At 68.9% G+C, this 56,167-nt stretch carries 58 protein-coding genes and 2 pseudogenes (2 of these 60 cut by a window edge); 40 read left to right on the forward strand and 20 right to left on the reverse strand.

Annotated features, from left to right (window positions below):
- The 3 genes from B0F77_RS13610 to B0F77_RS13620 form a co-directional block, all read left to right on the forward strand.
- On the forward strand, positions 1-204 hold the 3' end of the coding sequence (locus B0F77_RS13610) for a zinc-binding alcohol dehydrogenase family protein (RefSeq protein ID WP_086663240.1). 756 nt of this gene lie to the left of the window's left edge; 204 of the gene's 960 nt are visible here — the last part of the coding sequence; its start codon lies beyond the left edge, outside the window; the stop codon is at positions 202-204.
- A 99-nt stretch (positions 205-303) separates the two neighbouring features.
- Entirely contained in the window at positions 304-948 is a 645-nt protein-coding gene (locus B0F77_RS13615; protein ID WP_211293775.1) for a hypothetical protein, read from the forward strand.
- A 230-nt stretch (positions 949-1,178) separates the two neighbouring features.
- The gene (locus B0F77_RS13620) at positions 1,179-1,520 is read left to right on the forward strand and encodes a hypothetical protein (protein ID WP_086663241.1); all 342 of its coding nucleotides are present in this window, start codon (positions 1,179-1,181) and stop codon (positions 1,518-1,520) included.
- 197 nt (positions 1,521-1,717) lie between these two features.
- Here B0F77_RS13620 and B0F77_RS13625 read toward each other — a convergent pair whose 3' ends face one another.
- The 5 genes from B0F77_RS13625 to B0F77_RS47850 form a co-directional block, all read right to left on the reverse strand.
- Entirely contained in the window at positions 1,718-2,662 is a 945-nt protein-coding gene (locus B0F77_RS13625) for a C40 family peptidase (protein ID WP_245848082.1), read from the reverse strand.
- Between the two features lie 264 nt (positions 2,663-2,926).
- The gene (locus tag B0F77_RS13630; protein WP_245848084.1) at positions 2,927-3,898 is read right to left on the reverse strand and encodes a C40 family peptidase; all 972 of its coding nucleotides are present in this window, start codon (positions 3,896-3,898) and stop codon (positions 2,927-2,929) included.
- Positions 3,899-4,240: 342 nt separating this feature from the next.
- Positions 4,241-5,425: an MFS transporter gene (locus B0F77_RS13635; RefSeq protein ID WP_245848087.1), complete on the reverse strand. Its 1,185-nt coding sequence runs from the start codon at positions 5,423-5,425 to the stop codon at positions 4,241-4,243.
- Complete coding sequence (locus tag B0F77_RS13640) at positions 5,422-6,489, reverse strand: PLP-dependent cysteine synthase family protein (protein WP_245848090.1); 1,068 nt, start codon at positions 6,487-6,489, stop codon at positions 5,422-5,424. The genes B0F77_RS13635 and B0F77_RS13640 overlap by 4 nt, the downstream gene beginning before the upstream one ends.
- Positions 6,490-6,589: 100 nt before the next feature.
- Entirely contained in the window at positions 6,590-6,937 is a 348-nt protein-coding gene (locus B0F77_RS47850; RefSeq protein WP_086663244.1) for a hypothetical protein, read from the reverse strand.
- A gap of 79 nt (positions 6,938-7,016) precedes the next feature.
- Between B0F77_RS47850 and B0F77_RS13650 the strand changes: the two genes are divergently transcribed.
- From B0F77_RS13650 to B0F77_RS13670, 5 genes are read left to right on the forward strand one after another with little or no spacing between them, the layout of a single operon-like run.
- Complete coding sequence (locus tag B0F77_RS13650) at positions 7,017-8,009, forward strand: ABC transporter substrate-binding protein (protein WP_086663245.1); 993 nt, start codon at positions 7,017-7,019, stop codon at positions 8,007-8,009.
- 4 nt (positions 8,010-8,013) lie between these two features.
- A complete protein-coding gene (locus B0F77_RS13655) occupies positions 8,014-9,213 on the forward strand; it encodes an MFS transporter (protein ID WP_211293776.1) in 1,200 nt (399 codons plus the stop codon).
- 51 nt (positions 9,214-9,264) lie between these two features.
- Positions 9,265-10,230 (forward strand): hypothetical protein, encoded by a 966-nt coding sequence (locus B0F77_RS13660; RefSeq protein WP_086663247.1) that lies wholly within the window; start codon positions 9,265-9,267, stop codon positions 10,228-10,230.
- A 14-nt stretch (positions 10,231-10,244) separates the two neighbouring features.
- Complete coding sequence (gene pip, locus B0F77_RS13665) at positions 10,245-11,162, forward strand: prolyl aminopeptidase (RefSeq protein ID WP_086663248.1); 918 nt, start codon at positions 10,245-10,247, stop codon at positions 11,160-11,162.
- On the forward strand, positions 11,159-11,563 hold the full coding sequence (locus B0F77_RS13670) for a DnaJ family domain-containing protein (protein WP_086663249.1): 405 nt from the start codon (positions 11,159-11,161) through the stop codon (positions 11,561-11,563). Before pip ends, B0F77_RS13670 begins: the two co-directional genes overlap by 4 nt.
- Positions 11,564-11,570: 7 nt before the next feature.
- Here the strand turns inward: B0F77_RS13670 and B0F77_RS13675 are convergent, their stop codons facing one another.
- Together B0F77_RS13675 and B0F77_RS13680 are read right to left on the reverse strand one after the other, a co-directional pair.
- Positions 11,571-12,026 carry a lytic polysaccharide monooxygenase auxiliary activity family 9 protein gene (locus tag B0F77_RS13675; RefSeq protein ID WP_483868447.1) on the reverse strand — a complete coding sequence of 152 codons (456 nt, stop codon included), beginning with the start codon at positions 12,024-12,026 and terminating at the stop codon, positions 11,571-11,573.
- Between the two features lie 356 nt (positions 12,027-12,382).
- Positions 12,383-13,030 (reverse strand): DedA family protein, encoded by a 648-nt coding sequence (locus B0F77_RS13680; RefSeq protein WP_086663251.1) that lies wholly within the window; start codon positions 13,028-13,030, stop codon positions 12,383-12,385.
- Positions 13,031-13,053: 23 nt separating this feature from the next.
- On the opposite strand from B0F77_RS13680, the gene B0F77_RS13685 reads away from it, so the two are divergent.
- The 3 genes from B0F77_RS13685 to B0F77_RS13695 all read left to right on the forward strand — a co-directional run bounded on the left by B0F77_RS13685 (position 13,054) and on the right by B0F77_RS13695 (position 14,723).
- Positions 13,054-13,845, forward strand: a complete 792-nt coding sequence (locus B0F77_RS13685; protein ID WP_245848092.1) for a cytochrome c biogenesis CcdA family protein — start codon at positions 13,054-13,056, stop codon at positions 13,843-13,845.
- A 7-nt stretch (positions 13,846-13,852) separates the two neighbouring features.
- Positions 13,853-14,329, forward strand: coding sequence for a redoxin domain-containing protein (locus tag B0F77_RS13690; RefSeq protein WP_086663252.1), 477 nt, complete (start codon positions 13,853-13,855; stop codon positions 14,327-14,329).
- 118 nt (positions 14,330-14,447) lie between these two features.
- Complete coding sequence (locus tag B0F77_RS13695; protein WP_086663253.1) at positions 14,448-14,723, forward strand: HPF/RaiA family ribosome-associated protein; 276 nt, start codon at positions 14,448-14,450, stop codon at positions 14,721-14,723.
- 55 nt (positions 14,724-14,778) lie between these two features.
- On the opposite strand, the gene B0F77_RS13700 is transcribed toward B0F77_RS13695, so the two are convergent.
- The gene (locus B0F77_RS13700) at positions 14,779-17,013 is read right to left on the reverse strand and encodes a PEP/pyruvate-binding domain-containing protein (RefSeq protein ID WP_086663254.1); all 2,235 of its coding nucleotides are present in this window, start codon (positions 17,011-17,013) and stop codon (positions 14,779-14,781) included.
- Positions 17,014-17,072: 59 nt separating this feature from the next.
- Between B0F77_RS13700 and B0F77_RS13705 the strand changes: the two genes are divergently transcribed.
- The gene (locus B0F77_RS13705) at positions 17,073-17,432 is read left to right on the forward strand and encodes a YciI family protein (RefSeq protein ID WP_086663255.1); all 360 of its coding nucleotides are present in this window, start codon (positions 17,073-17,075) and stop codon (positions 17,430-17,432) included.
- Entirely contained in the window at positions 17,432-18,652 is a 1,221-nt protein-coding gene (locus B0F77_RS13710; RefSeq protein WP_086663256.1) for an RNA polymerase sigma factor, read from the forward strand. Before B0F77_RS13705 ends, B0F77_RS13710 begins: the two co-directional genes overlap by 1 nt.
- Here the strand turns inward: B0F77_RS13710 and B0F77_RS13715 are convergent.
- The 3 genes from B0F77_RS13715 to B0F77_RS13725 are packed head-to-tail and all read right to left on the reverse strand — an operon-like array spanning position 18,551 to position 20,800.
- Positions 18,551-19,102 carry a copper resistance CopC family protein gene (locus tag B0F77_RS13715; protein WP_158102683.1) on the reverse strand — a complete coding sequence of 184 codons (552 nt, stop codon included), beginning with the start codon at positions 19,100-19,102 and terminating at the stop codon, positions 18,551-18,553. The two genes, B0F77_RS13710 and B0F77_RS13715, sit on opposite strands and share 102 nt — an antisense overlap.
- 25 nt (positions 19,103-19,127) lie before the next feature.
- Positions 19,128-19,628, reverse strand: a complete 501-nt coding sequence (locus tag B0F77_RS13720; RefSeq protein ID WP_086663258.1) for a 2'-5' RNA ligase family protein — start codon at positions 19,626-19,628, stop codon at positions 19,128-19,130.
- Positions 19,625-20,800, reverse strand: a complete 1,176-nt coding sequence (locus B0F77_RS13725) for an MFS transporter (RefSeq protein WP_086663259.1) — start codon at positions 20,798-20,800, stop codon at positions 19,625-19,627. The genes B0F77_RS13720 and B0F77_RS13725 overlap by 4 nt, the downstream gene beginning before the upstream one ends.
- A gap of 136 nt (positions 20,801-20,936) precedes the next feature.
- On the opposite strand from B0F77_RS13725, the gene B0F77_RS13730 reads away from it, so the two are divergent.
- Both B0F77_RS13730 and B0F77_RS13735 read left to right on the forward strand, forming a co-directional pair.
- A complete protein-coding gene (locus B0F77_RS13730; protein WP_086663260.1) occupies positions 20,937-21,332 on the forward strand; it encodes an ATP-binding protein in 396 nt (131 codons plus the stop codon).
- A gap of 82 nt (positions 21,333-21,414) precedes the next feature.
- On the forward strand, positions 21,415-21,816 hold the full coding sequence (locus tag B0F77_RS13735; RefSeq protein ID WP_143466710.1) for an ATP-binding protein: 402 nt from the start codon (positions 21,415-21,417) through the stop codon (positions 21,814-21,816).
- Here the strand turns inward: B0F77_RS13735 and bla are convergent.
- Both bla and B0F77_RS13745 read right to left on the reverse strand, forming a co-directional pair.
- Positions 21,809-22,696 (reverse strand): class A beta-lactamase, encoded by an 888-nt coding sequence (bla, locus tag B0F77_RS13740; RefSeq protein ID WP_086663262.1) that lies wholly within the window; start codon positions 22,694-22,696, stop codon positions 21,809-21,811. The two genes, B0F77_RS13735 and bla, sit on opposite strands and share 8 nt — an antisense overlap.
- Before the next feature lie 42 nt (positions 22,697-22,738).
- On the reverse strand, positions 22,739-23,854 hold the full coding sequence (locus tag B0F77_RS13745; protein ID WP_086663263.1) for an alpha/beta hydrolase family protein: 1,116 nt from the start codon (positions 23,852-23,854) through the stop codon (positions 22,739-22,741).
- 147 nt (positions 23,855-24,001) lie between these two features.
- On the opposite strand from B0F77_RS13745, the gene B0F77_RS13750 reads away from it, so the two are divergent.
- The 12 genes from B0F77_RS13750 to B0F77_RS13805 all read left to right on the forward strand — a co-directional run bounded on the left by B0F77_RS13750 (position 24,002) and on the right by B0F77_RS13805 (position 37,526).
- Positions 24,002-25,381 carry an extracellular solute-binding protein gene (locus tag B0F77_RS13750; protein ID WP_086663264.1) on the forward strand — a complete coding sequence of 460 codons (1,380 nt, stop codon included), beginning with the start codon at positions 24,002-24,004 and terminating at the stop codon, positions 25,379-25,381.
- Positions 25,371-26,249 carry a carbohydrate ABC transporter permease gene (locus B0F77_RS13755; protein WP_086663265.1) on the forward strand — a complete coding sequence of 293 codons (879 nt, stop codon included), beginning with the start codon at positions 25,371-25,373 and terminating at the stop codon, positions 26,247-26,249. Before B0F77_RS13750 ends, B0F77_RS13755 begins: the two co-directional genes overlap by 11 nt.
- Complete coding sequence (locus B0F77_RS13760) at positions 26,246-27,067, forward strand: carbohydrate ABC transporter permease (protein WP_086663266.1); 822 nt, start codon at positions 26,246-26,248, stop codon at positions 27,065-27,067. Before B0F77_RS13755 ends, B0F77_RS13760 begins: the two co-directional genes overlap by 4 nt.
- The gene (locus B0F77_RS13765) at positions 27,067-28,050 is read left to right on the forward strand and encodes an ABC transporter ATP-binding protein (protein ID WP_086663267.1); all 984 of its coding nucleotides are present in this window, start codon (positions 27,067-27,069) and stop codon (positions 28,048-28,050) included. The genes B0F77_RS13760 and B0F77_RS13765 overlap by 1 nt, the downstream gene beginning before the upstream one ends.
- A 4-nt stretch (positions 28,051-28,054) precedes the next feature.
- Positions 28,055-28,741, forward strand: a complete 687-nt coding sequence (locus B0F77_RS13770) for a phytanoyl-CoA dioxygenase family protein (RefSeq protein WP_086663268.1) — start codon at positions 28,055-28,057, stop codon at positions 28,739-28,741.
- Between the two features lie 157 nt (positions 28,742-28,898).
- On the forward strand, positions 28,899-29,663 hold the full coding sequence (locus tag B0F77_RS13775) for an ABC transporter permease (RefSeq protein WP_245848094.1): 765 nt from the start codon (positions 28,899-28,901) through the stop codon (positions 29,661-29,663).
- The gene (locus B0F77_RS13780) at positions 29,660-30,667 is read left to right on the forward strand and encodes an ABC transporter substrate-binding protein (RefSeq protein ID WP_086663270.1); all 1,008 of its coding nucleotides are present in this window, start codon (positions 29,660-29,662) and stop codon (positions 30,665-30,667) included. The genes B0F77_RS13775 and B0F77_RS13780 overlap by 4 nt, the downstream gene beginning before the upstream one ends.
- The gene (locus B0F77_RS13785; protein WP_086663271.1) at positions 30,664-31,458 is read left to right on the forward strand and encodes an ABC transporter ATP-binding protein; all 795 of its coding nucleotides are present in this window, start codon (positions 30,664-30,666) and stop codon (positions 31,456-31,458) included. Before B0F77_RS13780 ends, B0F77_RS13785 begins: the two co-directional genes overlap by 4 nt.
- Before the next feature lie 136 nt (positions 31,459-31,594).
- Positions 31,595-32,140 carry a hypothetical protein gene (locus B0F77_RS13790; RefSeq protein WP_086663272.1) on the forward strand — a complete coding sequence of 182 codons (546 nt, stop codon included), beginning with the start codon at positions 31,595-31,597 and terminating at the stop codon, positions 32,138-32,140.
- Positions 32,141-32,295: 155 nt separating this feature from the next.
- Positions 32,296-34,305: a PQQ-dependent sugar dehydrogenase gene (locus B0F77_RS13795; protein WP_245848099.1), complete on the forward strand. Its 2,010-nt coding sequence runs from the start codon at positions 32,296-32,298 to the stop codon at positions 34,303-34,305.
- The gene (locus B0F77_RS13800) at positions 34,305-35,234 is read left to right on the forward strand and encodes a LamG domain-containing protein (RefSeq protein ID WP_086663274.1); all 930 of its coding nucleotides are present in this window, start codon (positions 34,305-34,307) and stop codon (positions 35,232-35,234) included. The genes B0F77_RS13795 and B0F77_RS13800 overlap by 1 nt, the downstream gene beginning before the upstream one ends.
- A gap of 261 nt (positions 35,235-35,495) precedes the next feature.
- Positions 35,496-37,526 carry a tetratricopeptide repeat protein gene (locus B0F77_RS13805; RefSeq protein WP_143466711.1) on the forward strand — a complete coding sequence of 677 codons (2,031 nt, stop codon included), beginning with the start codon at positions 35,496-35,498 and terminating at the stop codon, positions 37,524-37,526.
- A 110-nt stretch (positions 37,527-37,636) separates the two neighbouring features.
- On the opposite strand, the gene B0F77_RS13810 is transcribed toward B0F77_RS13805, so the two are convergent.
- The gene (locus B0F77_RS13810) at positions 37,637-39,751 is read right to left on the reverse strand and encodes a tetratricopeptide repeat protein (RefSeq protein ID WP_086663276.1); all 2,115 of its coding nucleotides are present in this window, start codon (positions 39,749-39,751) and stop codon (positions 37,637-37,639) included.
- Between the two features lie 106 nt (positions 39,752-39,857).
- On the opposite strand from B0F77_RS13810, the gene B0F77_RS13815 reads away from it, so the two are divergent.
- Both B0F77_RS13815 and B0F77_RS13820 read left to right on the forward strand, forming a co-directional pair.
- Positions 39,858-40,175, forward strand: a complete 318-nt coding sequence (locus B0F77_RS13815; protein WP_086663277.1) for a hypothetical protein — start codon at positions 39,858-39,860, stop codon at positions 40,173-40,175.
- A complete protein-coding gene (locus tag B0F77_RS13820; protein WP_086663278.1) occupies positions 40,172-42,307 on the forward strand; it encodes a TOMM precursor leader peptide-binding protein in 2,136 nt (711 codons plus the stop codon). The genes B0F77_RS13815 and B0F77_RS13820 overlap by 4 nt, the downstream gene beginning before the upstream one ends.
- Before the next feature lie 31 nt (positions 42,308-42,338).
- On the opposite strand, the gene B0F77_RS13825 is transcribed toward B0F77_RS13820, so the two are convergent.
- Positions 42,339-43,514, reverse strand: a complete 1,176-nt coding sequence (locus B0F77_RS13825; protein ID WP_086663279.1) for an SGNH/GDSL hydrolase family protein — start codon at positions 43,512-43,514, stop codon at positions 42,339-42,341.
- Between the two features lie 67 nt (positions 43,515-43,581).
- Between B0F77_RS13825 and B0F77_RS13830 the strand changes: the two genes are divergently transcribed.
- A complete protein-coding gene (locus B0F77_RS13830; protein WP_245848100.1) occupies positions 43,582-44,112 on the forward strand; it encodes a class I SAM-dependent methyltransferase in 531 nt (176 codons plus the stop codon).
- Positions 44,113-44,215: 103 nt separating this feature from the next.
- Entirely contained in the window at positions 44,216-44,608 is a 393-nt protein-coding gene (locus B0F77_RS13835; RefSeq protein ID WP_086663281.1) for a hypothetical protein, read from the forward strand.
- 266 nt (positions 44,609-44,874) lie between these two features.
- Here the strand turns inward: B0F77_RS13835 and B0F77_RS13840 are convergent, their stop codons facing one another.
- Positions 44,875-45,696 carry a LysR family transcriptional regulator gene (locus B0F77_RS13840; protein ID WP_211293777.1) on the reverse strand — a complete coding sequence of 274 codons (822 nt, stop codon included), beginning with the start codon at positions 45,694-45,696 and terminating at the stop codon, positions 44,875-44,877.
- Positions 45,697-45,778: 82 nt separating this feature from the next.
- Here B0F77_RS13840 and B0F77_RS13845 point away from each other — a divergent pair, with 82 nt between their 5' ends.
- Complete coding sequence (locus B0F77_RS13845; RefSeq protein ID WP_086663282.1) at positions 45,779-46,648, forward strand: MBL fold metallo-hydrolase; 870 nt, start codon at positions 45,779-45,781, stop codon at positions 46,646-46,648.
- 73 nt (positions 46,649-46,721) lie between these two features.
- Positions 46,722-47,630 carry a YncE family protein gene (locus B0F77_RS13850; RefSeq protein ID WP_086663283.1) on the forward strand — a complete coding sequence of 303 codons (909 nt, stop codon included), beginning with the start codon at positions 46,722-46,724 and terminating at the stop codon, positions 47,628-47,630.
- On the opposite strand, the gene B0F77_RS49705 is transcribed toward B0F77_RS13850, so the two are convergent.
- The 3 genes and pseudogenes from B0F77_RS49705 to B0F77_RS13860 form a co-directional block, all read right to left on the reverse strand.
- Complete coding sequence (locus B0F77_RS49705) at positions 47,627-47,977, reverse strand: MmcQ/YjbR family DNA-binding protein (protein ID WP_086663302.1); 351 nt, start codon at positions 47,975-47,977, stop codon at positions 47,627-47,629. The genes B0F77_RS13850 and B0F77_RS49705 overlap by 4 nt on opposite strands.
- Positions 47,978-48,202: 225 nt before the next feature.
- Positions 48,203-48,286: pseudogene (locus B0F77_RS50850) on the reverse strand (hypothetical protein); the annotation flags it as partial.
- 95 nt (positions 48,287-48,381) lie between these two features.
- Positions 48,382-48,972 (reverse strand): annotated as a pseudogene (locus B0F77_RS13860) (serine hydrolase domain-containing protein); the annotation flags it as partial.
- Between the two features lie 252 nt (positions 48,973-49,224).
- Between B0F77_RS13860 and B0F77_RS13865 the strand changes: the two are divergent.
- Positions 49,225-49,959 carry a carbonic anhydrase family protein gene (locus B0F77_RS13865; protein WP_158102684.1) on the forward strand — a complete coding sequence of 245 codons (735 nt, stop codon included), beginning with the start codon at positions 49,225-49,227 and terminating at the stop codon, positions 49,957-49,959.
- Positions 49,960-50,073: 114 nt separating this feature from the next.
- Positions 50,074-51,300 (forward strand): MFS transporter, encoded by a 1,227-nt coding sequence (locus B0F77_RS13870; RefSeq protein WP_245848103.1) that lies wholly within the window; start codon positions 50,074-50,076, stop codon positions 51,298-51,300.
- On the opposite strand, the gene B0F77_RS13875 is transcribed toward B0F77_RS13870, so the two are convergent.
- Complete coding sequence (locus B0F77_RS13875) at positions 51,207-51,800, reverse strand: DedA family protein (protein WP_086663285.1); 594 nt, start codon at positions 51,798-51,800, stop codon at positions 51,207-51,209. The genes B0F77_RS13870 and B0F77_RS13875 overlap by 94 nt on opposite strands.
- A 118-nt stretch (positions 51,801-51,918) precedes the next feature.
- On the opposite strand from B0F77_RS13875, the gene B0F77_RS13880 reads away from it, so the two are divergent.
- The 5 genes from B0F77_RS13880 to B0F77_RS13900 all read left to right on the forward strand — a co-directional run.
- Positions 51,919-52,482: a DUF1453 domain-containing protein gene (locus B0F77_RS13880; protein WP_143466712.1), complete on the forward strand. Its 564-nt coding sequence runs from the start codon at positions 51,919-51,921 to the stop codon at positions 52,480-52,482.
- Entirely contained in the window at positions 52,479-53,543 is a 1,065-nt protein-coding gene (locus B0F77_RS13885; protein ID WP_086663287.1) for a sensor histidine kinase, read from the forward strand. The genes B0F77_RS13880 and B0F77_RS13885 overlap by 4 nt, the downstream gene beginning before the upstream one ends.
- Positions 53,540-54,163: a response regulator gene (locus B0F77_RS13890; RefSeq protein ID WP_086663288.1), complete on the forward strand. Its 624-nt coding sequence runs from the start codon at positions 53,540-53,542 to the stop codon at positions 54,161-54,163. Before B0F77_RS13885 ends, B0F77_RS13890 begins: the two co-directional genes overlap by 4 nt.
- A gap of 246 nt (positions 54,164-54,409) precedes the next feature.
- A complete protein-coding gene (locus B0F77_RS13895; protein WP_245848106.1) occupies positions 54,410-55,192 on the forward strand; it encodes a hypothetical protein in 783 nt (260 codons plus the stop codon).
- A gap of 89 nt (positions 55,193-55,281) precedes the next feature.
- Positions 55,282-56,167 carry the 5' portion of a gamma-glutamyltransferase gene (locus B0F77_RS13900; RefSeq protein ID WP_211293780.1) on the forward strand. It continues 467 nt past the right edge of the window, so the window shows 886 of its 1,353 coding nt (coding positions 1-886); it begins with the start codon at positions 55,282-55,284; its stop codon lies beyond the right edge, outside the window.

The raw sequence follows: 56,167 nt of genomic DNA on the forward strand, positions 1-56,167 counted from the left end.
AACTACACGCGGCACCTCTTCCAGGAGCGGGTGGTCCGCTCGGTCACGGCGAACACGCGCGCCGACGCCGCCGAGTTCCTGTCGTTCTGCGCCTCGCACCGGCTGTCGGTCGCGGTCCAGCCGTACCCGCTGTCCTCGGCGAACCTGGCCCTGTCGGACCTCCGCGCGGGCCGCGTGACCGGCGCGGCGGTCCTGGTGGCGTGATGTTTTTCCTGCTCAGACGGCAAGTGTTCAGTTTTTGTCGGACCTCCGTGGCACCATGTCGAACAGGTGTTCGTGTGCGTGCTGTAGGAGGTAGGTCAGATGCAGATCGATCCCCGTCGCTGGCCGGGCCGCGTGGTGCCTTCCACCGACGCCGACGTGGACATCGCCGTCGAGTCGCTGTGCACCCGCGCCTCGTGGCCGGACGCCGACCGCCGCTGGGTGCGCCGCCTGCTGGAGCCGTGGTTCAAGGCGGGCTGGAGCGTCGACGCGCTGCTGGTGGCCGTCGACACCCGCCCGGACGGCACCCGCCAGGGCCGCCCCCGCTCGCGCGCCCAGGTGGCACACGAGTTCCTGCGCGCCCGGCTGATGGTGTGGACAGCGGACGGCGCACGCTTGGCCCGGCCGCCCTTAGCCGGCATGTCGCTGGGCGAGTGGTTCCGCGTGAACCGCCGCAACGCCACCCTGCACGCTCCACGCTCCCGCAGCGAGCTCACCACGGAAGGCGAACGCGCACGGGCGGAGTCGCGCGCCCTGGCCCACCGCCGCGACCCGGTGGAGCGCAGCCGCGAAAAGGGCCGCCGCCGTCAGGAGGTGCTGGACAGCCTGCTGGTGCCGGGGCAGGAGGCGCCGTCGTTCGCCGACTCGTGGCGGCTGGTGGCCGAGCTGGTCCCGGTGCAGCGGGTGTGCTCGACGTGCGGTCACGTGCGGAGTGAGGTGTCGCGCCCGGCGCACCGAGTGGCTTAGAGGGTGTGGCCACCGGGGCGTCGGGGGAGGTCGTCGTCGCGCCGAGTTCGAGCTGCGTGGAGTGCCCGGCGGTGGGTGACGGTCCGGTCTGGGGCCGGTCCGCCGCCTCGGCCCGGTCGCGAACCTCCTGCTCAGCAGCCTTTTACCTGCGACTTCGGCGAACGGCGGTTGAAGCCCGCGCGGGCAGGGAACACCTGACGAGTTTCTTGTTTCCTGCTGAAGGGGCCGACATGCTCGAAGTGACGCCGATGGCTGCCGAGGTCATCAACGAGCTGACGTCACAGTCCGAGGGCACCACGGACGACGTCGGCCTGCGTTTTGCCGTGGCCGCCGATCACAACAGCCAAGCTGCCCTGGAGCTGTCGCTGGCCGAGGCCGTCGACGGCGACGAGGTGGTGGCGGCGCCCGCCGGTGCCAAGGTCATCATGGAGCCGGCCGCGGCCCAGTACCTGGAGGACAAGGTCCTCGACGTGCGCCAGGACGCCGAGGGCAACCCGGCGTTCGCCATCGCCCGCCAGGAGGCTGGGCCCGGTCAGGACGGCGCGCCCAGCCAGAACGGCCAGGTCACCTGACGTTTCGCTGCACGTTTCGCTGCCTGCGAGCGCACAACGGGCCGGACCCACAGCGGCGTGGGTCCGGCCCGTTGCGGGTGATGCCGGACTGAAAAGCAGAACGTCCCCTCCCCGAAGTACGGGAAGGGGACGCTCGACGAGCTCTGCGATACGAAAACCTCTGCGATACGAAAACACAGACTCCGCGACGAGGTTCGTCAGCCCTCGATGCGCCGGACGACGCTGATCGGGCCGATCGACTGGATGTCGGCGATCTTCACCGGCACCCCCTCGGTCGACGCGTGCACCGCGCGGACGCCGTCCACCGCCATGGCCACGTGGGACTGGCTGGAGTAGTAGACGATGATGTCGCCGGCCTTGATCTCGCTCGGGCTGACCGCGCGCCCGGCAGCCGCCTGGGCGTAGCTGGTGCGGCCGATGGAGACGCCCGCGTAGCGGTATGCGGCCTGGATCAGCGACGAGCAGTCCCAGGTGTCCGGGCCGTTGGAGCCGTAGACGTACTCCTTGCCGCGCTGGGCCAGGGCGAACTCGAGCGCCTTGCCCGCGGTGCCCGGCGGCACCGAGATGTTCGACATGTCGCCGGCGTTCGCCAGCTGGTTGCGGACGGACTGGCTCAGCGAGTTGTACTGCGCCTTCGCGTCCGCGAGCTGCTTGTCGAGTTCGGTCTTCTTGGTCTCGATCTCGGCGAGCAGCTTCTTCGACGCCTCGGTGGCCTCGTTGGCCGTCTTCGTCGCGTTGTCCGCGGCGTTGACCGCGTCCTGCAGCTTCTGCAGCGACTCCGCGTTGTCCGCCGCCAGGATGTTGATGGCCGACATGCGGTTGAGGAAGTCCTGCTGCGAGTCGCTCACGAGCAGCGCCGAGATCTGGCTGAAGCGCGCGCCCGAGTTGGTGGCCTCGGTGAGGAGGTCGACCTGACCGCGGAGGGACTCCTCGGCCTTCTGGGCGACGGCGAGGTCGCCCTTCGCCTTGTCCAGTTCGCCCTGCTTGGCCGCGAGGTCGCCCTGGGCCTTCAGGTGGTCCTGGTTGAGCTTGGAAGCCTGCTCGGACAGCTCGTTGTACTTCTTGAGCGCGTCCGTGGCAGAAGGCTGTGCGGTGGCCGGGGCCGTGGGGAGTGCTGCTGCGACGACGGCTGCCGTCGCCACGAGTGCTCCACGCACGGTGCGGCGTGAGGGTTGCGACACCACGTCGCGGGTCCTCCTTTGTCCTGGCAGCCACCTCGCGAGAACTACTGTGCGTGAGGCGGCAACCTTGGCGTGTGCCCCGAGTGGGTTAACTGCTGGGCCGAAGGTCTCGGACAGGTTACGGAACGACCCTGTGTTCGTCTACCGCCGGGTCCTCAGCAGTTCACCGACCAGCACGCTCTCACAGTCGTCTACATCGGTTTATCGCGGGGTGGGAGACAAGCGTCACCCAACAACCCGGCGAATCACCGAAATGGGTCCGATCGAGTCGATGTTGGCAACTTTCACCGGCACACCCTCGGTCGACGCGTGCACCGCGCGAGTGCCGTCGATGGCCATGGCCACGTGCGACTGTCCCGAGTAGTAGATGATCAGGTCACCCGGCGCGACCTCGCCGCGACCCACGCCACGGCCGATCTTCGCCTGGTCGTAGGTGACGCGCGGGATGGACACCCCGGCGGCCCGGTAGGAGGCCTGCATCAGCGACGAGCAGTCCCACGAGTCGGGGCCGTTCGAGCCGAACACGTACGGCTTGCCCTGCTGGCTCATCGCGAAGTTCAGCGCCGCGCCGGCCGCGCCCGCTGGCGCCTGCACGGTGACCGTGGGGCCGGTGGCGGCCAGGGCCTTCTGCTGCGGCGCGGTCAGCGACTGGTACTTGGCCCGCGCGGTCGTGACCTGCTGGTCCATCGCGACCTTGCGGGTCGAGACGTCCGTCGCGAACTTCTCCGCCAGCGACGCGGCCTTGGTGGCGTCGCTGCGGGCCTTCTGGGCGGCAGTCAGCGTGGCGCTCATGCGGGTCACCGCCGCGTTCTGGTCGGCGGCGATGATGTTCATCGCCTGCATCCGCTCCAGGAAGTCCTGCTGGGAGGTCGACGTCAGGAACGCCGACAGGTTGGTGAGCCGGGCGCCCTCGAACGACGCCGTGGTCAGCACGTCGACCTGGCCGCGGTACTGCTCGGACTCGGCCAGCGCCTTCTTCTCCGCCTCGGTGGCGGCGACCACGATGCCGTTCGCCCTGGCCAGGTCACTCTGGGCCTTGAGGTGGTCCTGGGTGAGCTTCTCCGCCTCGCGCGTCAGGTCGGTGTAGGTCTTCAGCGCGTCGTCGGCGGGTTGGGCGTGCGCCGAGGGCATCGACACCACCGTCGCGGCGATCACGGCAGCCAGAGCGGTGGACTTTGCAGCACGTCGGCCGGGCACGCGGCCTCCTCAGGAGTCGGAAACAACTTCTGACGAGACGTACGGCCGAACAGCCGACGGGGTTCAGCCCGCCCTGCTGGAACACACGCGGGGCCCTTTCGTGCTGCAGGACAGCACGAAAGCTCCCCGCGTGCATCGACAACCACCTCAGTTTCGTCGATCGGCGTAAGTGGCTGATGGGGCGCCGGCGTTGCGCGTGGAGTGCACGCGGGGAGCTTTCGTACTACAGGAGCGCACGAAAGGCCCCCGCGTGCCGTACGAACGAGGGGTTGCGCGATCACCGGGCGGGGGCGGTCATGCGGTGGCGATCATGGTGTCCCTCCGATCCGGAAATCCTGTCTGCTACCTCGTCGAACCAGCGAGGTCCGCATCGGCACGGGACGCCAGCTTCTGCAACGCCCACGCGCACCCGAGCCCCACGGCCGTGAGAGCGAGCCAAGGCACCCATGGCACACCCGCGCGCGCAGCGGCGTCGAACGCGATTCCGGTGAGCAGATTGCCGAGCAGGATCCCGACGCCCACGACCGTGTTGTAGAGGCCGTAGTGCGTGGCCACGAGCCGGTCATCCGACAGCGAGACGATCTTGTCCATCTCGAACGGGAACACCACCATCGTTCCCAGCGCGAGCAACGCCGCGCACAACAGCAACCCGGTCCAGCCCCCGAACACCGCGGGTAAGAAGGCCAGGCCGAGCACCGCCATCCCGACCGCCAGCGACCGGTCCGGCCCGAAGCGTGCTCGCACCCACGCGGTCACGCGCATCTGGCCGAGCACCGCCAGCACGCCCGACACGGCGAACAGCGTGGCCGTCAGCACGGTCGACCCCGAGGCCAGTGGCAGCGCCAGGTAGACCTGGAACGACAGCACGTACGACCCGGTCATCGCCAGCGCGAACAGCACGAACCGCCGATTTCCCGCGACGACCCGCCAGTCCGCCGCCACCGAGTTCCCCGAGACCGACCCCGCCCGCGCAGGCAGCGACCGCCACTGCAACACGGTCAGCACGAGGAACACGAGTGCAGCGACCAGACAAGTCAGCCGGAAGTCCACTGCGGTCAGCGCGAGCCCGATCAACGGTCCCACCAGGATCCCGGTCTGGTAGAAGACGTTGAACAACGCGAACGCCTCCACCCGCCGCGGGCCGGCATCGGCGGCCACGTAGGCGCGCACGGCCGGGTTGAACAGGGCCCCGGCGAACCCGGTCGCGGCCGACGCGATCACCAGCGCCGGCAACCCGTCGACGAGCCCGAGCAACGCGAACCCGCCGGTCCGCAACGCACAGCCCGCCACGATCAACGGCTTGTACCCCAGGCGATCCGCCAGCGTGCCGCCGATCAGGAACATGCCCTGCTGTGCGAAGTTCCTCACGCCCAGCACAAGTCCGACGGCCCAGCCCGCCAACGCCAGCGTCACCGACAGGTGCGAGGCGAGGTACGGCATCAACATGTAGAAGCCCACGTTGATGCTGAACTGGTTGAGCAGCAACAACTGCACGCTGCGGTCGAACGAACGGAACTGCGTGATCACGCCGTCACCCCCAGAGGGTCCACAACGGACCGGCACATGGTCCACGACAGCACTTCGCGCTCTCCCAGCGAAGAGATCTCCAACGGGTCAGGAGCCGGAACCACGTCCAGCAAGCCGTGCGAGGCGCAGTACTCGTCGCTGAACACCGTGTCGAAGTACCGCTGTGGCCCGTCCGGGAACACCGCGGCGATCCGCGTGCCCGCAGGAGAGGTCCGCGCCAGCCAGGACGCGACCAGGGCGACGGCGCCGACACTCCAGCCACCGCTCGCGTAGTGCCGTGCGGCGAGCGTCCGGCACGCCCACACCGCCTCGCCCGGGTTGACCCAGTGCACCTGGTCGAACGCCGGGTAGTCGACGTTGCGCGGGAAGATGCTCGACCCGAGCCCGCGCATCAGCCGCGTCCGCGCCGGCTGGCCGAAGATCGTCGACCCGATCGTGTCGACCCCGACCAGCCGCAACGACGGGAAGTGCGTGCGCAGCACCGAAGCGACCCCGGCCGAGTGACCGCCGGTGCCCACCGCGCACACCAGCACGTCGACCTGTCCGAGCTGCGCGGCGAGTTCGTGCGCGAGAGGCGCGTAGCCGGCCACGTTGTCCGGGTTGTTGTACTGGTCCGGGCAGTACCCGCCGGGCAACGTCGAGAGCAGCGCCGCCACGCGCTCGCGGCGTGCCTCCTGCCAGCCCCCGGTCGGATGAGGACGGTCCACGAGGTCCACGGTGGCCCCGTAGGCGCGCAGCATCCGCCGGATGATCGGTTCGAGACCGGGATCGGTCACCAGGGTGACGGGGATGTCGTGCACGACTCCGGCGAGCGCCAGCCCGAGGCCGAGCGTGCCGCTGGTCGACTCGACGACGTGGCCGCCGGGAAGGAGATCGCCGCGTTCGAGCGCGCGGCCGATCATGTGCAGGGCGGCGCGGTCCTTCATGCCACCGCCGGGGTTGGCGCTTTCGAGCTTGGCCCAGAAGCCGGACGAGGACGTGCGTGAGAGTTCGTCGATCCACAGCACGGGCGTGTTGCCGACGATGCCCGCGGGCGTGTTGCGATCGAGCACGGGAACAGACATGGGAGTCCCTCGGAAGAATATGGTCATAGGCCGGTGCGAGAGCGCGCGTCAGCGCGGCAGGACCCGCGAAAGCCCTGCCACGGCACGCGAAACGGGCGGCCTACGTCCGGGAGATGCCGAGGTCGAGCAGCAATGTGCGCCCCGAGCGCGAAGGCTCGGCGCGCCACGGACACGACTGGGCCGTGGCGGCGGGACGTGCGGCGGGCACGAGGTCCGCGTCCGGCAGGGCGATGGAGGCCGCGCCGGTCTGAACGGCGGCCTGGGCCGGCGCGGCGGCCGCCAGGTGGTGGGTGTCGCCGTGGTGGCAGAACTCCCCGGAGATGCCCGGCGTGAACGCGCCGTGGTGGGCGGGCTCCGGCGGGCAGGCCGGGTGGAGCACGAACACCGCGATCAGCATCAGTGCGACGACGACGGCGAAGCGACGCGCTGTCGTCAGTTGGTTCCGCACGGTTACCAACCTACCGGTGTGGCGGATCTTGTAAAGCCTCTTGCTAGGTTAGGTAAGCCTAAACTCAGGAGGTGGACAGGTGCGCAGGACAGTCGCCGCGGTTCTGCTGCTCGGCCTGGTGGCCGGGTGTGGCGGGAACGCTCCCGCGGAGCAGCAGGGCGGCCAGTGGTCGTTCAAGGACGACCGCGGCAAGGAGGTCACCGCGCCCAAGCGGCCGGAACGCGTGGTCGCGCAGGTGTCCGCCGCCGGGGCGCTCAAGGACTACGGTGTCAACGTTGTCGGCACGTTCGGCCCGTTGAAGCGTCCCGACGGCAGTACCGATCCCGAGGCCGGCAGCATCGACCCGAGCCAGGTCACCGACATCACCGGTCCCGGCTACGGCGAGATCGACTTCGAGAAGTTCGCCGCGCTGAACGCCGACCTGGTCGTCGCGGGCTACTACCCGGAGGTCACCGGGCTCTGGCACCTCACCGCCGAGTTCGAGGAGAAGGTGCTCAAGGTCGCCCCGACCGTCGGCATCGGCCAGTCCAAGATCCAGCTGCCGGACGGGATCAAGCGCTTCCGCGAGCTCGCCGAATCGCTCGGCGCCGACACCGAGTCGGCTCAGGTGAAGGCCGACGAGGAGGCGTTCACCAAGGCGGCCGACCGGCTCAGGGCCATCGGCAAGAAGATGACGGCCGCGAACCAGAAGATCCAGGTCGTCGGCGCGGACCCGAAGCTGTTCTACGTGGCGGTGCCGGCCCGCAACCCTGATCTCGACTGGTACGTCAAGGAACTCGGCCTGCCGCTGCTGACGCCGGACCAGCCCGACACCGAGGGTGGCGGCTACTTCCAGTCGCTGTCGTGGGAGAACTCCGGCACGTACAAGGAACACGTGATCATGTGGGACACCCGCGCGCACGTGCTCAACCCGGAGAAGATGAAGGAGGGCCACCCGGTCTTCCAGGCACTGCCCGCCGTGCAGGCCAACCGGTTCGTCGAGTGGAACGCGGTGGCCCCGCTGAGCTTCTCCTCGTACAGCAAGATCATGAATAAATTGGCTGACCAGCTCGAACAAGTGTTGGCACGATGACCGGGTGCTGACGCTTCTGAAAGAGAACGGCCCGTTGCGCGTGCTCAGCACCGCACGGGTCGTTTCCGTCGTGGGGGACGCGCTCAGCCTGGTCACGCTGATGCTGCACGTGCAGTCGGTTGCGGGGAAAGCGATCGCGGTGGCCGCGCTGCTGCTGGTCGGCGACTTCGCTCCGTCGCTGATGAGCCCGGTCACCGGGCTCATCAGCGACCGGTTCGACCGGCGCACGGTGATGATCGCCTGCGAGGTCGCCCAGTGCGCGCTGCTGGCGGTCATCGCGTTCACGCTGCCGCCGTTGCCGGTGCTGCTCGTGCTGGTCGGCGTGCGCGCGATGCTCGGGCAGATCTTCGTCCCGGCCTCCCGCGCGGCCGTGCCGAGCCTGGTCGCGGAAAAGGACCTCCCGCGGGCGAACACGGTGCTGGGCTTCGGATCCAACAGCGCGGACGTCGTCGGGCCGCTGCTCGCCGCGGGGCTCCTGCAGTTCATGAGCACCCGCGGCGTGCTGCTGGTGGACGCGGTGTCGTTCGGTGTGTCGGCGCTGTTGCTGTTGCGGCTGCCGAAACTGATCGTGCCGGCGGAACCGGGTGAGTCGGTGTTCACGGACGTGAAAGAGGGGCTCGGCGCGATCTGGCGCGGGCGGGCGTTGCGGATCATCTTCCTCGGCTTCTGCGGTGTCGTCGCGTGCACCGCGATCGACGACGTCGCGATCATCCAGCTCGCCAAGGACTCGTTCCACACCACGGACAGCGCGGCCGGAGTTCTCCTCGCCGCGGTGGGCATTGGTCTGCTGGCCGGGTTCGCGTTGCTCGCCAGGGGAGCGACCAGGATCGGCATGGTCGCGTTGCTCGTGACGGGTTTCGTGGTCAGCAGCGCCGGCAACCTGCTGACCGGGTTCGCCTGGGGCGTGGCGGCGGCGTTCGCCGTGCAGACGGTGCGCGGGCTCGGGATCGCGGCGATGGACGTCGCGCACAGCACGCTCATCCAGCGGCTGGCACCGCCCGACAAGGTGGGCAGGGTCTTCGGCAACTTCTACGGCGGGATCGGCGTGGCGGCTGCGATCGGCTACATCGGCGGTGGTCTGCTGCTGGACGTCGTCGGGCCCGAGCTGACCTTCGTCCTCACCGGCGGCGCGGGCGTTTTGGTGGCGGTGTGGGTGGTTGCCGCTTCACCCGAAAGAGGTGTTGAGTGGGAATCAGCCTCTTGAGGGGAGAAGGCGATGTGGGGGAAACGCATTGCTGTTCTTGCGATATCACTGTTGTTAGCCGGTGGCGTCACGTCCGTCGCACACGCCGCGACGGGGGTCGTGCCCGCGTCGACGTCGTGGGTGTCCGCTGATCGCGGCTGGGTGCTGGGGCTCGACACGTTGTGCCCGATCGCGAAATGCCCGCAGCTCGTCCGCACGTTCGACGGCGGGGCCTCGTGGACTCGGGTGAAGACGCCGGCCCTGTCCGTGCCGGAGACCGACCGGCTGCGGGTGCGGTTCGCGAACGACGCCGCAGGCATGGTGACCGACGGCGAACAGCTGTTCGTCACCAGCAACGGCGGCACCCGCTGGGAACCGTCCGGGATCAAGGGAACCGTTGGGGCACTGGGGTTCGACAACTCCGGGTTCCTCGCGGTGATCTACGACGGCGCGTCCTCGCGGTTGTTCCACCGCGAGCTGTGGACCGGCCCGTGGCAGCCGGTGCCGGGCATCGAGGTGAAGGGCCAGGCGTTCGGCGACATCGCGAACGGCCAGGTCTCGCTGGCGACGTTCGGCGTGGAGAACCGGTACTGGACGCGGTCACCGGCGGGGTGGATGGAGGAACCCGCGCCGTGCACGGAGTTCTCGGCCACCCGGCTCGGCACGGTCGGCACGAGCCGGTTCGCGTTGTGCAGTTTCGACCCCGGCTTCGGGAACATGACGAAGGAGCTGCGCAAGTCCGACGGCGGGCCGTTCACGACCGTGAGCGTGCCGCCACGGGAGGGCATCACCACGGGCTTCGCGGTGTCGCCGGAGGCGGCGCTCGTGGCCGCGACCGGACGCGACTGGTCGTTCGTGCACCGCGGTCCCGGCGAGAAGTGGGACACGCCGCTCACCCTCGGCGGGCCGCCGTTCGAGGACCTGGCGTTCTCCGACGCGCGGCACGCCACGCTGGTGCGCGGCGGCCCCGGCCAGGAGTTCGCCGAGATCTACCGGTCCGATGACGCCGGTGTCACCTGGAAACCGCTGCAAATTTAACTAGTCTGAAGATCATGGAGCCCAACGAACACGGCATGCTCGACGTCGGCGACGGCAACCAGGTCTACTGGGAGGTCGTCGGGAACCCGGACGGCAAGCCTGCCGTGTTCCTCCACGGCGGGCCCGGTGCTCCGTCGAACGGTGCGCGCCGGGTGCTCGACACCGAGAAGTTCCGGCTGGTGATCTTCCACCAGCGCGGCTGTGGCAAGAGCGTGCCGCACGCGAGCGATCCGGCCGTGGACATGAGCCTCAACACGACCGAGCACCTGATCGCCGACATGGAGAAGCTCCGCGAGCACCTAGGCCTCGAGAAGTGGCTGGTGTGCGGTGGTTCCTGGGGCGTCACGCTCGGTGTCGCCTACGCGCTGCGGCACCCGCAGCGCGTCTCCGAGATGATCCTCATGTCGGTCACCCTGTCGTCCGCCCGTGAACTGGATTGGCTCTACAAGGGCGTTTCCCGGTTCTTTCCGGAGGCCTGGGAGAGGTTCAGCGCGCACGTGGGGAACGCGCCGGACGTCGTGCGCGCGTACGCCGAGGTGATGGAGAATCCGGATCGCGCGGTGCGGGAGCGGGCCGCCGTCGAGTGGTGCCGGTGGGAGGACACCGTGCTGTCACTGGAGGACCACGGCCGGCCGAACCTGTTCAGCGACAGGGCATCGGACGACGTGATCGCTCTAGTGCGGATCATCGCGCACTATTACGCGAACCTGGGTTTCGTCGGCGATCTGCTGAGCGATGCCGGCAAGCTCGCGGGCATCCCGGGCGCGCTGATCCACGGCCGCCGGGACCTGAGCTGCCCGGCGGACACGGCCTACGCGTTGGCACAGGCGTGGCCGGACGCCGAGCTGACCCTCGTGGACGACAGCGGCCACAAGGGCAGCCCCGCGTTCGCGGCGGCGATGGAGTCCGCGGTCAGGAGGTTTTCCCGGTGACACAACGGAAGCCGCCCGGTATGGGCTTCGAGTCGTGGATCGACAAGCAGATCCGCGAAGCCCAGGAACGCGGTGAGTTCGACGACCTGCCGAGCGCCGGAAAACCGTTGCCCGGCGCGGGTGAGCCGCTCGAAGAAGACTGGTGGATCAAGAAGAAGGTCCGGGAGGAAGAGGGCAGTGCAGGGTTGCCCCCTTCCCTGGTCCTGCGCAGGCGGGCCGAGACCGCCAGGGCCCGTGCCCTGGCGGCCCCGGCCGACGCCGAGGCGCGCGCGATCATCGAGGAGATCAACGCGGAGATCCTCGACGCCCTGCGCAAACCGTTGTCCGGTCCGCCGTTGAACCTGATGCCGTTCGACGTCGAGCAGTTGCTGCGTGAGCGGAAGGGGACCTCACGCCGCTAGTGCCGGTTCAGCTCGCGTTGACGTCGATGCAGGAGTAGAAGGCGTTCGCGGTGTCGCCGATGTTCCAGATGGCGAGCACCTTGTGGCGTCCGGCCGACCCCAGGTTGACCTTGTGCTGCACGGTGGCCGGCGGCTGCTGGTTGTTGCCGCTGAACGTCGCGACCTTGCGGCCGTCGACGAAGTACTCGTAGTCACGAGTGCGGTGGCGCGCGGTGAAGGTCCAGTTGAACGTGGCCGTGCGGCTCACGTTCGAGACCTTCCACCCCTTGTTTTCGTTGCTGAGCACGGAGAACTGCGACAGGTTGGCGTGGCAGCTGCGCAGGCCCTTCGGGCCCTCGACCGACTGCGGCTCCCACTGGATGGCCCCGCAGTCCGAGACAGCCTTGCTGGCACATTGCGCCTGGCGGCTGGCAGGCGAGGACACGTAGCCGTGTGCGAACGCCGTGCCGGTCGGGAGTGCCACGACGAGTAACGGTGCAGCGAGAACGCCGGCCATGGCAGCCGCAACCCTGCGTCCAGTTTTCATGTGACGTCCTTTGCCTTGATGTGCTTGGGCGTGCGTACATCGCGGCGGCGGTTGAAGGTCTAGACCATACCGCGCGTAACCGGCAGGCCACAAGACGTGGCTGACAGATCGGTCGGGTAAGCGACGACCGCTCAGCTTTGTGCAGCACCGAAACTAGTGCCGCGACCACGGCACAAGGCTCCCGCCGCGCCCCCTGGACCGGGACGCGGACCGGGATCCGGTCGACGCAGAGTGACTGTCGACGCAGAGTGACTACTGGGCCGGGTCGATGACCAAGCCGATCGCGGACCGGGCTAGGCGGGCGTGACCTCTTCTTCGGCCGGCTCGTCGAGCTTTTCCGCCGCACGAGCCAACCGGCGCTTCACCACGAACATGCCGACCACGCCGAAGACCACGGCGATCGCCAGACCGGCGTAGGAGAAGCCCTTCAGCCACTTCTCGGCCACCACGCCGAGGTAGTAGACGGCCGCCGCCGTGCCGCCGGCCCACACCACGCCGCCGAGCGCGTTCGCGATCAGGAACTTGCCGTAGTTCATGTGCAGCGAACCGGCCAGGGGCCCGGCGAGAATGCGCAGCAGGGCCACGAACCGGCCGAAGAACACCGCCCAGGCGCCGCGTTTCTGGAACACCCGGCGGGCGTGCTCCAGCTGTGTTTCGCCGAAGTGCTTGGGGAATTTGCGGCCCATCCATGCGAACAGGCGGGGCCCGCCGCGGCGGCCGATGAGGTAGCCGAAGTTGTCGCCGATGATGGCGCCCGCGCTCGCCCACACGCCGATCCACAACGGGCTCAGGTCGGCGTGCTGCGACGCCAGCAACGAGGCCGTGACCAGCACGATCTCGCCGGGTAGGGGGATGCCGAGCGACTCGATGCCGATCACCAGGCCGACGATGACGTACACAAGCAGAGGAGGAATGGCTTCGAGCCACTGTTGGATCGGCACGCGACAACACTACCGTCGCGGTCGTGAACGAGCTCGCACTCGCGGTCGTCGCGGGAATGGTCGCCACGGTCAACCCGTGCGGATTCGCGCTGCTGCCCGGCTATCTGGCGCTGGTGGCACGCGACAATCTGACGAGAGCCTTTATGTCCGGTTTGGTGATGACCTTCGGATTCGTCACCTTTTTCGGACTGTTCGGCCTCCTCGTCACCCCGCTGGCCACCACGCTCAAGCGCTATCTGCCGTTCGTGACGGTCGTGATCGGCGCGGGGATGATCGTCGTCGGCCTCCTGCTGGTGATCGGCAAGGACCTCTACCTGAGACTGCCGAAGCTGCAGGCCGCGCCGAAGAGCCTGTGGTCGATGTACGGCTACGGCCTCGCGTTCGCCATCGCCTCTCTCTCGTGCGCGATCGGCCCGTTTCTCGCCGTGGTCGGTGCATCGCTGCAGACCGGTGGAATTGCGTTCCTGGCCTATGCATTCGGTATGGGACTCGTTGTCACGGCACTGGCCGTGGCGGGTTCGGCGCTCGCACCGCAGATTCGCAAGCTCCTCCCACACGTCGGCCGTATCGGCGGTGTGGTTCTGATAGCCGTCGGCGCGTATGTGACGTACTACGGCGTGTACGAGCTACGGCTGTTCCTCGCCAACGGCAGTGCGATCGACCCGGTCGTGCAGGGTGCCGGACGGTTCCAGAACACGCTCGTGCAGATCATGACGGCGCTCGGGCCGTGGCCGTTCGTGATCGTCCTGGCCGGAGTGGGGGCGTGGTGGCTGAACCGGAGGAGGCGCAAGGCCGTACGCCCGGACAGGAGGTGAGGCGCCGATGCGCTTGCTCGGAGTCCTGCTGGGGGTCGTGCTGCTGCTCGCTGGTTGTGGTGAGAAGGCGCCGCCCCCGGAGAAGTTCCAGTTCACCGCCAAGACCCTGGAGGGCGCGGAGTTCCGCGGCGACAAGCTCGTGGGTCAGCCGGCCGTGCTGTGGTTCTGGACGCCCTGGTGCCCGTCGTGCAACGCCGAGGCGAAGACCGTCGCGGAGACGGCCAAGCACCACGACAAGGTTCAGTTCGTCGGCGTCGCGGCGCAGGACCAGCTGGACGCGATGAAGAAGTTCGTGGCCGACCACGAGATGACAGGTTTCCCGCACCTGGCGGATCTCGACGGGTCCGTGTGGAAGCGGTTCGGCGTGACCGCGCAACCCACTTTCGCGTTCGTCAAGAGTGACGGTTCGGTGGAACTTCTCACCGGCGCACCCACCGCGGAACAGCTCGACCAACGCGTATCCGCTTTGACACCAAAGAATTAAACGCAGGACAAAGTCCCTGGGCTGTCGGGACCAACGCCTGGTTCGGCGTCGCGCTCGAATTCGTATCGTCGAACCGGCCACGTGGCCATGCCGCGTTGCCCTGAGGAGGCAGGTCTCGATGGACTACATCCAGGTTTCGCTCGCGGAGGCCATTCCCGAGCAGGCCAGGGACTACGCGTCGGCTCGCATCGGCTCGCTGGACCGCTACGCACCCGACCGCGTCGACTTCGCGTGGATCAACCTGACTTCGGACAAGTCCGTGATCCACGCACACGCCCGGCTCGACCTCAAGTGGGTCGAGGTGCAGGCGTACGCGGAGGCCGACACCGTGACCGAGGTGATCGATCTGCTGCGCGAACGCATGCGCAGACAGCTCGTCTCGATGCACAACTGACCTCGGTGAACTGAACCCACCACTCGGCGGCGGACGGGTGGTGTGTTAGGCACCCTCATTTCCGGGCGACCTTCTTCACGATCCCCCGCGCGCCGTCGACCACGACGACGTCTCCCGTGGCGATCCGGGTCGTGGCGTTCCCACAGCCCACCACGGCCGGGATCCCGAGCTCCCGCGCGACGATCGCCGCGTGCGAGAGAGGTGCGCCGACATCGGTCACGACAGCGCGGACACGGGTGAACAACGGCGTCCAGCCGATGTTCGTCACCGTGGTCACGAGAACTTCGCCGTCCAGCAACGATTCGCCGTCCTCGACCCGTGCCAGCACCCGCGCGACACCCTCCACCACACCCGCCGAACCGGGGAACCCGGTGACGTCCGACGGCATCGGCACGTCCGTCGAAGCGTCGTAGAGATCAGCTCGCCGGTCCGGTGACGCCGCCCAGGACTCCGGATCGAACCGTCCGCGGATCACCGCCGGATAGGGCGGCAACGCGCGATAGCGCTCATACGCCGTGCGTTGCGCATGCACGCGGTCCAGCAACGAGGTCTCGCCGCCCAAAACGCGCAGCACGTCGTCGATCGGCAGGAAGAACAGGTCGTCACCGGACGACGTCAGCTCCCCGGCCCGCAGCACGAACGCCCGCATCACCCAGAACGCCCGCACCATCTCCGACCGGGCCTGCTCCCGCGCCCGCGCGCCCGCCCCGATCCGGTCGAGCTGCTTGCGGATCTTCGGCGCTGCCGCGGGATGCCGTGCCACCAGGCGATCCCACGCCTCGGCCCGCAGCGAGGCCTGGCGCGCGAGCATCGCCTCGGGATCGGCCAGCGTCTCCAGCTGCCGGGAGATCCACTCCGGATCCTCCGCCGGCCGTGGCGAGTAGAGCTCGAACTCGCCGGCGGACCGATGTCCCCACGTCCGGGCGAAGGTGTCCCGGTCGATCTCCCCTGACCGCAACCGCGCGAGCCCGACCAGCGGACCCAGGCTGGCGAGCCCAGCGCCGTCGTGGAACCCGGTCAGCAACGTGCCCGCGTCCTCCTCGCCGACCAGCACGACAAGCCTGCGCCGGAACGCCGCCGGTCCGCCCGCGATCATGCGCGCGCCCGCGTCCAGGATCGGGCAGACGAACCGCAGCAGCTGGTCGAGATCGCGCCGCCACAGGTCGAGCAACGCGCCAGGCGAGGAACATCCCGCGATCGCGTCACGAGCGGCGGCGCACCGTGCGGGGTTGTCGCGGACCAACTGCGGCAGCCGCGTCCGGTAGAGGATCTGCTGCTTCAGCGGCCCGCCCGCACCGCGCAGCACCGCACCCAGGATCGCGAGACGGGACATCGGCAGCGGCGGCACGGTCACGCCGGCCGGGATGCGCCCGAACGTCTCCTCGCCCGAGCGCAGCATCTCGTCGGCCTTCCCGATGGCCGTGCCCAGCGCGGTGTAGGTGCTGATGTTCAGGTAGAAGCGGCCGCCGATGTTGCCGGAGATCCGGTGCGGCCCGATCGCCATGCTCGACAGCACGCGCACCAGCGACCACGTCACCGGCGTCATCACCTCGGGGATCGCCTCGCCGACGTTGCCGTTGGACCACAGGTAGTCGCCGTCGAGCGAGTCGTTCCACTCGACCCGCAACGACGTGATCGGCCGCGCCTGCAGGATCCAGAACTCGCCGCCGGCCAGCGCCCACTCGACGTCCATCGGCGTCCCGAACAGCGCTTCGATCCGTGCGCCCAACGCGACCAGCGAAGCCTTTTGCTCAGCCGTGAGGAGTTCCGCCGGGTCCGCCTCGCCGCTGACCAGTGCCTCACCGAGCCCGCGCACCGCGTTGATCACCGGTTCCGGCCGCCCGGTCACCGGATCCGCCGTGAACAGCACACCGGACACGTCGGCGGGCACCATCCGTTGCACGACCACCGCCATCTCGGCGGACTCGATCCCGTTGCGCGCGCGATAGGCGACGGCCCGCTCGGACCGCAGCGAATCCCAGCACTGCAGGACCGCGTCGAACAGCCCGCTCTCGCCGACGTCGAGCACCGTGTCGTGCTGGCCCGCGAACGACAGGTCGGGCAGGTCCTCGGCGGTGGCCGACGACCGCACCGCCACCGGCCCGCCCAGCGCGCGGAACGCCTCCAGCACGCCCTCCATCGACCGCTCGCGGTAGGCGCGGGTGGTGAGGTGGAACCCGGCGGGCACCGGCAGCCCGGCCCGGACGAGCCTCGCCAGCGAGGCGCCCTTGCCACCGACCGCGGCCAGGTCGGCGGCCGGGTCGTCGAGCGGGAGGATCAAGGAGACCATGTCGCCATAGTGTCGAAACCCGCCGCCGCCGTTCGTACAAAGGGCGAAAGGAGTCCACCATGCCCCAGGAAACGACACAGCAGTACCTGCTCAGCATCTACCAGCCCGACGGTGACGCCCCTCCGCCCGAGGTCCTCGACCCGATCATGGAGAACCTGCAGACCCTGAACGAGGAGATGCGGGCCAAGGGCGCGTGGGTGTTCGCCGTCGGCCTGCACCCGCCGTCGACCGCGACCGTGCTCAGGACCAAGGACGACGACGTGCTGATGACCGACGGGCCGTTCACGGAGGGCAAGGAGCACATCGGCGGGTTCACGATCATCCAGGCCGCCGACCTGGACGAGGCGCTGGAGTGGGGCCGCAGGCTCGCGACCGTGCTCAGCCCGTTGTCGATCGAGGTCAGGCCGATCGCGTCCTGATGATCGAGGAGATCTTCCGCGCGCAGTACGGCCGCGCGGTGTCCGTCCTGACCCGCGTCCTCGGCGACCTCGACCTCGCCGAGGAGGCGGTGCAGGACGCCTTCACCACGGCCGCCGAGCAGTGGCCGGTCAAGGGCGTCCCGCCGGCACCCGCGGGCTGGATCATCACGACCGCCCGCAACCGCGCGATCGACAGGCTGCGCCGCGAGACCAGAGGCCACGAGAAGCACGCGCAGGCCGCGTTGCTCCAGCACGAACCGGAGGAGGTGGGGGACGTGCCCGACGACCGGCTGCGGCTGATCTTCACCTGCTGCCACCCGTCGCTCGCGCTGCCGGCCCAGGTCGCGCTCACCCTCAAGCTCCTCGGCGGCCTCACGACGGCGGAGATCGCCAGGGCGTTCCTGGTGCCGGAACCGACGATGGCGCAACGGATCGTGCGAGCGAAGGGCAAGATCCGCGCGGCCCGCGTCCCGTACCGGGTGCCGCGCGACGCCGACCTGCCCGCACGCCTGAAGGCCGTGCTCGCGGTCGTCTACCTGATCTTCAACGAGGGCTACCTGGACAAGGCGGAGCTGGAGACGGAGGCGATCCGGCTCGGGCGGGTGCTGGCCCAGCTCATGCCGGACGAACCCGAGGTGTGGGGGCTGCTCGCGTTGATGCTGCTCGTCGCGTCCCGCCGGGAAGCCCGGCTGCGCGACGGCGAGATCGTCCTGCTCGCGGACCAGGACCGGTCGCGGTGGGACGCGGCCCTCGTCGCCGAGGGCCAGGACATCGTGCGCCGGTGCCTGCGCTGGAACCGGCCCGGTCCCTATCAGATCCAGGCCGCCATCAACGCCGTGCACAGCGATCCGCCGACCGACTGGCATCAGGTCGTGGCGCTGTACGACCAACTACTGGCGTTCACGCCGAGTCCGGTCGTGGCACTGCATCGCGCCGTGGCGGTCGCCGAGACCGACGGTCCGCAGAAGGCACTGAGTGAGGTCGACGCGCTCGACCTGGACCGCTACCACCTGTTCCACGCCGTGCGCGCGGATCTGTTGCAACGCCTCGGCCAGGACCCGACGTCCGCACTGGAGGCCGCGCTCGAGCGGGCGGAACACCCGGCCGAGCGCGAGCTGCTACGCGGCCGGCTTGCGGCGGCGGACCAGCAGGATCACGCCGACGAGCACGATCAGCGCGACGACGATCCACAGCCAGGCCGGGACACCACCGGACGCTGAGGACGTGCTGGTGGGCGCGTTGGACACCGGCGCGCTCATCGTCACCGACGAAGGTGGCGGTTCCGAGGCGGACGTCGGCGTGGCGATGTTCATGGTGAAGGTGAAGGTGCCCTGGACGAGGTCACCGTCGTCGGACTGCGCCCTCCACGAGAGCGTGTGCGGCCCGGTCTTGGCCGCGGCGGTGTCGAACTTCGCCGTGATCGTCTTGCCGACGACCGCCGACTGCGTGATCGGCCACTTGGCGCCGTCCGGTCCCGTGATCGTGATCGCGTCGCCGTCCGGCAGGCTGATGATGTCGCTGAACGTCAGCTCGACCTGCTGGGGGAGGGCGTCGAGGGTCGCGCCGGACGCCGGGTTGCTGCTCTTGAGCTCGGCGTGGGCCTGCGCGGGGACGGCCAGGGCCGTCGCGGCGAACAGTGCCAGCACGAGCACGCTGAAGAAACGCCTCACCGGCCGCAGCGTAGTGGTACGGGGTTCACGCCGGGTGTTCCAGCGCGAAGCTCGCCAGGTCCTCGAACCGCGGCCGGCCAGGTGAGCTCCGGTCCGCCACCAGCGCGATCCGGTCGGCGACCCAGGACGCGCTGATCGGCTGACCTGCCTGCCCTGCGGGCACCCGGCCGCGCGCGAGCACCACGAACGCCTGGAACGGCTGGGGATGCGTGACCGGCACGACCGGCGCGGTCGCCTCGAACACGACGGCTCCCAGCTCGTCCAGCCCGGCCACCGGAACGCTGATCCACCCGGAGAGCGGCCGCGTCCTCGGCCCGAGGACGCACCGGGTCGCCGGCGCGCCGTCCAACTCCTCGGTGAGCGCCTCGACCAGATCCGGCACGACCCGTTCGGAGACCGTGCCCAGCGGCCGCACCTTGATCAGCCACTGGGCGGGCGACGACCACGCGATGCCCGGCGCCCGGTCCAGCGCGCCGAGCACTTCGACCACCGAGGGTGGTGGCCAGATCGCGACGGACAGCCTCACGCCACTGATTCTGGGACACGCGACGTGAGTTGGGGCAACGACAACACCCACGCGACAGCGGTGGCCACGCCCGCGGCGATCACCGGCGCGATCGGTGCCAGGTCGTACAGCAGGCCGCTCAGCATCGTCCCGGCGAGGACGGCGAGTCCGGCCGCGGCACAGACGAGACCGGCGACCAGGCCCTGGTGCCGTGGTCCGACGCCGAGCGAGGCCGCCGCGGCGAACCCGGTCACCGCGAGCCCGAGGCCGACAGCCACCAGCAGGAACGCCATGGCCGCCAGCCACAGCGACTGGCTGACCGCCAGGATCGCGTAGCCCGCCAGCGCGATCGGGGCACCGGTGCGCATCAACCGGGCGGCAGACCACCTCAGCAGCGGCACGACCACACCCTGCGTCACGACGAGTCCGAGGGCGGAGAGCAGCATGATCCCGCTGATCGCGAACAGGTTGGTGCTCATCTCCAACCGTGCTTTGACGAGCAACGTGATCACGGCCTGGGAGAGTGCGAACGCCAGGTACATCAGGAACCCGACTCCGAAGGCGGGCAACAGCTCCCACGGCCGTGTGGGGACCGTGTGCCGCGGACGTTCGACAGGCTTGACGGCGATGAGAACCACGACGGCGACCAGCAGCGCGATCACGGGCGCGAGGTAGAGCGGCAGCAGCAGCGAGAGGAACACGAGCAGGCCACCGATCGGCGGTCCGATCAACGCCGCCAGTCCCTGCACCGCCCAGACCAGGCCGACGGCACGCGTGCGATCCCCTTCCGCGACCGTCGTGGTGCCCGCGACGGCGAGTGCCGCGACGGCGAACACAGCGAGCCCGGCGCCCACCAGCACGCCGCGGAATACCACCACGAACGCGAAGGACAGGTCGGGGTTCAGCGTCTCGTCCAGACCGAACGTCACGGCCGCGGCGAACCCGGCCAGCCCGAGCACGCTCAGGGCGAGCCCGGCGATCAGCACCGCCCGCAACCCGATGGAGTCGAGCGCCCAGCCCCAGAGCGGGCTCGACAGGGCGAGCGCCGCGGAGCTGACCGTGATCACGAGACTCAGCCGCGTCGGCGAGAGGCCGGCCTCGGTGGACAGCGGGGTGAGCGCTGGGACGATCAGGTGCTGGGTCAGGAACATCCCCAGCGCGGCGAGCAGTAAGGGCAGCAACGATCTGGGCACGCGATTTCCCCCCTTGAGTGACAGCGCGATGAGGGTAGTTCAGTCAACTGAACAGTTGGTTTGGTGACCGATGCAGTTGGGTAACCCGGCCCCGAACTGATCAACTGCTGGAGCACACGGGAACCAGAGGAGCGGTTTGGCCCACGACCAGGCAGCGACGACGGGTGAGCCGGCTCATCTGCCCCTGGGCAGGCAGCGGCCGTCGCTCGCGGCGGTCCGGCGTTGGGTGCGGCTGGAGCTGATGAGGGAGAACGCCGACAGCGTGGCCGACGTGCTGCTGGTGGTGAACGAACTCGTCAGCAACGCCTACCGCTACACGTCCGAGCCGTCGTTCCTGCGCGTCGTCGTGGAGAAGTCCAAGATCCGCGTCGAGATCGAGCACGACGCCCGCGCCCACCCACCGTTGCGGAAGGTCTCCCGGCCGCAACGCGGATATGGCCTGGTCCTGGTCGCCAGGCTGTCCGATCGGTGGGGTGTGGACCGCGCGCACGGCGGCACCGTGGTGTGGGCCGATCTGCCGAGGTTCCCGTGATTCCAGTTCGGTGGGTTTCGATCTGCGCGCGCCTGGGTACGGATCCTCCTGCCTTGAATGAACAGGGCGCGGGGAGATGCTGATGGGTATTGCAGGACGGTCCAGCGAACGACTGGACCTCGTCCTACCGGAGGGGAACATGCCGCTCGCGAACGTGCGAGCGGAGGTGCGCCGACTTCTGCTGGGGATGCATGAGAACGTCGTCGTCGATGTGATGGTGGTGGCCACGGAACTCGTGAGCAACGCCTACCACCACGGCGCGCCACCACGCCGTGTCCGCATTCTTCGCTTGCCTGAACGTGAGGTCGTGCGGGTGGAAGTCGACGACGGAACGCCCGGGCGGTTCCCGCAGCTGGGCCGGATGGGGTTCCTCGGACGACGTCAGCGCGGGTTGTTGCTGGTCAACGGACTGGCACAGGTGTGGGGGCATTACCGGTACCCCGACGTGAAGACGGTGTGGGCAGACGTGTCCTCGGTCAGATGAGGGTCTTGGCCACGTAGGCGGTGGCCTCGGCGATGAGTGCCTCATCGTATTTGGCGTCCGCGGAAGACCTGCTGGACATGATCGCGATCAGGATCGGTTCCCGGCTGGGCGGCCAGACGACGGCGATGTCGTTGGCCGTGCCGTAGTCGCCGGTGCCGGTCTTGCTCGCGACCCTGCTGCCCTGCGGCACGCCCGCCCGGATCCGCTTCGCGCCGGTGACCGAGCGTTCCAGCAGGTCCCTGAGGAAGTCGCGCTTCTCCGGTTCGAGGGCGTCGCCGAGCACGAGCCGCTGGTAGTCCGTGCCGAGCGAGCGCGGCGTGGCGGTGTCGTGCGGATCGCCGGGCGTGGCCGAGGTGATGTCGGGCTCGATGCGGTCCATCCGCGTCTCGTTGTCGCCGAGTTCGCGCAGGTACCTGGTGAGTTCCGCGGGACCGCCGACCTCGCGCAGCAGCAGGTTGCCGGCGGTGCCGTCGCTGTAGCGCACGGCGGCGTCGCACAGGTCGCGGAGCTTCATGCCGGTCTGGACGTGCCGGCTGGTGATCTTCGAGCTGTCCATCAGGTCGGCCTGGGTGTAGGTGACGACGGTGTCCAGGTGCGTCATCGGGTTGCGGTGCAGCACAGCCGCCGCGGCCAGGCCCTTGAACGTCGAGCAGAACGCGAACCGCTCGTCGGCCCGGTGTTCGATCGTGCCCACGCCGGCCGCGTAGACGCCCAGGCGTGCGTCGAACTTCTTCTCCAGCTCGAACAGCGCCTCGTGCTTGACGGGCGCCGCGCTGGTGGTGGGCGTCGCAGGTGGAGCCGTCGTCGGCGCTGGTGCGGCAGCGCAGCCGGCGAGGGGGAGCAGGGCGAAGGTCCTGAGCACAGTGCGTCGAGCGGTCACGTTCTCACGTTATTTGATCTCCTGGACGCGTCGTATCGCTGATCAGCCCACCAGCCGGATCCCCGGATGGCGCGGCCGGTCGAACAACGTGGTCCCGCGATGCTTGAGGTGCAGGTCGAAGAACGCGCCCACGTAATCTCGTTGGGCCTTCAACGCGTCCCGCGGGTTGATCGTCCCAATGAGACCCTGGCGGCGTTGCGGTGTCACCCCGGCGATCTGCGGCACCGACCACTGCAGGTCGCTGAACCCGTAGTGCGCCCCGTCGTCCAGGTGGACGTCCCGCTTCCACCCGCGCTGGTTCGGCCAGAAGTCGGCCCACGTCCTGGTCAGGCTCGTGTCGACGTGCGACAGCTCGCGTTCACCGAGATCGCCGCCGAACAGCAGGAACGGCCGGTCGAGCCCCTTCGTGACGACCTCGCCGGGCGCGTAGGTACCGCCGTCGCCGGTGTGCTCCATCGCGCCGTCGATGTTGATGCCCGCGTCGAACCTGCGGTCGCGCACCATCGTCTCGCCCGCCGTGTAACCACCGGCGGAGTGCCCGGCGATCCCGACCCGGCTCGTGTCCACCCACTTGTGCAGGCTGGGGAGCTGGTCGAGCACGAACCGCAGGTCGGCGACCCGTGTGTCGATGACCTTCTTCATCGTTTCCGGGCTGCCGTCGATCACGCCGTACTCGACGCGGTTGCCGGGGAACTCCACGGCCAGCGCCTCGTGCGTGTGGCTCACGGTCACCACGACGTAGCCACGACTGGCCAGGTCGTCGGCGGCCGTGGCGTAGAACTCGCGCGGCCCCTGGAGTCCCGGTGAGAACAGCACAACCGGCCATCTGGCCCTGATCGGCACAGCGTCCACCCTGGCCTGCCGGAGTGTCCCGGACCAGTCGACCGTCCCGGCGGGAACGTCCAGGAACGCCGGGCTGGAGATGATCGGGTCGGCGGCGGCCGCGAGGCCCGGACCGAGCCACGGAGCCTGCCTGCCCCGGCGCTGGGCCGGGTAGCTGACGGTGACCATCAGTTCCCGGTTCTTCGCCGGCCGGAACGGGTCGAGGCGCGCCGGATCGACGAGGTGAGCGTCGAACGTGCCGACCGGTAGCGGGCCGCTGAGCTGCGGTGACACCAGGGTGGAGGCCGTCAGGGCGGCCGCCAGCAAGAGCTGCATTGTTGATCTACCCCCTTCGCGCCGCAGCCTTCCAGCCGCCCGCTGAGAGGGCGCTGAGAGCTTGTGGCGCCGATGATCCGGTGCCATGTTGGGGCTTGTGGTTGAACACTGACGTACCAGCTGGTCCTCTGGGTGGGGAGATCACGGATGCGGCGAACGGGGATGGTCGGGCTGCTGGCGGCGTGCGGACTGCTGGCGGGCTGTCTGGGGCAGACGCGGGAGGGCGATCGGGCGCAGAACGCCGACGCCAAGGAGATCACGCTGACGATCGTCGCCAACGCGGCGGCGGGCGGGAAGAACGCCCGCGGGGCGAACTGGCTGCAGAACTGGGTGATCCCGAAGTTCACCGAGCTGCAGAAGGCGAAGGGCGTCACCGCGACGATCAAGTTCGAGCAGAACGGCGCGGGCGACGAGGACTTCAAGACCAAGGTCGCGCTGGACCTCAAGACCGGTGGTGGTGGCGACATCATCGAGATCGACGGCATCTGGCTCGGCGAGTTCGCGCAGGCCGGGCAGATCAAGCCGCTGAACGACGTGGTCGGCGACACCGACTGGGACGGCTGGAACCAGATCCCCAAGGCCGTGCAGGGCCTCGGTGAGTTCGACGGCAAGCGCTACGGCGTGCCGATGGGCACCGACGGGCGGGTGCTGTTCTTCAACAAGAAGCTGTTCGCGCAGGCCGGATTGCCCGCGGACTGGCAGCCGCGGAGCTGGCAGGACGTGCTGGACGCCGGTGCGAAGTTGAAGGCGCTGCCCGGTGTCACGCCGATCCAGCTCAACGCCGGCACCGCGATGGGCGAGGCCACGACGATGCAGGGCGTGCTGCCCGCGCTCGCCGGCGCCGGCAAGCCCGTCTACGAGAACGGGAAGTGGCAAGGGGATTCGGCCCAGCTGAAGGACGTTCTGGGGCTGTACCAGAAGGTTTACGGCGGCGGGCTCGGCGATCCGGTGTTGCAGCAGGAGGCCAAGGGGCGCGACCGGTCGTTCACGCTGTTCGGCGAGAACAAGATCGGCATCCTGCTGGAGAGCGACTACTTCTGGCGTTCGGTCGTGGAACCGAAAAACGGCGTGGCGAAGATGGCCGACCGCGACACCGCCGTGGGCTGGGCGCTGGTGCCCGCGAAGAAGCCCGGGGCGGGGGTCGGCGGGCAGGACTTCGTGAGCATGTCCGGCGGCGGCGTGCGGGTGATCAACCCGAACACCAGGTATCCGAGGCAGGCGTGGGAGTTCATGCAGTTCCTCAACTCCGCGGAAGCCGTGAAGGAGTCGCTGGCGGGCGCCGCGCAGCTCACCCAGCGGCAGGACGTCAACGACGAGGTGCTCAAGGGCGACCCGATGCTGACGTTCGTCGCGGAGAAGGTCCTGCCGATCACCCGCTACCGGCCGGGTCTCGCCGACTACCCGAAGGTGTCGGCGGCACTGCAGCAGGCGACCGCGGACGTGGTGGCGGGCAAGAGCCCGGACGACGCCGCTCGCGCGTACCGGGAAGCGTTGGTGAAGGCGGTCGGTGAGGGGAATGTTGGCTAGCCCGGACAGTTCCGGGCTGGGCGTCCGGCGCGCTCTGGGGTTCGTCACGCCGGCGTTGGTGCTGATCGGGGTCTTCCTGGTCTTCCCCGCGCTGTGGACGCTGTACATCGGCATCACGAACTACCAGCTCACCGGACCCGCGGCGGCCAACCCGAGGGTTGTCGGGCTGGACAACGTCGTCGAGGCCGTGCGCGATCCGTTGTTCACGAACTCGGTGTGGCTGACGGCGTTGTTCGTGCTGGGGTCGGCGGTGATCGGGCAGAACGCGCTGGGCTTCGGGCTGGCGTGGCTGCTGCGCGCGGTCCGGCCGTGGCTGCGGCGGACCGTCGAGGGCCTGGTGCTGCTGTCGTGGATCCTGCCGGGCACGGTCGTCGCGTACCTGTGGTTCGCGGTGCTGAGCCGCGACACGGGCACGCTGGGGTTGCTGCTCGGCTCACCGGAGACGGCGTGGCTGGTGCAGTACCCGATGACCAGCCTGATCATCTTCAACGTGTGGCGCGGCACGGCGTTCTCGATGCTGCTGTACACCTCGGCTCTGGCCGCGGTACCGCCGTCGCAGCTGGAGACCGCGCGGCTGGCCGGTGCGTCGGGGTGGCAGACCGTGCGGGACGTGGTGTTCCCGCACATCCGCGGGCACGTGCTCACCAACACGTTGCTGATCAGCCTGTGGACGGCCAACGACTTCACGCCGTTCCTGCTGACCGCGGGCGGGCCGAACCACCAGTCCGAGGTGCTGCCGGTGCTGATCTACCGGCAGGCGCTGGAGAGCGGCCAGCTCGGCTACGCGTCCGCGATGTCGATGCTGTTGCTGCTGGGCAACCTGGCGATCGCCCTGGTGTATCTGAGGCTGCTGCGGAGGCGTGCGTGAGTCCTCTGTGGATGGTGCGGCGGATCGGTTTCTACGTGCTGATCACGCTGGTGCTGGCGTTCTTCGCGGTGCCGATGCTGTGGCTGGCCTCTGCGCCGTTCGACTCGAAGCCCGGTCTGGGGTTGCGGTGGCCGGACTGGACGTTCTCGAACGTCGTCGCGACCTTCGACCATCCCTACGCGCTGACGTCGTTGGTGAACTCGTTGGTGCTGTGCGTGGTCGCGACCGTGGTGACGACGGTGCTCGCGGCGCTGGCGGCCTACGCGTTGTCGCGGGTGCGGATTCCCGGCCGTGATCTGCTGCTGTACCTGCTGTTGCTGTTGTCGTCGGTGGTGACCGGCACGGCCGCGATGGTGCCGATCTTCGTGATGATGCTGCAGCTCGGCCTGATCAACTCGCAGTTCGGGACGGCGCTGGTGATCGCGGGCGGCATGTTGCCCGCGGCGATCTTCATCCTGAAGGACTTCATGGACGCCGTGCCGCGGTCGTACGAGGAGTCGGCGCGGGTGTTCGGCGCCTCACCGCGCCAGGTGCTGAGCCACGTCGTGCTGCCGGTCGCGCGGCCCGGTGTCGCGACGATCTTCGTGTGGGCGTTCGTCAACGCCTGGGGCAACTTCCTGCTGCCGTTCCTGCTGCTGCGCGACGTCGGCCAGCAGCCGGCGGCGGTGCTGCTGCGCACCCTGTACGACGAGGGCGGCAGCGCCAACCTGACGGTGATCCCGGTGTTCTCGCTGCTGTACTCGATCCCGGTGGTCGTGCTGTACCTGTTCGTGAGCAAGCGGTACGGGTTCCGATTCCACGGAGGCATCAAGAGCTGATGGCGGGCATCACTGTGGAGGGTCTGTCGACCGTCTATCCCAACGGGGTGCGGGCGGTGGACGCGTTGGACCTCGAGATCGCCGACGGCGAGCTGTTCGCCCTGCTCGGCCCTTCCGGTTGCGGCAAGACCACGTTGCTCCGCACGATCGCCGGGCTGGAGGGCGCCGCCGAGGGCGGGGTGTCGATCGGCGCGCGGGACGTGACCCGGCTGCAACCCGGTGATCGCCGGGTCGCGATGGTGTTCCAGGACTACGCGTTGTTCCCGCACATGACGGTGTCGGAGAACATCGCCTATCCGCTGCGGGTGCGCGGGGTCGCGAAGGCCGTGCAACAGGAGACCGCGGTGCGGACCGCCGGTGGACTGAGCCTCGGGGCGTTGCTCGATCGCCGCCCCGGCCAGCTTTCCGGTGGGCAGCAGCAACGCGCGGCGCTGGCGCGTGCGGTCGCCGCGTCGGCCGAAGTGCTCCTGCTGGACGAGCCTCTGTCCAATCTGGACGCTCGGTTGCGGCTGGAGGCGCGGACCTTCCTGAAGAAGCTGCAGCGGGAACTCGCCCTGACGACCGTGTTCGTGACACACGACCAGGCCGAGGCACTGGCGCTGGCCGATCGGATCGCCGTGATGGACGCCGGCCGGATCCGGCAGCTCGGCACCCCGCGCGAGGTCTTCCAACGCCCGGCGGACACGTTCGTCGCGAACTTCATCGGGTCGACGCCGATGAACCTTGTGCCGCGCGGGGATCTGATCATCGGTGTTCGGCCCGAGTACCTGGTGCCCGCTGCCGAAGGCCTGTTCACCGGCGCTGTGTCCATTGTGGAGAATCTCGGCGTCACGTCGCTGGTGACGCTGGACTGCGGTGAGGACCAGATCGGCTACGTCGTGCCGGAGGACGACGAGCCCGAGATCGGTGCGACCGTGACCGTGGACGCCCCGCCCGCCCGCGTTCTGCGCTATGACAAGGAGACCGGCCTACTCGTGAGGTGACGCGATGTTCCAGACCGACGGCTACGAGACGCACAGCCGATTGCTGGCCCCGGCGAAGTTCGAGGCACTGGCGGCGCACTTCGAGACCAAACTGGCCGCTCTGCCTCCCGGGGAGCGGCCCGAGCACATGGACGTGCCGCACCTGACCGACCCGGCGCTGTTCGAGTGGCTGCTGGACCCGGACGTGCTGGACCTCGTCGAGTCGCTGATCGGCCCGGACATCGCGCTGTTCTCGTCGCACTTCATCTGCAAACCCGCCGGCGACGGCAAACCCGTGCCGTGGCACCAGGACGCGCACTTCTGGCGCGACACCATCGACCCCGCGGGCGACGCGATCACCGTCTGGCTCGCCATCGACCCCTCCACCACCGAGAACGGCTGCCTGCGCGTGATCCCCGGCAGCCATCTGGCGCCCGTCTCACATCGAGGCAACGACGACTCGTTCTTCAACCAGGAAACGGCCGTCGACGAGTCGCGGGCGGTCGACGTCGAGCTGGAGCGCGGCGCGTGCAGCATTCACTCGGCCATGCTGGTGCACGGCAGCCCGCCGAACCGCAGCTCGGCGCGCCGCTGCGGTTACACCATGAGGTACCTGCCGACCACCATCAGGTTCCTGAAACCGGGCGAGCACAAGATCTATCTGGCGCGCGGCCGCGACCGTGCGGGCAACGTCTACGCACCGGTGCCGTGATTCGCCAGTGGTCTGGTCCAGCTTGATCGATCCTCCACCTTGACCGGCCACGGAGCCGGACATAGCGTACTGGAAAGCGCTTTCCGACCTAGGGGGCTTCGTGAAACCGGTTACGGGGGACCGCTGGCGCGGTGTCGTGGAGCGAACGTGGCGTCCTGTGGCGCTGTTGGCCGCCTGCCTCGCCATCTGGCATCTCGTCACCGTCACCGGCCTGGTCGAGGCCTACCTGGTGCCGTCGCCGGGCAAGACCTTCCAGTTGCTCGTCGACAAGTGGTCCTACCTCTGGGGGCACACGTGGGTGACCACGTACGAGACGATCCTCGGGTTCGTCATCGCGGGCATCCTCGGCGTCCTCGTCGCGGTCGCGATGGTCTACTCGCGCACGGTCGAGAGCACGGCTTATCCGTTGCTGCTGTTCGCGCAGGTCATCCCCAAGATCGCGATCGCGCCGCTGTTCGTGGTGTGGCTCGGCTTCGGCTTCGAGCCGAAGGTCGTCGTGGCCGTGCTGATGGCGTTCTTCCCGGTCGTCATCTCCACTGTCACCGGTCTCAAGTCGGTCGACACCGAGATGCTGGAACTCGCGGCCACGATGGGCGGTGGCCCGGTCAAGACGTTCGTGAAGATCCGCTTCCCCGCCGCGCTGCCGCACCTGTTCGCAGGCCTCAAGGTCGCCGTGACGCTCGCCGTCACCGGTGCCGTGGTCGGTGAGTTCGTCGGTTCCAACGAGGGCCTCGGCTACGTGATCCTGCAGGCGAACGGCAACATGGACACCCCGATGCTGTTCGCAGGGCTGATCGTCATCTCGGTGGTCGGCATCCTCCTCTTCCTCCTGCTCGATCTCGCCGAGCAGCTGATGCTGCCGTGGCACTCCAGCAGGCGTGGCGCCGCCGTCACAACCCTTCTCGCGAAAGGTGGGACATGAAGAAACTGCTCGCAGGCCTTCTCCCCGCGATGCTGGTGGTTGCCGCCTGCGGAGGTGGTGGCGGTGGTACGACAACGTCCGGTGGCGAGGCCAAGGACGTCACACTGACCCTCAACTGGTACCCGTACGGCGAGCACGCGCCGTTCTACTACGGGGTCAAGCAGGGCATCTTCGAGAAGCACGGGATCAAGCTCAAGATCCAGGCCGGCCAGGGTTCCGGCAAGACCGTGCAGGCCACGGGCGCCGGGCAGACGGACTTCGGCTGGGCCGACACGTCCGCGCTCGCCACGGCCGTAGAGCAGGGCGTGCCGGCCAAGAGCGTCGGGGTGTTCCTGCAGACCACGCCCGCGTCCGTGCAGTTCTTCACCGAGAAGAACATCAAGAAGCCCGAGGATCTCAAGGGCAAGTCGGTGGCGACGACCGCGGGTGACGCGTTGACGAAGACGTTCCCGGCGTTCCTCAAGCAGAACGGCATGCAGGAGTCCGACGTCTCGGTCCAGAACATCGACCCGGCGGGCAAGATGGCCGCGGTCATCTCCGGCCGGACCGACGTGTTGCTGGGCTTCGCGTCCGACCAGGGTCCGACGATCAAGGAGAAGTCCGGCAAGGACGTCGGCTACCTGCGGTTCTCCGAGTTCGGGTTGAACTACTTCAGCAACGGGCTGCTCACGTCGAAGTCCATGCTGCAGAAGGATCCCGAGCTGGTGAAGAAGATGGTCGCGGCCACGCAGGAGGCGTGGGCGGAGGCCGAGAAGGCACCGGAGGCCGCGGCCGAGTCGATGAAGGGCGCCGCCGAGCAGCTGCCGTCGCCGACGGTCGTGCTGGAGCAGTTCAAGACGACGCTGACGTTGCTGCACACCGATGCGACGAAGGGCAAGGCGCCGGGCGTCAACACCTTGGATGACTGGAAGAAGACCATCGACACCTTCCAGAAGACCGGCATCATCAAGCAAGCCGCTGAGCCCTCCGCGTACTGGGAAGAAAGCGTTGCCCCGAAGGGATGAGCGTGACTCTGGGAATCACCACCTCCGCCGTCTCGATCGACGACGTCTCCGTGCGCTTCCAGTCGAAGCGCACGGAGGTGACGGCGATCCAGCAGGTCTCGCTCGACGTCGCACCGGGCGAGTTCGTGTCCATCGTCGGCCCGTCCGGCTGCGGCAAGTCGACGTTGCTGAAGCTGGTGTCCGGGCTGCTGAAGCCGTCCTCGGGATCGGTGACGTTGCTGGGGGAGGAGGTGCGCGGCCCGCGGCACGACATCGGGTTCGTGTTCCAGCGGGCGGCGTTGCTGGAGTGGCGTTCGGCCAGGAAGAACATTCTGCTGCAGGCTGAGATGCGGGCTATGAACGCCGTCGAGGCGGGCAAGCGCGCGGACGAGCTCATTGAGATGACTGGACTTGCGGGGTTCGAGCACGCCCTGCCGCACGAGTTGTCCGGTGGCATGCAGCAGCGCGTGGCGTTGTGCCGCGCGCTGCTGCATCAGCCGCGGGTGTTGTTGATGGACGAACCGTTCGGCGCGCTGGACGCGTTGACGCGCGAGCAGATGAACGTCGAGCTGCATCGGGTGTGGCGGGAGACCGGCACGACGGTGTTGCTGGTGACGCACTCGATCGCGGAGTCGGTGTACCTGGCGAACCGGGTGATCGTGCTGACGCAACGGCCCGCGGTGGTCAAGGAAGTCATCGACGTTGACCTGCCGGCCGAGCGCGACTACTCCGCGACGATGGCCAGGCCCGAGTTCGCCGCGGCGACGGCGCACATCAGGGACCTCCTGGGGGCCGTGACAGGACATGACTGATCCGCTCTTGTGAGCTGGGTCACCCATGGGTAGAGTCTGGCACGCCGCCGCGTGGTAAGCGCTTTCCCAACCCGCGAGGTGCGGGTTCGGTTCGTTCGACAACATCGGCCGGGCCGGCTCTCGCACGCCGATCTCGTTGGTCAACGGCGGCGCGGCGATGCGCACGGCGGACGGCGCGTTCCCGGGATCGGCGACGTCGTTGCAGCTCAAGCAGGTGCGGCCGAACAACAAGAGCAACGACGACTGGAAGGCCGGCACCTGCAACTCCGGTGGCGTCGCGTCGATGAGGGCGTTCAGCAAGGCGCGCGGCATGTCGATCATGACCTGGGTGAAGGTCACCGGTGAGGCTCCCGCACGCAACTCGAACTCGTCCGGGACCGGTGACTTCTACGGTGCGATCGGGTTCGCGGGGATTCTCGCCGGTGACTCGGACGGGCATGTCGCGCGGGCGTTGCTGGAGACGGAGAACCACGACGGCGCGATGCGGTTGATCGCGCTCGGACGCCGGGTGGACGGCGGCGACAAACAGTACTGGGTGTCCAGCGCGGACTGGAAGACGCTGATACCTGCTGATAAATACGCGTGCAACTGCCGGCTGGACAGCCTGATGCTGCTGAACCGCGCGGTGACCGCGGACGAGGTGCGCGGGCAGTACGAGTGGGTCACCCAAGGCCGGAGGTGAGGGTTGTAACCACCTTATTAGCTAGGTAGATTCCGGGTGCCGCTGCATTGGAAAGCGCTTTCCGCTGCCGTGCTGCCACGGCCTGGCCCACAGGGTGGTGGGGGATGTACAGACGGTTGTCTAGTTTGGCTGTCACAACATTCGTGCTCTCAGCCTTGTTCGTACCCATCGCGTCGGCCCAGTCCGACGTGCCGATCGCCGACCCACTGCCGACGCCGGGCGCGTCCGGCATCGGCCTCGAACTGACCGAGGTCGCGCAGCTGCCGAAGTCGGAACCGGTACCGCCGCCGACGGACGCGCGCCTGCGCCGGTACAACCGGATCAACTACCTCGGCGAAATTCCGGACGGGTCCGGGCGGCTGTTCGTGCCGGACATGAACGGCAAGCTCTACCTGCTGGACAACGGGGTTCAGCACGCGTATCTCGACCTCGGCGCGGTCGTCGGTCCGGACTTCCACAACCACCGCGGTCTGGGCAGCGGGTTCGGGTTCGTGGCGTTCCACCCGAACTTCAAGCGCAACGGCAGGTTCTACACCGTCCACACCGAAACCGGTTCCGCGCTCACGTCGAAGAAGCCGGACTGGTCTTCTCCCGTCGACAACCAGGTCCACGGCGTGATCACCGAGTGGATCGCGGCCGACCCGCGCGCGGACCTGTTCTCCGGCGCGCACCGCGAGATCATGCGCGTCGGCTACGCGTCGTTCATCCACGGCTTCCAGGAGATCGGCTTCAACCCGAACGCGCGCTGGTGGGACGAGGACTACGGCCTGCTGTACCTCGCGTCGGGCGACGGCGGAATCGGCATCTCGACGACGCTGCCGCAGGATCTGGCGCTGCCACAGGGAAAGATCCTGCGCATTGACCCTGATGGCCGCAACGGCATCAACGGCCAGTACGGCATCCCGCGCACGAACCCGTTCGTGCGCAAGGAAGGCGCCCTGGGCGAGATCTACGCGTACGGCATGCGCGACCCGTACCGCTTCAGCTGGGACTCCGGCGGTTCGCACAAGATGTTCCTCGGCCACATCGGCGAGAAGGCCGTCGACTCGGTCTACGAGGTCCGCAAGGGCGCCAACCTGGGCTGGAGCGAACGCGAGGGCATCTGGTCGTTCCACCGCGGTGACCCGTCGTGCGGCGTGTTCCCGCTGCCCGCCGACGACGCGAAGTACGGCTACACCTATCCCGTCACCGCGTTCGACCACAACCGGCTCGCGTCCCAACGGCCGTGCGCGGACAGCGGGAACGCGCTGATGGGCGGCTTCGTCTACCGCGGTGCGAAGATCCCGTCGTTGCGCGGCAAGTACATCTACGGCGAGGGCGTGAAGGGCCTGATCTACTACGCCGAGGAACGTGAGATGCGTGCCGGTCAGCCGATGGCCACCACCCGCGAGATGATGGTGTACGTCAACGGGCAGCTGACCACGATGAAGGCGTTGGTCAACGATCCCAACCGGGTCGACCTGCGCTTCGGGCGGGACGCCGCGGGTGAGCTCTACGTGCTGGCCAAGGCGAACGGCAAGATCTGGAAGGTGACGGGTGCGCGCACCTTCGCCTCCTGCCGTTCCGGCCACGACTTCGTCAGCGGGGCCACCTCGGCCCGGTCGTGGGATCCCGTGACGCCAGAGCTGTGGCAGTTTCCCGGCCGCGAGGTCGTGCTGGCGCAACCCGGCGTCGCGCGTCCCGGCCCGCGCCGGCCGTTCGAGTACGCCGTGCTGAAGAAGGGCCCCGCGTTCGCGTCGGTGCAGGTGGATGCTCGGGTGCGGCTGGACACGCCGGTGGCGGAGTCGAACCGGGACGTGATCATCGTGTTCGGGTACAGGTCCGACACCGAGTTCTACTACGCGCATCTGTCGTCGGACAACAAGATCTATCCGCACAACGGGATCTTCGTCGTGAACAACGCGGACCGGCTTCGCCTTGACCACCAATGGGATGCCACGCGTTCCGTCGGTGCCGCGCCGGCGGTGTCGGACACGGCGTGGCATCGCGTGCGGGTCAGACACTGCGCGGAATCTGGCGAGATCGCGGTGTACCTGGACGGGTCGCCGTACCCGTTGATGACCGCCGTGGACAAGACGTTCTCCTCGGGCCGTGTCGGGTTCGGGTCCTTCGACAACATCGGCAGGCTGCGCGACCTGCGCGTGCAGGGCAAGGGAGTGCGGTGATGAGACGGCTGTTCGTCTTCGGTGTGACCGGGTTGCTGTGCCTCGCCCTGACCGCTCCAGCGCAGGCCACGTTCGGCACCGTGCTGCCCACCCTGTCCCACGACCTCGTGTCGTACTACGACTTCGAACACCCGGTGCGCGGCGACAAGGCCCTGGAACAGGACAGCGGCCGTTCCGGTACTCAGCTGTCCCTGATCAACGGCGGCGCCGACATGCGCGTCCGCGACGGTGCTTTCCCGCGCAGCCGCAACTCGTTGCAGCTCAAGCAGGTCAACCCGACGGTCGCCGGCAACGACGACTGGAAGGCAGGCCTTTACCGTGAAACCGGCGTGCCGTCGCTGAAGGCGTTCAACGGTGCGCGGCAGGCGTCGATCATGGGTTGGGTGAAGATGACGGGCCAGAACCCGGCCCCGAACTCCAACTCGGCCAACCCCGCCGACTTCTACGGCGCGATCGGCCTGGCGGGCGTGCTGTCCGGCGACTCCAACGGCCACGCGGTCCGCGCGCTGCTGGAGCTGATCCAGGTCGACGGCGAGCTGAAGCTGGTCGCCCTGGCCCGGCGGATCGACGGTGGCGACTCGCAGACGTTCGCGGCCACCGAGGACTGGCAGAAGTTGTTGCCGCAGAACGAGTGGGTGTTCCTGGCGGCCACGTTCGACTTCGACACCGGCGCGATGGTGCTGTACCGCAACGGAAAGCCGCTGGCCGGCAGGTACGTCGTGGCCGGTGACCCGTGGCTGCTCGAAGGAGAACCGGAGCCGGACCTGGCGTCCGCGACCGATCCGCGTGGAATCAAGATCGGCGGCAGCTATCCGCAGAACAACCGCGAGGGCAACGCCTGCAACTGCCGGATGGACAGCCTGATGTTCCTCGACCGCGTCGCGAAGCCGTGGGAGGTGCACCTGCAGTACCACTGGATGAAGGGTTGATCCACTTCAGGTGGAATCGTTGTAATGCCAAGGAGTTGCGGAACGAAAGTCCGAAGGCGCCGTGGCCCTCGTCCGCCGGGCGAGGGCCACGGAGGCCTTGGGTTGGCTCACGTTCCGTGAGCGGTGATTTTCGTGCGCCGAGCGGACCGAGGCCCTTAGTCCCGGCTGATCACCTTCACCGAACCCTGCCGATTCGACCTTCGGGTGACGTCGTAGATCCGCTAGCGTGCGGGCTTCCGCCGAGTCCAACGGAGTGCCCGCGTGAATGTTGGAGTGCCGCCCGAGCGCGGTACCACGACCAACAAGGTGGACGGCGCCGGCAACGTCGTGCAGGCCGGCGAGGTCCGCGACGTGCACTTCCACGGCGTGCCGGACGGCGGGTCGCAGCCGGGTCTGGTGTCGACGATCGCACCCACGGACCTGCTGCCGGGCAAGGTCTTCGGCCGCGAGCAGCTGGTGGCCCGGCTGGTGGACGTCACCCAGCGGGCCGACGGCACGCAGGTCGTCCTGCACGGCACGGGCGGCAGCGGAAAGACGGTGGTGGCGCTCTCGCTGGCGGACCGGCTCGACCACGAGTTCCCGCGCACCCGTGTGTGGTGGGTCGACGGGTCGTCGGAGAACAGCCTGTCGGCAGGGTTGCGCGAGGTCGTCTACGACGCGGATCCGCACCATCGCGTCGAGGAGGTCATGCGGGCGTGGCGCGGTGAGGGGTCGGCGCCGAACCTGCTGAAGAAGGTGCTGGCCGAGATCCCCGGCCGGTGGACGCTGATCATCGACGGGGCCGACGACCAGCGCGTGCTCGCGCAGTGGCGGCCGGCTCTGCAGCACGACACCGGCACCGTCGTCCTGACGACCAGGCACAGCAAGGCGAAGGAGTGGACTCGCTGCGCCGAGGTGCACCAGGTGAGCACGCTGCACGAGGAAGCCGCGGTCGAGATGCTGCACGCGCTGGCTCCCGGCTCCGGCACGGCGGAGCAGGCCAGGGAGCTGGCCTGCGCGCTGGGATATCTGCCGCTCGCGCTGCGGCTGGCGGGGAGCTACCTCAACACGGTGCCCACGCTGCCCACCACCGGCGGACTGGCGCTGCCGCAGAGCTTCGAGCAGTACCGCCTGGTGTTCCACGAACGGTTCGGCGAGCTCGACCAGTTGCACGAGATCGGCAGCGGCCTCGCCGAGCGCGAATTGTTGTCGCGGACGTGGGAGTTGTCGCTCGACCTGCTCGCGGACCTGGGCATGCCGTGGGCCCGCCCGCTGCTGCGCTGGTTGTCGTGCTTCGAGCAGGCCCCGATCCCGTGCGACCTCGCGAACTCCGAGATCCTGACCAGGTCGCCGCTGTTCAAGGGCATCACGGGAATGGACCTGATCCACGCCTTCGTGTTCCTGACGAACTTCGGCCTGGTCGAACAGATTTCGGTGTGGGGCATGCGTTCTTCGGCGGTCACCACGAAGTGCTGGGTGCTGCACCCCGTGATCCGCGAGGCGAACCGGCACCAGCCCGACGTTCAGCAAGATCTCCAGGCCTATCTCGCCCTGTGCTACGCGACGCTCGACGGCTACACGAGCTTTCTCTCCGCCGAGGTGCAGGAGGATCTTTCGACGTGGGCCGTGCTGAGCCCGCACTGCGAGTTCGTGGTGGAGTGGATCCACCGCGACCGGGCGAAGCTGCCCGTGCCCGAGGACTGGGAGCTGCTGGGCACGAAGCTGTCGTGCGTGGTCGCCCGGTTCTCCGCCCTGTCCGGGCAGTACGACCGCGCGGAGGCGATCTTCCGGCACGCTCTGGTCGTGCGGCTGCGCCACCTCGGCGAGACGCATCCGGAGGTGCTCGCCGCGCGGCGCAACATCGTGCTGTTGCGCTGGCAGCGCCACCGTTCCGAACAGTCGCTCGCCGAGCTCGTGCTGCTGGGCGAGGACACGAAGTCGGCGCTGGGAGAACGTGATCCGCTCACGATCACCTGCCAGCTGGACCTCGCACTCGCTCATGCGTCGCGGGCAGAGGAAGACGCGGCCGACCGCGTGGTCGACGACTACCGGGCCATCGTGCGCCTGAGCCGCGAGCTGTACGGCCGGACCGACGCGACTGCCCTGTCGGCGCAGATGAACCTGGTCACCGAGCTCGGCCGGCGCGAGGACGAGTCCTGCCCGGCCGAGCTGCTGAGGCTGCTGACGATGATCGAAGAGGTCGAGACCGCGCCGGACGTGGCGATCCAGGTGCCGTTCAGCCTCGGCCGGCTGCGTGCCGCGGTGATGAACCTGCTGCAGAACAGCCGTGGCTGGAGCGAACCGCAGGAGTAGCTCTCACTTGACAACGACGACGGACCGGGCAGGTTGGAGGTGGGGGGTCGGCAGAAGCGGGGGGAACATGCGGGAACAGGGTTGCGGGAAAAAGGTGCTGCGCGGCGGGTTCACCGGCGACGTCGCTTGACCGGTGCGAGGTCTTCCACCTCGGCGAGCAGGCGCAACGCCTCGGCTTCGTGGTGGCGGTCGCCGAGCCCGGCCCACACCGCCGCGCTCGCGCGGTAGTGCTCGGCGGCCTCGGCCGGCCGGTCGGTGTGCTGGTAGATGAAGGCGAGGTCTTCCAGCGTGGACGCCTCGGCGGCGCTCTGGTGGCGCAGACTGCGGCACATCTCCAGCGCACGCCGGCAGAGCGGGAGCGCCTCGGCGAAGCGGCCGAGGTTCGCGGTGTGCCAGCCGACCGCGTTCAGCGCCTCGGCCTCGCGGGCGGTGAAGCCGGAGGCGCGGAAGAGTTCCAGGGCCTTGGTCGCGTGTTCGAGGGCGCGTTCGTGGTCGCCGAGTTCGGCCCACGCCACCGTGATGGACCGATGGGTGTGCGCGCGTTCGTTCAGGTCGTCGCCCTGGTCGACGATCGCGAGCGATGCCTGGAGGTGGTCGAACGCCTCTGGCAGGCGCAGTCGCGCGCACGCGTCGCCGAGCAGGCGGTGTGCTCTGCCCAGCAGGAGCGGGTCGCCGAGGTGGTGCGCGGCGGCCAGGCCGCGTTGCCACGTCTCGCGCTGGTCGTCCATCCGGTCGGCGCGGTAGTGGTAGGTGTTCAGCACCCAGGCCAGCTGCCAGACGTGGGTGTGCCAGCCGTGTCGTTCGGCTGCCCGCTGGATGTCCAGCAGACCGGCGTGCTCCGCGTCGAACCAGGTCAGCGGGTCCGCTCCGGTCAGCGGACGGCAGCCGGACGCGGGCGGGGCCAGTTCGATCGGTGGGATGTGCGGGGCGAGTGACGTCGCCATCGGCAACGCCGTGTGCAGGTAGAAGTCGGCCAACCGGCGGAGCGCGTCGACGCGCGTCTGTTCGGGGATGAGTCCCAGCGCCTGTTCGCGCGCGTACAGGCGGACGAGGTCGTGCATCCGGTACCGGCCGTCGGCGGACCGGCTCACCAGGCTCGCGGTCTCCAGCTCGGCCAGTTGCCGCCGGGGAGGTACCGGGCTGAGCGACTTGACCGCGCTCGCGCTGAGGTCGGGTGCGAGTGCCAGCAGACCGGCCAGTTCGGCCGCCTCGGGACTCAGGGCCTGATAGGACCACGACAGCGCGGACCGCAGGCTGACCCCGGCCTCGTCGGTGTCGAGCGCGTCCAGCCGTGCGGCCTGGTCGCGCAGTTCGTCCGCGATCCACGCCAGCGGCATGTCCGGGCGCACGCAGGCACGGGCGGCGATGATCGCGAGCGCCAGCGGCAGACCGGCGCAGTGCTCGACCACCGCGGTGACCGCGTCGGGTTCGGCGGCCACGCGGGTCTCGCCGAGGCGGGTGGCGAGCAGGGCCCTGGCTTCGGCGTCGGGCAGCACGCCGAGTGGTACCGACACCGCGCCGTGCGTCGCGACCAGGCCGGTCAGTGCCCGGCGGCTGGTCACGACGACGGCGCAGGACGAGCCGCCGGGCAGCAGCGGTACCAACTGGTCCGACTCGGCCGCGTTGTCGAGCACCAGCAGCAGCCGCCGGTCCGCGGTGACGCTGCGGTAGAGCGCGGTCCGTTCCTCGTCGCCGGAGGGGATCGAGTCGCTGTCGACGCCGAGCGCGGAGAGGAACGCGTGCTGGGCGTCCGCGGGCCGCATCGGGTTCGCGCCGGGGCCGAAGCCGCGCAGGTTCACGTGGAGCTGGCCGTCCGGAAACCGTCCGGCCTGCTCGTGGGCCCACTGCAACACCAGCGCGGTCTTGCCGGTGCCGCCGAGCGCCCACACCACCACGGGGGCCTGGCGTGAGGCCGCGTCCAGCAGGGCCAGTTCCGGAACGCGGCCGATGAACCCGATGGGCGCGGTGGGCAGCTGGCGTGGCACCGGCCGGTCCGCCGACGGCTTGCCGCCCGCCGCCACCAGCAGTTCCTCCTCCTCACCCGGCTGCAGGCACAGTGCCTGCGCGAGGCGTCGCACCGAGGCGAGCTGGGGGTTGGTGCGCCGGCCGGTCTCGACGCCGCGGATCGTGCTGACCGAGACCCCCGACCGGGCGGCGAGCGACTCCTGGGTCAGCCCGGCCCGCTTCCGGTGATAGCGGACCAGGGCGGCGAATTGATCTGCCACAGAACCAACGTAGCGGGCGGACCGGTCACAGATGGACGGTTCGTGACCTGTGCAAGGTGATCACGCCGACCCCACGATGAGAGGGGGCTACTGAGGGGAGACAGCCATGAAGGATTTCACCGCTGAACTCGAGCAGGTCTTCGGCGTCGCGCCGAGCCGGGAGACCGGTCTGTTGATCGACAGGTTCGACGACACCGGCATCGGCGGCGGGGTCGGCCGCCCGACCATCTGCCGCGCCGCTGGCGAGCGCTTGTGCATCGGATGCGTTACCCGCGCGTCCGTCTGCCGCGCGTCCGTCTGCATCTGCCGCGCGTCCGTTCCTGAGGCCGCATTCTCCATCTGCATCGCGCCCTTCGGCGACCCGTCCGTCAGTCCCTGCCGGGTCGGCTGGTGCGGCACCACTCGCGTCGCTGTTCCGGCGTGACGTCGCGACACATCGGGTTCAAGCGGCACCTGCGTGCCGAGGTGGTACCGGGCGACGCGGTGTACGTGTTCTCCGAGGAGGACACCACCGCGTTGCGCGGCCCCCACGTCGAGGCGCTCGCCCCGTTGCTCGACGGCAGCCGGGATCTCGCCGCGGTGCGCCGTGACTTCGACGCCGCACCCGAACACGCCGCCGGTCTGCTGACCCAGCTCGCGCACGTGGGGCTGATCGGTGCCCGCACCTCCGGCTCCGCCTACTGGGACGCGCTGGGCGTCGAACCCGCCGGGACGCCGGACGTCGAGGTGATCTCCCTCGGCGTCGAGGCCGATCTGCCGCCGATCGTCGAGGGTGACGGCTCGCTGACCGTCGTGCTGGTGTCGGACTACCTGGTCGACGGTCTGTCCGAAGTGGACGAGAAGCTGCGTGCCGCCGGCCGCCCGTGGTTGCTGGCGAAGCCGGTCGGGGCCACGGTGTGCGTCGGCCCGTTCTTCACGCCGGGCTCAGGTCCCTGCTATCACTGCCTTTCCCATCGGCTGTGGGCGAACCGGGCCGCCGAGGCCCACGTGTGCTCCGCTCTCGGCCTGCCGGGCGCGGTGCCGCGGTCTCCCGTCGTTTTCGAGCCACTGCAGGCGATCGCGCTCAATCTGGTGGCCCTGGAGGCGGCCAAGTGGGTCGCTGGTCACCGGTACGACGGCCAGCGGGCCCTGTGGATGTTCGACAGCCGCGACCTCACCGGCAGGCGCCATGCCGTCTCCGCCCGCCCGCAGTGCTCTTCCTGCGGCGACCCGGCCCTGCTGAGCGAGCGGGCCTGGCGTCCGCTGGAGCTGTCGTCTCGCCCGAAGGCGCACACGTCGGGCGGCGGACACCGTTCCGTCGCGCCAGAAGAGGTGCTGTCGACCTACCGGCACCTGGTGAGCCCGGTGACCGGGGTGGTGAAGGACGTCGTCCGCGACGACCGCGGCCCTGCGTTCTTCAACGTCTTCCGGTCCGGCCCGAACCTCGCCCTCGGCAACCGCGGCGCGGCCCACCTCCGCTCCGCCCTGCGCTCCCAGAACGGCGGGAAGGGCGTCACCGCCCTGGACGCCGAGGTGGGCGCGCTGTGCGAGGCGTTGGAACGGCACAGCGGTTACGCCGACGGTGACGAGGCACGCGTGCGCGGCAGCTACCGTTCGCTTGGCGCACAAGCGATCCATCCAGGCACGGTGCAGCTGTACGACCCGCGTCAGTTCGCTGATCGCGACGCCTGGAACTCCGCGCATTCGGACTTCCAGCACGTCTGTGCCCCGTTCGACGACGAAGCCGAGTTCGACTGGACGCCGGTGTGGTCGCTGACCCGGGGCGAACACCGGTTGCTGCCAACGGGTCTGCTCTACTTCGACGGCGAGGCGGACGCCCGGCTGATGGCCGACTCGAACGGCAACGCGGCCGGGTCGTCGCTGGAAGACGCTGTCCTGCAAGGGATGCTGGAGCTCGTCGAACGTGATGCGGTCGCCCTGTGGTGGTACAACCGGACTTCGCAGCCACCGGTGGACCTGGGCGGGGACCCGTGGATCGACTCGCTGCGGGCCGTGCACGCCGGACTCGGCCGTGAGGTGTGGGCGCTCGATCTGACGTCCGACATCGGCGTGCCGGTCGTGGTGGCGTTGTCCCGGAAGACTTCCGGTGAGCGCGAGGACATCATGCTGGGCTTCGGCGCTCACCTCGACCCGGCGCTGGCGTTGCGTCGTGCGCTGGCCGAGATGAACCAGATGATGCCCGCCGTGGTGGACGGCGTGCACTGGGACGACGATCCGGACCTCCAGCGCTGGCTCTCCACCGCCACCGTGGCGAACCAGTCCTACCTGCTGCCCTCGGGGGCACCGGTCCGCCACCCGTACACCGAGTCCGGCGATCTGCTGTCCGATGTGCACGATGTGCGGGCACGGCTGGAGAAGGCAGGTCTGGAGGTGTTCGTGCTCGACCAGACCCGGCCGGACATCGGGTTGCCCGTGGTGAAGGTGATCGTGCCGGGGCTGCGTGGTTTCTGGGCCCGCTTCGCGCCCGGCCGGCTGTTCGACGTGCCGGTGCGGCTCGGCAGGCTCAGCTCCCCGACGCCGTACGAGGAGCTGAACCCGATCCCGATCTTCCTGTGACGATCCCAGGGTGACGATCCCAGGGTGGCGATCACAGGGTGGCGATCCGCACCGCCTTCGCCATCGCCTCGAACCCCTTGTCACCGGGGTGCAGGTGGTCGCCCTGGTCGTAGTCGGGCCTGATCCGTTGCGGGTCGGCAGGGTCGCGGATGACCTGGTCGAAGTCCACGATCGCGTCGAAGTCGGAGCTGGTGCGGATGAAGGAGTTCACGGCCTGCCGCACCGCTTCGAGCTCGTCGGTGTAGCTGCGCCAGCCCTTGAACGGCGTGATCGTCGCGCCGATCACCCGCAGGCCGCGGTCGTGCGAGCGCTGGGCGATCTGCTTCAGCGCGGCGATGATCTTGGCAGGGTCGGTCTCGTGCGGGGTCTGCTGGATGTCGTTGATGCCCTCGAACACGATGACCGAGCGGACGGCGGACTGGGTCAGCACGTCGCGGTTCAGCCGTGCCTGCGCGTTCACGCCGGCCCCGCCGCCGTCGAGCAGAAGCCGGTTGCCGCTGATGCCCGCGTTCAGCACGCCCAGCCGGGTGTTGATCCGGTCGGCGAGCTGGTCGGGCCAGCGCAGGTTCGCGCCCCAGGTCGAGTTGGCGCCGTCGGTGATCGAGTCGCCGAGCGCGACCACGCTGCCCCGCAACGTCGCCGAGCGCACGTCGACGCCCGAGACGTAGTGCCAGTTCGTGGTGCGTTCGCGGAAGGCCGCGGCGGACTCCTCGGCCGAGTGGTCGCCGTCGCGGGTGAAGTACGAGTTCTGCATGGTCAGGCCGTGGTGGGTGACCGGACCACCGGACGACGGCGTGTACACGCTGACCAGCAGGTCGGAGTCGGCGGGGACGTTCAGCGCCACGCCGTCGCTGAAGACGTCGGTGCCGGGCGCGGCGGTGATCGACCGGGCACCGCCGAACGTCAGCGTGCGCATGGTGCCGGGTACCGCGAGCGGGGTGTCCGAGCCGGCCGCGCGGGCGACCGTCACGGCGCCGAACACGATCGGGGTGCGGCCGAAGGCGTTGGAGAGCCGGACGCGGATCTCCTTGCCGCCGGCGCTGACGTGCACGATGTTGCGGATGGTGTAGTTCGGATAGCCGTTGTCCGTGCCCGGCACGGCCGACGAGGGCGCGGCGGCCCAGGTGCCGACCCAGCGGGCCGGTGCGGCCTGGGCGGGGGAGGCCGCCGCCACGAGCAACGCCACTGCCAGCAGAAAGCGCGTCATGTCCTCGACCTTGGCAGCGCTCCCACTCGTCCGGTATCCGCCGATCTTCGGATCTATGCTTCACCCCGTGTGGAACGGGGCTGAGTACCAGCGCAGGTTCGACTCGCTCGCCGAGTCGGGGATGGACGTGCACGGCGAGGCGACGTTCGTGCGCGCGTACGAACCGAAGACCGTGCTGGACGCCGGTTGCGGCACCGGGCGGGTCGCGATCGAGCTGGCGCGGCACGGCATCGAGGTCGTCGGCGCGGATCGCGACGAGTCGATGCTCGCGCACGCGGCAGCACTCGCGCCCGGCATCACCTGGGTGCGCTCCGACCTGGCCGAACTCGATCTCGGGCGCACCTTCGACGTCGTGATCATGGCCGGCAACGTGCCGCTGTTCACCGAGCCCGGTACGCAGGACCAGCTCGTCGCGGGTGTCGCCAGGCACGTCGGGAAAGTCCTGATCGCCGGGTTCAGCCTGAACCGCGGGTACACCGTCGAGGAGTACGACGAACACTGCGCACGGGTCGGGCTGAAGCTGGCCGAGCGGTTCGCGACGTGGGACCGGCAGGAGTTCCTGGGCGGTGGCTACGCGGTGTCCGTGCACCTGTCCTGATCGCGGTATCGGAGTTTCTCGGCGTGGCGGCACGGCCCCGGCGCTACGGTGTGCCCAAGTCCCAGTGGGGTGGTCGCAGCGGTGTGAAGGGCAGGAGCCTGGCGTGACGTCGTGGACCGAAGTGATCAACTATGTTCGGGTCCGGTACGAGGTGCTGGAGGAAAGCGACGAGTGGCTGCGGTTCCGGCTCGACACCGCGGGCGACCGGACGCAGCAGGTCTCCGTGCACCACCTCCCCGACGTCGACGGCCAGGCGTGGGTGGAGATCTCCTCGCCCGTCGGCCGCGCCGACGAGGTCGACCTCCGCCGCTTCCTGGAGCTGGCCGGTGCGCCGGAACTCGGCGGAGCGGCGGTCGTGGACGGCATCGCGCTGCTCAAGCACGTGGCGCCGCTGGAGGACCTGAGCATCCGGGAGGAGTTCGAGCGCCCGCTCACCCTTCTCGTCACGCGCGCCGACACCCTGGAGCACGAACTGACCCAGCGCGACCACTTCTAAGCACCTGACCAGAAGTCTTGTCCGAAACCTCACGACTCGTTGATGCCGAGCGCGTCTGCAAGTACCACCAACTCTTGATCGAATCGCCCTCAACTACACCCAACCGGTTCGTCACCCGACGAACCGGCGCCGTGTCCTCCGTCCAGAACCGCCCTGTTGGTAGTAGAAAAGTGCCTGTTGATGTTGAGTTGGCGGTACTTGCAGACGCCATCAGGCCGAACGGGCGTCCGTCAGGCGAGTAACGGACACAACTTCTGGCAGCCTGCTTAGCGGTACGCCCTGGTCGCGGCCTCGACGAACGCCCTGGTGAGCGGGTCGTCCCTGGTCCACGCGAGGACGACCGGACTGGGCGGCAGGTCTCGCAGCGGCACGACCTTCAGCTCCTCGCCGAGGTCGTGACCGAGCGGGGCCAGGCCGACGGTTCCGTTCCACAGCACGGACTGCACGCACTCCTGGACCGCGCGGACGACCGGGCCGCGGCGGGGCCGGCCGCCGTTCCAGTAGTCCTGCCAGATCTCGTCGGTGCCAGCGGGGAACTGGAACCAGTCGCGATCGGCTAGATCGCCGGTGGTGAGGTGGTCGCGCTGGGCGAGCGGGTCGTCCGCCCGGAGCACCGCGCCGACCGGATCCCGGCGCAGCACCAGGGTTTTCAGGCCCGAGTCGTCGAACGGTCCGCGGGTGAGGGCGATGTCGACCTGGTTCGTGCGCAGGCCGCAGGTGGGGTCGGTCAGGTCGGTCTCGCGGATGCGGATCTCGACGTCCGGACGCTGCAGCCGGAACGCGGCGGCGAGGCGGGCCGCACCGTGGTCGCCGAGCAGACCGACGGTGATGGTCCTGCGCGTGAGCTTGGCGCGGACGCGGTCGGCGTGGTCGAGCAGGGCCCGTGCCTCGTCGAGCAGTGTGTGGCCGGCCTCGGTGAGCGTGACGCCGGCGGGGGAGCGGTGGAACAGCGTGGTGCCGAGATCGGTTTCCAGGTGTTTGATCGCCCGGCTCAGCGGTGGCTGGCTCATGTGCAGCCGGTGCGCGGCCCGGCCGAAGTGCAGCTCCTCGGCGACCGCGACGAAGTAGCGCAGCGTCCGCAGCTCCATGATCAGGCACGATACTCGCTCGGTATCGGGTGTACCCAGCCGGTCTTGGACGGGGAGCCGGGCGCGGCGGTGGAGTGGGTGCATGAACCTCCCAGACCCCGTCGTCCAGATTTCCGGCGCCGTCGACATCGCCTCCGACGTGCTGGTGATCCCGAACGACCACGTCGGTCTCGTGCCCAACATCGGCGTCGTCGGCGGCACCGAAGCGGTTCTCGTCGTGGACACGGGACTCGGTGCCGCCAACGCGTCCGAGGTGTTCTCGTTCGCGTCCGAGATCGCTCGCGGTCGGCGGATCTACCTGACGACCACGCACTTCCACCCGGAGCACGCGTTCGGCGCGTCTGTGTTCGAAGGCTCGTACGTGGTCAACCGTGCACAGGCAGAAGACCTGCGGCGCAAGGGATCCGGCTACCTGGAGATGTTCCGCGGGTTCGGTGGCGCGATCGCCGCGCGGCTCGCCGGGACCGAGATTCCGGTGCCGGACGTGGTGTTCGACGGGGTGCACTCGCTCGATCTCGGTGGCCGGATGGTGGTGCTGCGGCCGACCGGGCGCGGGCACACGCCGGGGGACCAGGTGATCGAGGTGCCGGACGCCGGCGTGCTGTTCACCGGCGACCTCGCCGAGACCGGGCAGTTCGCGATCTTCCCGTGGTTCCCGCCGCACGACACCGACGTCTCCGGTCTCGCCTGGATCGAGGTGATGGACCGGTTGATCGCCGCGCGGCCTCGCGTGGTCGTGCCGGGCCACGGGACGACCGGTGGGGTGGAGGTGCTGGAGGGCGTGCGCGACTACCTGCGCGAGTTGCGGGACGAGACGTGGCGGCGGCGCGACTCGGCGACGGGGCTGCCGGAGATCGTGGCCGAGGTGCGGGCGGTGCTGATCGACCGGCACCCCGAGTGGGCCGGGCAGGAGTGGATCGAGCCCGGAGTCGGTTGCCTGTGCGCTGAATAATCGCTTGGCGAGGTTCGGGCCGGCGCCGCACCCTGAGTCCGTCATGGAACATGGTTTCGGTACACGGCAAAGCGTGCCGTGGGATGTTGAACTGCTCAGCGATCGGTGCCTGGCACCGTTGCCCGGGGACTGGCTGGCACGGACCGCCGACGGGCTCGTCTCACTCAACGCGGGGCTCGTCTGCCCGCCACCGCTGATCGTCGAGGACTACGGCGACGAGGCGTGGCGGGACGTGGTTCCCGCGCTGCACACCTCACCGGACGGCCGGTACGCCGCCGCGGTGAACGACTACGGCAACCTCGGCACGGTGGTCGACCTGACGTCCGGGGAGGTGGTGCTGCGCCTGGACCGCGACCACGTTCACACCGCGACGACGACACCGTTCCCGATCGCGTTCCTGCCCGGTGACCGTGTCCTCGCGGCCACGGACGTGTGCCGGCTCGACGTGATCGACCTCGTCTCCGGCTCCGTGCTGACCGCGCGGGACACCGAGTTCGACGAGTACCACGGGCGGTTGACCGTCAGTCCGTGCGGCCGGCGGGTGCTCGACGACCGATGGGTGTGGCACCCGATCGGTGTGCCCACGGTCATCGACGTCGACCAGTGGCTGAGGACCGGCGGAGAACCGGAAGGCGTTGCGCTCACGGACCGCGGTTACGCGTGGGATCAGCCCGTGGCGTGGGTGTCGCCGGAAGTCGTCGCGATTCAACGGATCGGTCGCGACGACGAGAAGATGGTCGACGGCTTCGAGTTGTACGCGGTGCCGGACGGGCCCGCGCTGGAGCCGGTGGTGGGGCCTGCCGGTCGGATGTGGGCGCACAACGGTCTGGTGTACGTCAGCGGTCCGGACGGGCTCGAGGTCTGGGATCCCTCAGGTGGTGCGCGGGTCGGTCTGGTGCCGGGCTTCCGGCCGACCGCGCACCGCGACGGCGTCTTCGGCGAACTTGTTGGTGGTGTTCTCCATGGTTTCAGTGTTGACTAAATGTAGTCTTCGCCGAGGTGCTCGCGGATGACCTTCTTCGGCACGCACAGAGTCCAGGCACCGATGACGAGCTCGGTCATCTCCTCGACGTCCAGCTCGGCCATCGAGGCGTGCACCCACTGGAACCGCATGTCCGACTGGCTCGGGAACGCGAACTTGACCGGGTCGCTCGCGACCAGCGCTTCCCGTTCCTCGCGCGGGTAGCCGAAGCCCAGCACGGTTTCGTCGCGGGACAGCGCCGCGTAGACGATCTGGCCCACGCGGAACTTCACGCGGTCGCGGATGAGGTGTTCGGTGGTGCGCGGCAACGACAGTGCCACGGCACGGATGTCGGCAACGGTGACCATCAGGCAGTCCTCCGCGCGGCGTGGGTGGTTGATGTGGCTGTGACGGTGACTGTGACGGTGACCATCAGGCAATCCTCCACGCGGCGGCGCCGTTGTGCAGGAAGTTGGCGCGGGCGGGTTCGCCGGCGGCAACGGTGGCGGCGTGGACTCGATGCCCGCGGCGGTGAAGAGGTCGTGGGCCAGCGGGGCGCCGCCCGGGCTGTTGGTCAGGACGGCCATTGCCACGCCCGTGGCCGGGTTGACGCGCAGGAAACTCTTCTGGTCCTTGGAGACTCCGGTGTGGCCGATGATGCCGCCGGGGCAGCGCATCCAGCCGAGTCCCCAGCCGGTGATGCCGTCGCCGAAGTCCGGGATGTCGTCGAGCTGGGTTCGCGCAGCGCGGCGAGTGCCGGGTCGGTCAGGTGGAGGCGGACGAACTCCAGCAGGTCGCGGGCGCTCATCATCAGGTGTGCGCTGCCGGGTGCGGCGTCGCAGGTGGACACGGTTCGGAGGCCGAGCGGCGTGACCAGCTCCGCGTGCACCACGTCGTCGAACGGCTTGCCGCGCAACACTTCCACCAGTCTGGCGAGCACCACGAACCCGCTGTTGGAGTACGAGAACACCTCACCGGGCGGGAACCAGTGGTCGGCCTCGGCGAGGGCGGCGACGAACTCCTCGATGCCGCTGGTGCCGGTGAAGTGGTTGCTGTCGAGGCCGCCGGTGTGGGTGAGCAGGTGGCGGGAGGTCAGGGTGTCGGCGGCCTGGTCGCGCAGCCGGAAACCGGGGAGGTGCGCGCTGATCGGGCGGTCGAGGTCGAGCAGGCCCTCGGTGACCAGCCGGTGGATCAGGGTGGCGGTCCAGATCTTGCTGATCGAGCCGATCCGGAACGCCGAGCCGGTGGTGACCTCGGCCTGGGCGTGCAGCCCCGCGGCCTCGTCGCGGATCTCCCCGCCGGCCAGCACGGCGACCTGCGCGCCGGGAACGTCGTACTGGGCGATCAACTCGGTGAGAGGCATCGGTCAATCCTGCAGCACGCCATTCCGGCAAATAAGAACGAATCGGACAAACTAGATCAAGAACCCCTGCGTTCCAATTTCTGACCGAGGGTCGGATGTTGTCTCAATTCGCGTGCTGGCGGCACCGCGACCTGCGCATCCGTGCCTGCATAACGCCGTTTGATCGGTTCGTTATCGAATTGAATACCAGTTCGGTGAGAGCGTGGCCACACTCGAATGTTCTTTTCACTCGATCGGGTGAAAAGTGGCGCAATGAACCTAAGACGGTCCCTTCCGGCTTTAGTGCCGCTGGTGCTCGCCGCGTCCTTCTTCGCGGCCGGCCCGGCTGAGTCGGGGACACCGAAGCAGAGTCCCGTGAACGTCACGCTCGACGCGATCCGGTTCGATCCGCACGCGCCGAAGCTCGACGTCACCTACGGGTCCTCCGCGCTCGAACTGAAGTACATCCAAAAGGACGCGGCCGACTCGAACGGCTGCACGACCCGCGGCGAAGAGGAGACCGAGCAGGCTGAGGTCCAGCCGGGCTCGGGTCACGTCACGGTCGCCGGCACCCGGTACGACCTGGTGCAGTTCCACTTCCACACGCCGTCGGAGCACCAGTTCGGCGGCCGCAACACGCCGCTCGAGATGCACCTCGTGCACCGCAGTGCGGAGGGCAAGCTGCTGGTGGTCGGCGTTCCGCTGGTCGTCGGCCAGCACTCGGTCGTCGACGACGTGCTGGCGAAGCTCTCGCCGGAGTGCGGTGCGCCGGTGGAGATCGAGCCGATCGACCTCAACCGGTTGCTGCCGGCCGGTCACGCGACGCTGCACTACACCGGTTCGCTGACCACCGCGCCGTTCACCGAGGGCGTCGAGTGGTACCTGACCGGCGAGCAGCACGTGTCGGCGGCGACGATCGCGCGCTTCAAGGGGCTGTTCACGGCGGGCAACTCCCGTGCGACGCAGCCGCTGAACGGGCGGACCATCGTCACGGTCCCGCGGATCTGATCCACCCTGCTGAGAAGGCCGGCTCCCTGCCGTGGGGGCCGGCCTTTCGCGTGTGAGCAGACGCACCGCCCCAGGGCTTCTGAAGCGCGTCAGAAAGTCCGTAAAATCGTGCCAGTGAACACCACCCGCGCGATGACCGCGCTCGCGCTCGGCGGGTTCGGCATCGGTACGACCGAGTTCGCGACGATGGGGCTGCTGCCGCAGATCGCGGAGACCTTCGGGATCCCCGACTACGAGGCCGGCCACGCGATCAGCCTCTACGCCGCCGGTGTCGTCGTCGGCGCGCCGTTGATCGCGGTGCTCGGCGCCAAGCTGCCGCGCAAGGGCATGCTGATCGGCCTGATGCTCGCGGTCGCGCTGGGCAACGGCTTGTCGGCCGCCGCGCAGGACAAGACCCTTCTGCTCGTTGCCCGGTTCGTCGCCGGGCTGCCGCACGGCGCGTTCTTCGGCATCGCGGCGGTCGTCGCCGCCACGCTCGTTGCTCCTGAACGGCGGGGGACGGCGGTCGCGCGCGTGATGGTCGGACTGACCGTGGCGAACCTCGTGGGCGTGCCGCTCGCGACGGCGGCCGGTCAGCAGATCGGCTGGCGCACGGCGTACCTCGCGGTCGCGGTGATCGCGGTGATCACGGCCGTGGCGATCGCGGCCTGGGTGCCGCGGGTGCCGACGGCCGAGGGCGCGTCGATGAAGGGCGAGGTCCGCGCGTTCCGGCGGCCGACGGTCTGGTTCGCGATCTTCACCGGCATGATCGGCTTCGGCGGCATGTTCGCCGTCTACTCCTACGTCGCCCCGCTGACCACCGAGGTGGCCGGGCTGCCGGCGAGCGTGGTGCCGTGGATGCTCGCGGTGTTCGGGCTCGGCATGACGCTCGGTGCGACGTTCGGCGGGCGGTTCGTGGACCGGTCCGCGATGGGGTCGGTGTTCGGCGGCCTGGTCGCGGTCTGCGTGATCCTGGTGCTGTTCGGGCTGACCGCGTCGATCCCGGCGTTCATGTTCGTCTTCCTGTTCCTGCTCGGGTTCGTCATTCAGATCCTGGCGGCCGCGCTGCAGATCAGGCTGATGGACGCCTCGCCGGACGCGCCCTCGCTCGCGTCGTCGTCCAACCACTCCTCGCTCAACGTCGCGAACGGTGCGGGCGCGTGGCTCGGTGGCCTCGCGATCGCGGCGGGCTGGGGTTATACGTCCACGGCGTGGGTCGGCGTCGGCTTGTCGTTGGCGGGCTTGGCGATCGCGGCGGCGTCGGTGGTCTACGAACGCCGTGCTTTCACACGTGAGATCACGAACCAGCAGATGGCGATGGCGAGCGCGGCCAGCACCACTGTCGACACCCACCCCAGGTAGCGGTCGACCAGCTCGTAGTTCTCGCCGAGCGCGTACCCGGCGAGGATCAGCGCGGTGTTCCAGACGAGGCTGCCCGCCGCGGTGTAGAGGGTGAACTTCAGGATCGGCATCCCGGACACCCCGGCGGGGATGGAGATCAGGCTCCGCACGACCGGCACCATCCGTCCGACGAACACGGCTTTGGTGCCGTGCTTGTCGAACCACGCGTCGGCTTTGTCCACATCGGACGCGCTGACGAACGGCACCTTGCCCGCGAACCGGCGCAACCGCTCCAGCCCGAGCCACGCGCCCAGGCCGTAGAGCACCAGCGCGCCGGCGACCGACCCCGCGGTGGTCCACAGGATCGCGGCGATCAGCGAGATCCTGCCCTGGCCTGCGGTGAACCCGGCCAGCGGCAGGATCACCTCGCTCGGCACCGGCGGGAACACGTTCTCCAGCGCCACCGCGAGCCCCGCGCCAGGTGAGCCCAGTGCCTCCATCAGTCGCGTGATCCACTCCATGGACGTCGAATTACCCGTTTTGCCCGGCCCCTCAACCCCTTGGGTGGAGACGGATCTCCACCCCGGCTACGGTCCTCGGTCCACGCGCTGACCAGCCGGAATTCCTAGCGTTGCAGCCATGACGGGAACTGTTGAGGTAGTGCTGATCATCGCGGTGATCGGGTACGTGCTGGCCCGCCGCCTGCTCGGGGAGCCCGCGATCGGCAAGCGGCTGTTGTTGATCCCCGCCGTGCTCGGGGTGATCGGCGTGACGCAGGTGTCGGTGCACTCGGTGGGCGCGGTCGCGTTCCTGGGGTTCAGCACGGTGATCAGCGTGGTTTTCGGGTTGCTGCGTGGCATGAGCGTCCGCACGTACGAGCAGAACGGCATCGTGATGCTCCGCTACACGGTCATGACGCTGGTGCTGTGGGTGGCGAGCATCGCCGCGCGGTTCGGCGCGGGTTTCGTGCTGGGCCTGGTGGATTCGGACGCGGCGCGGAGCAGCAACAGCGGGCTGATGCTCGCGGTCGGCGCCGGTCTGCTCGCGGAAGGTCTGGTGGTGCTGGCCAAGGCCGTCCGGGTGCGCGGTCAGCTGGTGTGGTCGAAGGGACGCCGAGGTGAGCCGCACCGCACGTCGCCGCTGCTGGACTCGTGGCAGCAGCGGGTGCACGGCAACCGGAACAGGCATGATTCATCTCGATGAGGACCGTTCCGTGGTTGAACGACGAGCTGTTCCGGCCGCTCGCCACCGCCGCGATCGCCGTGATCACGGTGATCCACCTGGTCGAGCGCCCGGTCCGGTTGCCTGAGCTGACCTGGCCGCTGGCCGCCGTGGTGATCGCCGCGGCGATCGCGTGCGTGGTCGTGCCGGAACGGGTGCCGCAGCGGTGGAACGTCGCGCTGGTCTCGGTGTTCGTCGTGACCAGCGCACCGCTGTTCGCTCTCGCGCCGGACACGGCGGGCGTGGCGTTCGTCTTCCTCGCGACCAGCACGGCCGGGCGCCGGATCGAGTCCACGCCGGTCGCGGTCGCGTTGGCGGTCGCGGGTTCGCTGCTCACGATGGCCTCGACGTGGGTGGTGGAGACTCGGGGCGCGACCGACATGCCACCGTGGTGGCTGTGCCTCACCGCGGGAATGCCGGTGCTCCTCGGCCTGGTTCGCCGGGAACGCGCCGTGGCCGCGGCAGCCGCCGAGTACGCGGCGGCGCTGGAGGAACGCGGCCGGATCGCGCGCGAGATCCACGACGTGGTCGGGCATTCGTTGTCGGGCATCGCCGTCCAGCTGGACATGGCCGACGCTCTGCACGTCGCGGGCAAGTCCGCCGAGGCGAACGAAGCCGTGCTGCGCGCACGGGCGTTGGCGGTATCAGGCCTGAAGGAAACCCGCCGAGCCGTGCACGCGCTACGGGAAGACTCGCTGCCACTGCCTGAGTCACTCTCACGGCTCGCATCGAGTCACGGCGCGTCGTTCACCGTCACCGGTGAGGGCTCGGTGAGCGTGGAGATCGCGCAGGCAATCATCCGTGCCGCGCAGGAAGCGCTGACCAACGCGCACAAACACGCGTTCGGGGCTGACGTGTCGTTGTCGCTGGAGTACTTGCCGTCGACGATCAGGCTGACCGTGATCGACAACGGCACGGAGCGCAAGGCGGGGTCCGGGATGGGGCTGGCCGGGATGCGGGAAAGGGCTGCTTTGCCAGGAGGCACGGTGTTCGCCGGCCCGGAGGGTCTGGGGTGGACAGTGAGGGTGGACTACCCGCGATGATCAGGTTGTTGATCGTGGACGACCAGGCGGCGGTCCGCGACGGACTCGCCGTGATGCTCGACCTCGACCCCGACATCACCGTCGTCGGCACGGCGGCGAACGGCGCGCAGGCCGTCGCGGCGGTGGCGGAACTCCGGCCCGAGGTCGTGCTGATGGACCTCAACATGCCGGTCATGGGCGGCGCCGAGGCCACGGGCGCGCTGCGGGAGTCACATCCGGAGCTGCCGGTCGTCGTGCTGACCACGTTCGATGACGACGACTCGATCCTGGCGGCGTTGCGCGCGGGTGCCCGCGGCTATCTGACCAAGGACGCGGACCGCGCGACGATCATCCAGGCCGTGCGCGGTGCTCACGCCGGCAACGCGATCCTCGATCCGGCCGTGCAGCTGCGGTTGCTGGACCTCGCCAGCCGCAAGCCCGTCGAGCAGCCCGGTGTCGATCTCACCGCGCGCGAGCGGGAGGTGCTCGACCTGATCGGGGAGGGCCTGCGCAACGGGGAGATCGCGCGGCGGTTGTTCATCAGCGAGGCCACGGTGAAGACGCACATCAACAACCTGTTCGCCAAGGCGGACTTGCACTCCCGTGCGGACGCGGTCCGGCTGGCGCTCAAGCTTCGGTGAGTCCTCGTCAAATGCAGTCTTGCACTCCCGTGCGGACGCGGTCCGGCTGGCGCTCAAGCTTCGGTGAGTCCTCGTCAAATGCAGTCCTGCACTCACGCGCGGACGCGGTCCGGCTGGCGCTCAAGCTCCGATGAATCTTGGCAACTTCTGTCATTTCATGTCACTTTGGTTGACACCGCAGGTCGAGACCTCCTACCTTCGTGAAGTGTTCCCCTGTCGAATCGCCGCCAGGAAGGACACCGAACGATGGAATCGCGCATCACCCGCAGGGCGGCGCTCACCGCTGCCGCCCTGGTGTTCGTCACCGTCACTCCCGCGCACGCGGCACCGGCGTGGAATCCCAACCCCGCGACCGACGGCCTCAAGGCGTTCGAGGGCATCGAGGTCGACCGCGGCAACAAGTTCCCCGACCGCAAGGGCAAGTACATCGTCGTCGAGGGTGACCACTACCGGTTCAACATCTGGAAGAACGACCGCGACACGACCGGTGGCGGTGACCGTCAGCGCACCGAGTCCAAGGGCATGGTCACCAACGGCAGCGCTCTGAAGCTGAAGAACGGCGAGACCTGGGTCATCTCGTACGAGATGTACATGCCGTCATCCCTGCACGGCACGAGCAAGTTCACGCACATCTTCCAAACCAAGACACCCGAGACCAACGGCGGACCGTGGACCACCCTGTCGTTGAGTCGCAGCGGTAGCACCGAGACGATCAGAGCGCGCGCGTTCAGCACGTCCGGTGCGCCGGACATCGCCTCCACCAACCTGGCCCCGTTGCGCGACAAGTGGGTCACCGTCGAGTGGACGATCACGCCCGGTGCGAGCGGCACGGTCGGTTTCGTGCTGCGCAACGGCACGGGTGCGAACGCGCCGATCGCGGTGCAGGGCAAGCGTTCCGGCGTGCGGATCCCGGACGAGGGTGACTACGTCCGGCCGAAGTGGGGCATCTACCGCTCGGTCGAGAGCGCCTCGTCGGACATCCTCGACACCTACATCAACTTCCGGAACTACACCGCGACGAAGAAGTAGGACGTGGGCCGGGTGGCCCGCTGATCGCCCGCAGGTCTACCGTTGTCTGCCTTCACTTTTCCCGATGAGGAAAAACCCGGAGGTCAACGGTGCGAGGCGCGATCGCGGCGGGCCACCCGCTCACCGCCCAGGCGGGCGCGGCGATGCTGCGCGCCGGAGGAAACGCGGTCGACGCCGCCGTCGCGGCGATGCTGACGTCCTGCGTGACCGAACCGCTGCTCACCGGCCTCGGCGCCGCCGGGTACATGATGATCGCACCGGCCGGGGAAAGCCCTGTGCTGCTGGACTTCTCGGCCGAGGCGCCGGGACGCGGCCACACCGGCGCGCGGGCTCCGCTCGACCCCATCACCGTCCACTTCGGTGACGCGCAGCAGGAATTCCACGTGGGACCGTCCTCGGTCGCCGCCTTCGGCATGCCCGCCGGTGTCGCGAAGGCCGCCACGTACGGCCGGGCACCACTCGAAGAACTCGTGGCCGCCGCGGTGACACACGCCCGTGAGGGCCATCGGGTGAACCAGTACCAGGCGTACGTGACGGCTCTGCTGCTGCCGCTCGCCGTCAGCGCCGGCCTCAACGCGTTCGAGGAAGGCGAACTCCTCGTACAACCCGAGCTCGCCGACGCCCTGGAACGGCTCGGCCGTGAGGGCGCGGAGCCGTTCTACACCGGCGACATCGCGGCCACGATCGCCGGCACGATCACCGCGAACGGCGGCGACCTCAGCCGGCACGACCTCGCGGCCTACGAAGTGATCCAACGCGAACCGCTGCACGTGCGGCATCGCGGCCGTGACATCCACACGAACCCACCACCCGCGGCGGGCGGTGCGTTGCTCACGCAGATGCTGGAAGCGTTGCCGGACAACCCGTCGCAGCAGGACCTCATCCGCGCGCTGGCCACCCCGAAGGCGCACCTGAACCGGCTCGGCTCCACCACGCACATCTCGGTGCTCGACGCCGACGGCACGGCGTGTTCGG

It is taken from the genome of Lentzea kentuckyensis, assembly GCF_002150765.1.
Classification (GTDB): domain Bacteria; phylum Actinomycetota; class Actinomycetes; order Mycobacteriales; family Pseudonocardiaceae; genus Lentzea; species Lentzea kentuckyensis.

Excerpts from the sequence above, each read along its gene's own strand:
- B0F77_RS13640 (WP_245848090.1), bottom strand. The coding sequence starts at position 6,489 with ATGTCTGTTCCCGTGCTCGATCGCAACACGCCCGCGGGCATCGTCGGC.
- B0F77_RS13895 (WP_245848106.1), top strand. The coding sequence starts at position 54,410 with ATGGAATCGCGCATCACCCGCAGGGCGGCGCTCACCGCTGCCGCCCTG.
- B0F77_RS13750 (WP_086663264.1), top strand. The coding sequence starts at position 24,002 with ATGCGGCGAACGGGGATGGTCGGGCTGCTGGCGGCGTGCGGACTGCTG.
- B0F77_RS13770 (WP_086663268.1), top strand. The coding sequence starts at position 28,055 with ATGTTCCAGACCGACGGCTACGAGACGCACAGCCGATTGCTGGCCCCG.
- B0F77_RS49705 (WP_086663302.1), bottom strand. The coding sequence starts at position 47,977 with ATGGTCACCGTTGCCGACATCCGTGCCGTGGCACTGTCGTTGCCGCGC.
- pip (WP_086663248.1), top strand. The coding sequence starts at position 10,245 with ATGGAGCCCAACGAACACGGCATGCTCGACGTCGGCGACGGCAACCAG.
- B0F77_RS13705 (WP_086663255.1), top strand. The coding sequence starts at position 17,073 with ATGCCCCAGGAAACGACACAGCAGTACCTGCTCAGCATCTACCAGCCC.
- B0F77_RS13735 (WP_143466710.1), top strand. The coding sequence starts at position 21,415 with ATGGGTATTGCAGGACGGTCCAGCGAACGACTGGACCTCGTCCTACCG.
- B0F77_RS13785 (WP_086663271.1), top strand. The coding sequence starts at position 30,664 with ATGAGCGTGACTCTGGGAATCACCACCTCCGCCGTCTCGATCGACGAC.
- B0F77_RS13890 (WP_086663288.1), top strand. The coding sequence starts at position 53,540 with ATGATCAGGTTGTTGATCGTGGACGACCAGGCGGCGGTCCGCGACGGA.
- B0F77_RS13885 (WP_086663287.1), top strand. The coding sequence starts at position 52,479 with ATGAGGACCGTTCCGTGGTTGAACGACGAGCTGTTCCGGCCGCTCGCC.
- B0F77_RS13880 (WP_143466712.1), top strand. The coding sequence starts at position 51,919 with ATGACGGGAACTGTTGAGGTAGTGCTGATCATCGCGGTGATCGGGTAC.
- B0F77_RS13690 (WP_086663252.1), top strand. The coding sequence starts at position 13,853 with ATGCGCTTGCTCGGAGTCCTGCTGGGGGTCGTGCTGCTGCTCGCTGGT.
- B0F77_RS13615 (WP_211293775.1), top strand. The coding sequence starts at position 304 with ATGCAGATCGATCCCCGTCGCTGGCCGGGCCGCGTGGTGCCTTCCACC.
- B0F77_RS13875 (WP_086663285.1), bottom strand. The coding sequence starts at position 51,800 with ATGGAGTGGATCACGCGACTGATGGAGGCACTGGGCTCACCTGGCGCG.
- B0F77_RS13825 (WP_086663279.1), bottom strand. The coding sequence starts at position 43,514 with ATGACGCGCTTTCTGCTGGCAGTGGCGTTGCTCGTGGCGGCGGCCTCC.
- B0F77_RS13780 (WP_086663270.1), top strand. The coding sequence starts at position 29,660 with ATGAAGAAACTGCTCGCAGGCCTTCTCCCCGCGATGCTGGTGGTTGCC.
- B0F77_RS13755 (WP_086663265.1), top strand. The coding sequence starts at position 25,371 with ATGTTGGCTAGCCCGGACAGTTCCGGGCTGGGCGTCCGGCGCGCTCTG.
- B0F77_RS13710 (WP_086663256.1), top strand. The coding sequence starts at position 17,432 with ATGATCGAGGAGATCTTCCGCGCGCAGTACGGCCGCGCGGTGTCCGTC.
- B0F77_RS13800 (WP_086663274.1), top strand. The coding sequence starts at position 34,305 with ATGAGACGGCTGTTCGTCTTCGGTGTGACCGGGTTGCTGTGCCTCGCC.
- B0F77_RS13815 (WP_086663277.1), top strand. The coding sequence starts at position 39,858 with ATGAAGGATTTCACCGCTGAACTCGAGCAGGTCTTCGGCGTCGCGCCG.
- B0F77_RS13840 (WP_211293777.1), bottom strand. The coding sequence starts at position 45,696 with ATGGAGCTGCGGACGCTGCGCTACTTCGTCGCGGTCGCCGAGGAGCTG.
- B0F77_RS13845 (WP_086663282.1), top strand. The coding sequence starts at position 45,779 with ATGAACCTCCCAGACCCCGTCGTCCAGATTTCCGGCGCCGTCGACATC.
- B0F77_RS13745 (WP_086663263.1), bottom strand. The coding sequence starts at position 23,854 with ATGCAGCTCTTGCTGGCGGCCGCCCTGACGGCCTCCACCCTGGTGTCA.
- B0F77_RS13765 (WP_086663267.1), top strand. The coding sequence starts at position 27,067 with ATGGCGGGCATCACTGTGGAGGGTCTGTCGACCGTCTATCCCAACGGG.
- B0F77_RS13865 (WP_158102684.1), top strand. The coding sequence starts at position 49,225 with ATGAACCTAAGACGGTCCCTTCCGGCTTTAGTGCCGCTGGTGCTCGCC.
- B0F77_RS13700 (WP_086663254.1), bottom strand. The coding sequence starts at position 17,013 with ATGGTCTCCTTGATCCTCCCGCTCGACGACCCGGCCGCCGACCTGGCC.
- B0F77_RS13620 (WP_086663241.1), top strand. The coding sequence starts at position 1,179 with ATGCTCGAAGTGACGCCGATGGCTGCCGAGGTCATCAACGAGCTGACG.
- B0F77_RS13695 (WP_086663253.1), top strand. The coding sequence starts at position 14,448 with ATGGACTACATCCAGGTTTCGCTCGCGGAGGCCATTCCCGAGCAGGCC.